This is a genomic window from Gemmatimonadaceae bacterium (assembly GCA_020851035.1).
Classification (GTDB): Bacteria; Gemmatimonadota; Gemmatimonadetes; order Gemmatimonadales; family Gemmatimonadaceae; genus JACMLX01.
Window position 1 is genome coordinate 1 of sequence record JADZDM010000011.1, and the last position, 57671, is coordinate 57671.

Sequence of the window (57671 nt, forward strand, 5' to 3'; positions counted from 1 at the left end):
ACCGAGTCGGACGATCCGCTCGTGTCCCGGCTGTCCTGCCAAGGGCACCGCCGGGTAGCGATGATCGGTGGCGATAACCGCTGAACGCATCTAAGTGGGAAACGCCCCCCAAGATGAATTGTCCCTGATGCCTTGAGCATCCTGAAGGGCCGGAGGAGACGACTCCGTCGATAGGCCGCCCGTGGACGTGGAGCAATCCATTCCGAGCGCAGCGGTCCTAATCGCCCGTGCGGCTTGACTCCCATTACTGTGACCGTGCAACGCAAAAGAACGGTCACTTACGCAACTCCGGTTGCGTCGCCAATCGCGAAATCTGCGACTGTGGTTCCATAGACCTACGATCAACTGCCTTCATCACTTGACTTTGTACGCTGGCGACTAGAGCGTCGGGGCCACACCCGTTCCCATTCCGAACACGGTCGTTAAGCCCGACAGCGCCGATGGTACTCCGGCCGCGAGGTCGCGGGAGAGTAGGCCGTCGCCGGCACCTTGTGCGAAACCCCCGGTTGCTTCACGCAACCGGGGGTTTAGTGTGTTCATTATCCTCACCATGGCCGCCCGGCACCACGCGCCGCCTGCCACCCAGCCCACACCGCCAGGCCGCGACCCATGGATGCCCTCGACCACTCCACGATCCCCCCCACACCCACCGCCACGCGCGCCGGACACGTCGCACTCGTCGGCAAACCCAACGCCGGCAAGTCCACGCTCCTCAACCGGCTGCTCGGCCTCAAGCTCGCCATCACCAGCCCGAAGCCCCAGTCCACCCGCGTCTCGGCCGTCGGCATCGTTTCCACCGACGACTGCCAGATGATCCTGCTCGACACCCCGGGACTTCTCGACCCGAGCTACACGCTCCAGCGCAGCATGCTCGCCAGCGCCATCGCCTCCCTCAGGGATGCCGATGTCGCCGTCTACGTCCACGACGCCACCAACGGCCCGCCCCCCGCGCTCGAGACGCTCCTCCCACCCGGCACCCCGCTGCCCGCACGCCGCGTCACCTTCGCCAACAAGGGAGACCTGCTCAATGACGGCAACCGCGCCACCCTCGAGGCCATCCCCGGCGTCGTGGTCGGCTCGGCGGAACACGGGGACGGCGTCGATCGCCTCCTCGCGCAGGTCGCCGACATGCTCCCCCTCTCCCCGTTCCTCTACCCCGCGGACGAACTGAGCACGCAACCCGTCCGGTTCTTCGCGGCCGAGGCCATTCGGGAGTCGGCGCTGGCCATCCTGCATGAGGAAGTGCCGTACGGCATCTTCGTGGACATCGAGGAATTCCGCGAGAACCGGAAGCCGCACTACATCCGCGCCGTCCTCTACGTCGAGCGGGACAGCCAGAAGGGGATCGTCCTCGGCGCGAAGGGACGCACGATCCGGGAGATCGGCACCGCGTCCAGGATCCTCATCGAGAAACTTGTCGAGACCGCGGTGTACCTCGACCTGTGGGTGAAGGTCATGCCGGACTGGCGCAAGGACGCCGTGGCCCTTCGGCGCTTCGGATTCACCGTACCTCACGAGGGAGGCGCATGACCCCGACACGTCCGGCAGGTCAGGGCGCCATGGCCAGCGGCGGACTTCCCGACGCCCTGCTCGCCATTCTCCGGTGCCCGAAGTGCAAGGGCCAGGTGCGGGTGGTGACGCGCGATGGGGGGGCCGCGCTGGAGTGCCCGGCGTGCCGGCTGCAGTATGCCATCCGTGACGGCATCCCGATCATGCTCGTGGACGACGCCCGCCAGGTCTGATCTTACGGTCCAGCTTGCCTCAGGGTCGCTGAATCGTCCTCACCCGATGATGCTGTCTCCGTCAGTACCCCCCGTGGCTCCAGAGCCGACCGACGTTCTCGTGACCGGGAACGTGCCGGCCGCGCTGTTGCCCGTGCTCACCGCGTGGGCCGACGCGCGGCACCTGCCGCTGACGGTGCTGCCGGGTGCCGCGGTTCGCGAGACGGCGCGGCGGGCCGATGGCGTACCCGCCATGATCATCGTCGGCGCCGAGGGCGATGACGCCGGGGCCGAGACACTCGTCGGTGAGTTGAAGCGTGACGGCCGGCTGCAGGCAGTGCCGGCCGTGATGGTGATCACTGCGGCCGGTGGCGGTCTGGCCGCCCGGTGGCTGGACGCGGGGGCTGACGAGGTGATCGCGTCGGGAGTGGACGGCAGCGAGATGCGGGCGCGGCTCGACGCGGCCCTCCGGCGCTCGCGCCGGGATGTCCAGGTGAATCCCTCCACGCGCCTGGCCGGGGCGGATGCCCTGGCCTGTGCGATCGCGGAGCGGATTGACCAGCGCGTGCTGTTTGCAGCATGTTACGCCGATCTCGACCATTTCAAGGAGTTCAATGACCGGTACGGCTATGCCATGGGGGATGACGTCATCCGCACCGTGGCGCGGCTGCTGGTCGACGTCGTCGACGAGGTGTCTGGCGCGGCGGGCTTCGTCGGGCACATTGGGGGCGATGACTTCCTGTTCCTGGTTCCCCTGGCGGATGTCGCGCCGGCCTGTGATCGGATCGTGCGGGGCGCGGACGAGATCCTCCCGCTCCGCTACTCTGCACATGACAGGCAAGCCGGCTACTTTTTCGGCAAGGATCGTCGGGGACGGCTGGACCGCGTGCCGCTGATGACCCTGTCGGTTGGTGTGGTCACGAACGAGCGTCGCCACTTTTCCTGCGCGGTGCAGGTCAGTGAGCTCGCGACGGAAATGAAGACGTATGCCAAGACATTGCCCGGTTCGGTCTGGGCAATGGACCGCCGCTCGGACAGCGAGCCGGTCACCCTACCCGAGGAGAAGCTCCCGTGAACGTGACGTGTCAGGACTGTCGGTCTGTCTTCCGCGTGGACCCGGCCAAGGTGCCACCGAACGGCGTCCGGGCGCGGTGCAGCGTCTGCGGAGCGATCATCCGGATCTCTGTCGGCGTCACGACGCCGCTGACGAATCCGTCGCTCACACCACGCGTGACGACGCCGGTGCGCTCGCAGCCGGTTGCGCCGACGCCCGCCGGCTTGCCGGGCATCGGGCGGCCGACGCCGATGGCGCAGCCTCCGGTGCCTGCGCCGGTGAGCATCCCGGTGCCACGCTTCCCGACGCCGCTCGCGACGCCTGCCCTGGTCGTCCCGCCGGCGCCGATGCCCGTGCGCGAGCCGACACCCGAGCCGCTGCCGTCGATTGCGATGGAGACGCCGGCGGGGCTGCCGTCCATCGACACCACGGTCGAGGACGTGTCGCGGGCGTTGCCGCCGCTCGACCAGACCTTCGGCGAACCCACGCCCGAGACGTCGCTGCCGGTGGTGCCGCCGGCTCCGGTGATGGAGCCCGCACCGGTCCCCGTGCGGCCGATGAATCCGACGCCGCTCACGCCGCTGCCGTCGATTCCCGCGCCGCTCGAGTCGCTGCGGCCGCTGGCGCCGGAACCGGCACCGCTGCCGATGATTGCGGCTGAGCCCGTGTACGCCGCGCCGACCCCGGTTCAGGCGCCGCGGCCGCTGGTGCCGCCGCCACCGCCGTCGCCGGGCCAGCTCATCACGTCGGCACCGGCCGCCGCGGCCGCGCCGTCGCCGATGCTCACGCCGTCGGGTGATGCCACGAAGCGCGTCATCAACCCGTTCCTGCGGAGCGACCCGCTCACGCGGGCCAAGCGCCTGGCGCGTGCACTGGTCTCGGACATGGTCGCGTACCAGCCGGCCAAGCGTGCGGATGGCCTGGCCAACGGCACGCTGAAGCAGCTCTTCCGCGACGAGATCCGGAAGAGCTACGACGAGTATGTGGAGCAGGTGGGGCGCGACGTCGCCGAGTCGACCGCGTTCTTCCAGGACGCGCTGAACGAGGTCCTGGCGGAGGGGCAGCGCGTCTTCTGACCACGCCGGGCATGGAGAACCCATGTCCGTGCGGCTAGTTTTCGGTCTCGCGCAGTCGCGCGCCGAGCCGTCCTCCCGACCTCGGGGGGACGGCTCTCGTCTTTCTTCTCGCTCCTTCGGCTTCCTATGGCAGACCTCGCACAGTTGAACACCCAACTCGCCACGGATGCCGAACGTCTCGACGAGCTCCGGAGGTATCTTTGACATCGAGAGCCAGCGGGAACGCCTGACGGCGCTCGAGGCCCAGATGTCGGAGCCGTCGTTCTGGGACAACCAGGAGAAGGCGCAGGTGGTGGTGCAGCAGGTCAAGGTGTACAAGCAGTGGGTCGAGCCCTTCGACGGACTCGTGCGCCGGATCGCCGATGCGCGCGAGATGGCCGAGCTGCTGTCGCTCGAGCCCGACGAGGCGATGGCGAACGACCTCGCGCGGGACGCGGAGGCGGCGCGTGAGCAGATCGCCGCCTATGAGCTGCGGTCGTTGCTGCGCGGCCCCGACGACCATCGCGCGGCACAGCTCGAGATCTCGGCCGGCGCCGGCGGCACCGAGGCACAGGACTGGGCGCAGATGCTCATGCGGATGTACACGCGGTGGGCGGAGCGGAAGGGGTACTCGATCGAGGTGCTCGACCTGAGCGAGGGTGAGGAGGCGGGTATCAAGGGCGCCGTGCTCGAGATCACGGGCGAGTACGCGTTCGGCTTCCTGCGCCCGGAGGCCGGGGTGCACCGGCTGGTGCGCATCTCGCCGTTCGATTCCCAGGCCCGGCGCCACACGAGCTTCGCGTCGGTGTTCGTGTACCCGGTGGTCGATGACGAGATCAACATCGAGATCCGCGAGGAGGACCTGCGCATCGATGTCTATCGCGCATCGGGCGCTGGCGGCCAGCACGTGAACAAGACCTCGTCGGCGGTGCGTATCACTCACCTTCCCAGCGGCGTCGTCACCGCGTCGCAGGCCGAGCGGTCGCAGTTCAAGAACAAGGCGACGGCCATGAAGCAGCTCAAGAACCGGCTGTACCAGATCGAGGCCGACAAGCAGGCGGCGGCGAAGGCCGCGCTGGACGCGGGCAAGATGGACGTCTCGTTCGGCAGCCAGATCCGGAGCTACGTCTTCCAGCCGTACACGATGGTGAACGACCACCGCACCGAGCTGAAGATTCCCGACGTGATGAAGGTGATGGACGGCGCGATCGACCCGTTCATCGAGGCGTACCTGAAGATCGCCGGCGAGCCGGCGAAGACGTGACCTGCGATCCCACCCGCGCCCGACGCCCGTGAACCAGCCCGCGAACAATCCCGCGCACCACGAAGAACTGAGCCAGGTGCTGCTCGACCGTCGCGCGTCGCTCGACCGCCTCGTCGCGAGCGGCGTGCCGCCATTTGCGTACGCGTACGACCGCACGCACCTCACGTCCGACGCCCGCGCGCTGCTGCCCGAGGGCGCGGAGACCGGCCCGGCGGTGCGCATCGCCGGCCGCCTCGTCTCGCTGCGCTCGAAGGGCAAGACGGCCTTCGCGCACGTGAGCGATGCCAGTGGCCGGCTGCAGGCGTACTTCCGCCGCGACGAGATGCCCGCGGCCGAGTGGGCGGTGTTCGAGGAGCTGCACCTGGGTGACATCGTCGGCGTGGCCGGCACCCTGATGCGCACGCGCACGGGCGAGGTCACCGTGCAGTGCACCGCGCTCACGCTGCTGGCGAAGACGCTGCGCCCGCTGCCGTTCGCCAAGGAGCAGGTGGTGGACGGGGAGCTGAAGCGCTACTCGGGCTTCACCGATCCCGAGCAGCGGTACCGGCAGCGCTACGACGACCTCGCGGTGCACCCGGAAGTCCGCGCGAACTTCTATGCGCGCGCCCGCATGACGTCTGCCATCCGCCGCTTCCTCGACGGCCTCGGCTACCTCGAGGTCGAGACGCCGGTGCTCCAGCCGCTCTATGGCGGCGCCGCCGCGCGGCCGTTCACCACGCACCACAACGCGCTCGACATGCCGCTGTTCCTCCGGATCGCGGATGAGCTGTACCTGAAGCGGCTGATCGTGGGCGGCTTCGACCGTGTCTACGAGATCGGGCATGACTTCCGCAACGAGGGCATCGACCGGACGCACAACCCGGAGTTCACGATGCTCGAGTTCTACGAGGCGTATGCCGACTACGGCGTGATGATGGACCGGGTCGAGCAGCTGATCGTGGCGGCGGCGGATGCCGTGCGTGCCACGCCCGGCATCGACGCGGCCACGGTGCCGGCGTTCAGCACGCCCTTCCGTCGCATCGAGTGGGTGCCGTCGCTCAGCGCAGGCCTGGGCCGCGACGTCCTCGCGATGACCGACGCCGAGCTGGTGCAGGCGGCGAAGGCGGACGGCGTCGAGGCGCCGGAGTCGCTGAGCCGCCCGAAGCTGATGGACGAGCTGTTCCAGGTGCACGTGGAGCGGACGATCACGACCCCGACGTTCGTGCTCGACTACCCCGTCGAACTCTCGCCGCTGGCGAAGCCGAAGCGCGGCAACCCGGCGCTCACCGAGCGGTTCGAGCTGTTCGCCGACGGGCGGGAGATGGCCAACGCGTTCTCGGAGCTGAACGACCCGATCGACCAGCGGCAGCGCTTCGAGGCGCAGGCACGCCTGAAGGCGGCCGGTGACGACGAGGCCACCGGCGTGGACGAGGACTACCTGCGCGCCATGGAATACGGCATGCCGCCGACGGGTGGCGTCGGGATCGGCATCGACCGGCTGCTCATGTACCTGACCGGCACGCCGCACATCCGCGACGTGATCCTGTTTCCCGCCATGCGCCCTGAATGATCCGTCTCGAGATCGGCATCGCCTGGCGGTACCTCCGCAGCCGTCGCGGATCGCAGTTGCTGAGCCTCATCAGCATCATCGCGATGGGCGGCGTGGTGGTGGGCGTCAGCGCGCTGATCCTGGTGCTGGGCGTGATGAACGGCCTGCAGAAGGACCTCCGGGAGAAGATCCTCATCGGCAGCCCGGACCTGCGGGTGCTGACGGTCGGTGACGACCTCACCATGACGGACTGGGAGCCGGTGCTGGCGAAGGTCCGGGCCCAGCCGGGGGTGGTGTCGGCGCAGCCGTTCGTGATCAAGGATGCCCTCATCACGAAGGGCAACGACTACGCGGAGCCGATCAAGGTCGTCGGCATGCCGTCGCAGCGGAACGGTGCGCCCGACGTGACGCAGATCCGGCAGTACGTGAAGAGCGGCGACTTCAGCTTCGTGGCGAAGGACGACACACTGCCCGGCATCGTGATCGGGCAGAAGCTGGCGGAGCGCCTCAACGCGTGGCCGGGCCAGGTGATGGTGCTGCTCACGATCCCGGGCCAGCTGAAGCTCTCGACCGCGATGGGTGGCTTCGTCGCGCCGATGGTGCGCAAGTACGTGATCACCGGCATTTTCGAGACCGGCATGTACGAGTACGACAGCGGCTATGCGTACATGGCGCTCGCCTCCGCCCAGGACCTCGCGGGCCTCGGCCTGCGCGTGACCGGAATCGACGTGCGCACCCCCGATCGCTGGCAGGCGCCGATCGTGGCACAGCAACTTGCCGAGACGCTGGGCTTCCCGTATCGCACCATGGACTGGCAGGAGCAGAACCGCTCGCTCTTCCAGGCCCTGCAGCTCGAGAAGCTCGCGATGGGCGTGATCCTGCTGCTGATCGTGCTGGTGGCGGCCTTCAACATCGTGAGCACGCTCACGATGGTGGTGACCGACAAGACGCGCGAGATCGGGATCCTGAAGGCGATGGGCATGCGGGCGGCCTCGATCCGGCGGATCTTCCTGTGGCAGGGCGCCGCGATCGGGCTGGTGGGCACCAGCCTCGGCGTGGCGCTCGGCCTGCTGGGTGCGTGGGCGCTGTCGCGCTTCAAGCTGATCGAACTGGATCCGTCGGTGTACTTCATCGACAAGCTGCCGATCCAGATCGAGCTCACCGACGTTGCGCTGATCACCGCGGCGAGCCTGTTGATCGCCATGCTCGCCACGCTCTGGCCGGCGCGGCAGGCGTCGCGGCTGTTCCCGGTCGAGGCGATCCGGCATGAATAGCCGTGCCGTGGACGCACCGGTGCTCGAGGCGACGAGCGTGGTGAAGGAGTACGTCGGGGGCGACGGCTCCACACTGCGCATCCTCGACGGCGCGTCGCTGACGATCCACCGCGGCGAGATGGTGGCCATCATCGGGGAGAGCGGGGCGGGGAAGAGCACGCTCCTGCACATCCTGGGTGCGCTGGACCAGCCGTCGTCGGGGAGCGTCCGCATTGCGGGCCGCGAGGTCCTCGGGCAGCCGGAGGAGGTGCTGGCGGACATCCGGAACCGGTCGGTCGGCTTCGTGTTCCAGTTCCACCACCTGTTGCGCGAGTTCAGCGCCATCGAGAACGTGATGATGCCGCTGCTGATCGCGGGGCGCCGGCCGGCGGAGGTGCGCGAGCGCGCGCTGGGCCTGCTGGACTCGGTGGGACTGCAGGCGCGGGCGCACCACCTTCCCTCGGCGCTGTCCGGCGGCGAGCAGCAACGGGTGGCGGTGGCACGCGCGCTGGCGCCCGAGCCGGCGCTGCTGCTGGCCGACGAACCCTCGGGGAACCTCGATCGCGGGAACGCCGAGCGCATGCACGCGCTTTTCTCCACACTGGCCGCAACGCATGGTGTCGGTGTGGTGGTGGTGACGCACAACCGGGCACTGGCCGCGCGCGCCAATCGCGTGCTGCGCATGGATGGCGGCCGGATCGTGGAGTCATCCGCGATGGCTGAGGAGGTGGGCTGATGGTCTGCGATGCATGTGGCGAGCGGGATGCCGTGGTGCACCTGACGCAGGTGGTGGACGAGACCATGACGCAGGTGCACCTCTGCGAGCAGTGTGCGGCCGAGAAGGGGGTGGAGACGACGGTCACGTCGGCGAAGACGCCGCTGACGGCCCTCCTGCAGAGCGTGCAGCAGCAGATGGCCGGCAACCCGTCGGACCAGGCGCGCTGCGCCTTCTGCCAGGCGACCTACAAGGATTTCCGGGCGTCGGGGCGGCTGGGCTGTGCGCGGTGCTACGGCACGTTCGAGCCGCAGCTTCGGGACCTGCTGCAGCGCGTGCATGGCGCGACGCGTCACACCGGCCTGGCCTACGGGCCGCCGGCCCCGGACCAGCTCCAGCGGGCCTCCACGGTGCTCGAGCTCCGCGAGCAGCTGCGCCGTGCGATCGAGCTCGAGCAGTTCGAGCAGGCGGCGAAGCTGCGGGACCGGCTGAAGGAGGTGGCGGAGTGATCGACTTCACGCTGCTCCCGGATGGCGGGACGCGCTGGCTGGACGGCTCCGGCGAGCATCCGGAGATCGTGTTGTCGACCCGGGTCCGGCTGGCCCGGAACGTGGAGGGATTCGCGTTCACGACCCGCGCCCGCGATGGGGAGCGGCTCCGGGTGCTCGGCCAGCTCCGCGATGCGATGCCGAAGGTGCCATCGCTCCGGGGCGGGGTGATCCTCCGGGTGGATGAGCTGGCGACCCCGGACCGTCAGCTGTTGCACGAGCGGCACCTGGTGAGCCGCGAGCTTGCCGGGCTGGACGGGACGCTCGCCGTTCGGACAGGTGCGGCGCTGCTGCTGGCCGATGACGTTTCGGTGATGGTCAACGAGGAGGATCACCTGCGGCTGCAGGCGATGCGCTCCGGGTTCGACCCCGCGGGGGCGTTCGGCGCGGCGACGGCGCTGGATGACGAGCTCGGCCGTCACGTGCCGTATGCGTGGCACGGCGAGTTCGGGTTCCTGACGGCCTGTCCCACGAACACGGGCACGGGGCTCCGGGCGTCGGTGCTGATCCACCTGCCGGGGCTGGTGCTGACCAAGGAGATCTCGAAGGTCCTGGCCGGCCTCCAGCAGATGGGCCTGACCTATCGGGGTTTGTACGGCGAGGGGTCGGAGGTGGTCGGGAACTACTTCCAGGTGAGCAACCAGACGACACTGGGGAAGAGCGAGGGGGAGTTGCTGGACCAGCTCTCGCGCGTCGTCCGCCATGTGGTGGAGCGGGAGGAGGAGGCCCGCCATGTGCTGCTCCGGGATGCCGGGTATATCATTGAGGACAAGCTCTGGCGGGCGTACGGGACGTTGCGGTATGCACGAAGCCTCACCTTCGACGAGGCGATGAACTACCTCAGTGGGGTCCGGCTCGCGCTGAGCCTGAAACTCCTGGGGTCACCGAGTGTCTATACGCTCAACAAGCTCCTGATTCATTGCCAGGCGGCGCACGTGGCGCAGTACGACGGCCGTGCCACGTTGTCGGATGGTGATGCCAGCGTGGCGCGTGCACGGTTTGTCCGGGATGCACTCGCTGCCGACGTGGGATCGCACGGATGATCGGCCACCGACTGCCGAACCAGAGGTCAGCATGAACGGGTACAACTTCACCGAGCGCGTACGGAAGGTGCTTGCCATGGCCCGCGAGGAAGCGGCGCGCCTGCACCACGAGTACGTCGGCACCGAGCACATTCTTCTCGGCTTGATCCGCGAGGGCGAGGGGGTGGCAGCCGCCGTGCTGCAGAGCCTCAACGTCGACCTCGACGAGATCCAGCAGAAGATCGAGGACACGGTGAAGAAGGGGAAGGCGGCGCAAGCCACCGGCCCGGACCTGCCGTACACCTCGCGCGCCAAGAAAGTCCTGGAGCTGGCGATGAGCGAGGCCCGCGAGCTCAATCACAGCTACGTCGGCACCGAGCACCTGCTGCTTGGCCTGCTCCGTGAGGAGAAGGGCATTGCGGCGCAGGTGCTGACGGAGAGCGGCGTGAACCTCGACGCCGCGCGCGCCGAGACGCTGCGCCTGCTGGGCACCGAGATGCCGCAGGGTGGCACCCCGACGGCGCAGGCCGGTGGCGGCACGGCGCCGGGCGGCGCCCCGAGTGGCGGGAGCGCGAAGGCCGAGAAGAAGTCGAAGACCCCGGCCCTCGACCACTTCTGCCGTGACCTGACGGCGCTGGCCGCCGAGGGGGCCCTCGACCCGACCATCGGGCGCGCGAAGGAGATCGAGCGCGTGATGGAGGTCCTGTCCCGACGCAAGAAGAACAACCCGGTCCTCATCGGCGAACCCGGCGTCGGCAAGACGGCGATCGTCGAGGGCCTCGCGCAGCTGATCTCGGGCGGGAACTGCCCGGACAACCTGCGGGACAACCGCGTCCTCTCGCTGGACATGGCGGCGGTGATCGCCGGCACCAAGTACCGCGGCCAGTTCGAGGAGCGCCTGAAGGCGGTCATGAACGAGATCGCGCAGAACAAGAACGTGATCCTGTTCATCGACGAGCTGCACACGCTCGTCGGCGCGGGCGCGGCCGAGGGGGCGATCGATGCCAGCAACATGCTCAAGCCCGCGCTGGCGCGTGGTGAGCTGCAGTGCGTCGGCGCGTCCACGCTCAACGAGTACCGGAAGTACATCGAGAAGGACGGGGCGCTCGAGCGCCGCTTCCAGACCGTGATCGTGGATCCGCCGTCGGTGGACGAGACGGTGGACATCCTGAAGGGGCTGCGCAAGAAGTACGAGGACCACCATCGGGTGACGATCCCCGACACGACGCTGCTGGCGGCGGCGAAGCTGTCCGAGCGCTACATCACCGACCGGTTCCTGCCCGACAAGGCGATCGACGTGATCGACGAGGCGGGGGCGCGGGCACGGCTGGCGGCCCAGGTGCCGCCGGCAGACGTGGCCGACCTCCGCGGGCAGCTGGACCAGGTGAACGTGGACAAGGAAGGGGCGGTGCGCGACCAGAACTTCGAGAAGGCCGCCTCGCTGCGCGACCGCGAGCGTGAGCTGCAGGCGGAGATCCGGCAGCGCCAGGAGGAGTGGGAGCAGCGCCGGCAGTCGTTCCGGCCGGTGCTCGGTGAGGAGGAGATCTCCTTCATCGTGAGCCGCTGGACGGGCATTCCCGTCACCCGCCTGCAGGAGGCCGAGACGGCCCGCCTGCTGCGGATGGAAGAGGAGATGCACGCGCAGGTGGTCGGGCAGGAGGAGGCGATCAAGTCGCTGGCCCGCTCGATCCGCCGGAGCCGCGCCGGCCTGAAGGACCCGAACCGGCCGATCGGCAGCTTCATCTTCTGCGGCCCGACCGGCGTCGGCAAGACCGAGGTGGCGCGCCAGCTGGCGAAGTTCCTGTTCGCCGACGCCTCGGCGCTGATCCGCGTGGACATGAGCGAGTACATGGAGAAGTTCTCCGTCTCGCGGCTGATCGGTGCGCCCCCGGGCTACGTCGGCTACGAGGACAGTGGCACGCTCACGAAGGCCATCCGCCGCAAGCCGTACAGCGTGATCCTGCTCGACGAGATCGAGAAGGCGCACCCGGACGTGTTCAACATCCTGCTGCAGGTGCTGGATGAAGGGCACCTGACCGACAACTACGGCCGCGTGATCGACTTCAAGAACACCGTCGTGATCATGACCAGCAACGTCGGCGCGAAGGAGATCACGAAGGGCAAGGCGCTCGGCTTCGGCACCATGGACAGCCGCGGCAGCTTCGAGCGGATCTCGGAGAAGGTGAAGGAGGAGCTGCAGCACACCTTCAACCCCGAGTTCCTGAACCGCCTCGACGACGTGATCGTGTTCCACCAGCTGAGCAAGGAGCACATCGCGAAGATCGTGGGCGTGATGCTCCGCGAGGTGCAGAAGCGGCTGTCGGACGAGGAGCTGACACTGAAGCTCACCGACGCCGGGAGCGAGTTCCTGGCGAAGCACGGCTTCGACGAGATGTACGGCGCCCGTCCGCTGAAGCGGGCGATCCAGCGCTACATCGAGGACCCGCTCTCGGAGAAGATCCTCCTGGGCGAGTTCTCGAAGGGCGACGAGATCGACGTCGACGTGGCCGAAGACGGCACCCGGCTGCAGTTCCGGGTGAGTGCCAGCGCCACGCCGGCCGCCTGAGTCCGGGGGGGGCGGGACAACTGAAATGGGCGTTTCGTGAAACAGCCGGTCGGGTCGCGGGTAGACCCGACCGGCTGACCCGTTACATTTTCCCTGCTTATGCCCGTTTTCCGTCACTCCGCGGCCGCCATCGTGGCAGCCGTCCTCTGCCTCCCCTTCTCCCGCGCCACGGCGCAGCAGGAGGCCGGCCCGGGCGCGTGCGCCCTTCCCGACTCGGTGGCGGTGGAGGGCAACCTCCGCATCACCAATGACCAGGTGCTCTCGGATGCCGAGCTGGGGTCGGGCGTCGCGCTCAACTTCAAGAGCATCCAGAAGGCGATCCGGCAGCTCTATGCGACGGGCAACTTCAGTGACGTGCGCGTCGGCTGCCGGGTGCACGACGGGCCGCCGATCCTGGCCACCATCGTCCTCGGGGTGACCGAGCGGCCGCTGCTCGGCGACGTGGACGTCACCGGCGGTGACCGGATCCCGACCCGCACGCTCAAGGACAAGGTCGACCTGCTGATCGGCCGCCCGGTGGACGCGGCGCTGGTGGCGAAGACCAAGCAGCGCCTCGACTCGATCTACGAGGCGGCGGGCTACTACCTGGCGCGCGTGACGGTCGACACCGTGATGATGGGCGACCAGCGTGCCAAGGTGACCTTCCGCGTCTCCGAGGGGCGCCGCCTCGCGGTCAGCGGCGTGCGCGTGCAGGGGTTGCGGAACCTCGCGCCGGCCGACGTCGTCGCGACGATGAAGACGAAGCCCGAGGGCTTCCTCTGGTTCCGGAAGGGCGAGTTCGACGAGGACAACTTCGCCGGCGACCTCACCGAGCGGATCCCGGAGCTGCTCGGCAAGCAGGGCTTCATCGATGGCGTGGTGGAGCGGGACACGCTGATCGTGGACCGCGAGCGAGGCAAGGGGATGATCGAGCTGCAGGTGCGCGAGGGGCCGCGCTATGCACTCGGATCGTTCGAGGCGCTCGGCAACCGGCGGTTCTCCACCGAGGAGATCCAGCGGCTCTATCCGTTCCAGGAGCAGTCGGTGTCACTGACGGAGCGGGCGAGGGCGCTGCTGCGCCGGCGCGGCCCGTCGCTGCCGCCGAACACCTTCGACCAGGGGCGCTGGGACGAGGGGACGCGCAAGGTGCAGACGGCGTACAGCAACGAGGGCTACATCTACGCCCGCGTGCGCCCGATCGTCGACCGCGATTCCACCAACGGCCGGCACGTCGCGAACCTGCGCTGGGAGATCGAGGAGGGGCAGCCGGCGATCGTGAACCGGGTGGAGATCCTTGGCAACGACCACACGGTCGAGAGCTGCATCCGGAACGCGCTGCTGATCGTGACGGGCGACGTGTTCAACCAGGATCGGCTGATCCGCTCCTACCAGAACCTCGGCAACCTCGGCTTCTTCGAGACGCCGGTGCCGAACCCGGACACGCGCCCGGACTCGACGGGGGACGTGGACATCATCTTCCGGGTGAAGGAGAAGCAGACCGGCAACGTGAACTTCGGTGCCTCGGCGGGCCAGGGGCTGGGCGTGGGTGGCTTCATCGGCCTCCAGCAGCCCAACCTCTTCGGCCGCTGCAAGTCCGGCTCGCTCAACTGGAACTTCGGCCGCTACCAGAACAACTTCCAGGCGTCGTACACGGACCCGCAGATCCGCCTGTCGCAGGTGTCGGGGACGGTGAACGCGTACCGCACGCAGAACCGCTACCAGGGCATCGGTGGCTTCTCGAACTTCAACGGCGGCTTCGGCCAGCCGATCCAGACCGGCTTCAGCCTCCAGCTCGGCTTCCCGGTGCCGCAGTCGCCCTACACGCGCCTCTTCGTCTCCTACGGCCTCGAGAGCGTGCGCTTCGGGAGCTCCGGGTTCCTCGGTGAGCAGGCGCTGCTCTACAGCGGGTCGAACGTGCGCAGCTACGTCGGGGCCACGGTGGGCTATGACACGCGGGTGGACCTGCCGTTCGCCTCGGCCGGCGCGCAGCGCACCTTCACGGCGCAGTTCAACGGGCTCGGTGGCACGTCGCGGTTCCAGCGGTACTCGATCGACCTGAAGAACTACGCCACGCTGGCGCAGTTCGGGGGCAGCAAGCCCGGTTCGCAGCCGATGAAGGTGGTGGCCGGCCTGTCGGTGCGCTCGGGCGCGGTGCTCGGCAGCGCGGGCGCATTCCGGTTCACGCAGCAGTTCAACATGGGCGGCGTGCAGTACGGCGAGCCGCTGCGCGGCTATCCCGAGTTCTCGATCACGCCCGACGGCTTCCTGCCGGATGCGACCAGCAACGCGGCCGCGTACAACAACCCGGGTGCCGCGTTCTTCTCGAGCACGGCGGAGATCGGGCTCCGGCTCAACTCGATGTTCTACGTGAACGGCTTCTTCGATGCCGGCAACGTGTACCGCCGCGTGCAGCAGTTCGATCCGACGCGCCTCTTCCGCGGCGCCGGCTTCGGCCTCTCCACCGTCACCCCGCTGGGCCCGCTTGGCCTCGACTGGGCATACGGCATGGATCGCGTGGATTCGTTCGGCCGTCCGGCACCCGCCTGGCAGCTGCATTTCCGCCTCGGCGGTCAATCGTTCTGATCATTCTTCCTGTGGAGTCAGCAATGCGTGTCGTGAGTCGGATGGTGGCTGGTGGTGTGCTGCTGGCGTCGGTGGCCGGCGTGGCGGTGGCGCAGGGTGCCGCGCCCGCCGTGACGCCCCCGGCCGCCGCGGTGAAGGTGGCATACCTGAACTCCAACCAGGTGCTCGAGGGCGCTCCCGGGCGCGCCGAGGCGCTGGCGCAGTTCGAGAAGGAGACGCTCCCGATGCGCACGCAGATGCAGCGCATGCAGGACTCGCTGCAGGGCATCATCGGCGAGTACCAGAAGGCGGCGCCGCAGCTCACGCCGGCCCAGCGGGCGCAGCGTGAGTCGGTGCTCGGCGCGAAGCAGCAGGAATTCCAGCAGCGCGCCCAGGAGATGCAGCAGGCTGCCCAGGCCCGCCAGGAGGAGCTGATGGCGCCGATCATGGAGCAGGTGAACAAGGTGATCCAGGACGTGCGCGCCGAGGACGGCTATGCCTTCATCTTCGACGCGGGTGCCCAGGTGCCGTTCATCGTGTCGGCGGACAAGAACCTCGACATCACGTCCCGCGTCATCGACCGGCTGAAGTCGCTGGGCGCGCCGAAGCTGCCGGCACCGATCACGCTCGGTGCCCCGCCGGCCACGGCCCCGACGACGGCCCGGCCCGCGGCCGGCCCGGTCGCGACGCCCGCCGGTGTGACGCGCCCGCGTCCGTAAGCCGGTGACCGTGGCGGAGGGAAGCGCGGGAAAGCCAGCTGCGCAGACCGCCGCCGCCATCGCGGCGGCCGTCGGCGGGTCGCTCGAGGGGAATGCCGGGCACGAAGTGACGCGCGTGGCAGGGCTCGACGTCGCCGACGGCGCGTCATTGTCGTTCCTCGCGGCGGCGCGCTATGCCGGTGAGGCGGCGGCCTCGCGGGCCGGTGTCGTGCTCGTGACGCCGGCGCTGGCCGGCCACGTGGCGCATGCACCGGCGCGCATCCTCGTCGCGGCCCCGCAGTTGGCGATGCTCGCCGCACTGCCGCTGCTGCACCCCGCAGCGCCGCCGGAGCCGGGCGTGCATGCCAGCGCCGTCGTCGGGGCCCGGGTGCGGCTCGGCGACGGCGTCTCGATCGGTCCGCGCGCCGTGATCGGTGACGACGCCGTGATCGGGGCGCGCTCCCGCATCGGTGCCGGCGTGGTGCTTGGCGCCGGTGTGATCCTCGGCGAGGACTGCATCCTGCATGCGAACGTGACCGCCTACACCGGCGCCGTGCTCGGTGATCGGGTGCAGGTGCAGTCGGGCGCCGTGCTGGCTGGCGACGGCTTCGGCTATGTCTTCCATGCCGGCGCGCACCAGAAGATCCCGCACGTGGGGCGGTGCGTGCTGGAGTCGGACGTGGAGATCGGGGCGAACAGCACCATCGACCGCGGGAGCGTCGGTGACACCGTGATCGGTGCGGGCACCAAGATCGACAACCTCGTGATGGTCGGCCACAACGTGCGGATGGGCCAGCGTTGCCTGGTGATGTCGCAGGCCGGCATCTCCGGCTCCACACGCATCGGGGACGGCGTGATCATCGCCGGCCAGGCCGGCCTCGCCGGGCACCTCAGCGTCGGCAGCGGTGCGCGGCTGGCGGCGCAGGCCGGCGTGATCGGCGACGTGCCGGCGGGGGAGACCTGGAGCGGCTACCCCGCGCGCCCGCACCGGGAGGCGCTGCGCGCACAGGCCGCGTTGTTCAAGCTGCCGGCCCTGCTGCGGACCCTGGCGGCCGGCCGGAAGGACGGCGAGACGTCGTGAGCGCCGTCCGCCGGCAGACCATCCGCACCCCCGTCACCGTGCACGGCGTCGGTGTGCACCTCGGCCAGCCGGTCGCGCTGCGATTCGAGCCGGCGGCGCCGCGCGCAGGCGTCTCGTTCGTGCGCGGCGACCGGCCAGGCTCGGCGCCGGTCGCCGCCCACGCCTCGGTGGCGCAGTTCGCCGACCGTCGCACGCAGCTTGGCCTGGGTGACGCCGCCTTCCACACCGTGGAGCACGTGCTGGCCGCCGTCGCCGCACTGCAGGTGGACGACCTGCGCATCGTGATGGACGCGCCGGAGCCGCCGATCGGCGACGGGAGTGCGCGGCCGTTCGTGGAGGCGCTGCTGCAGGCGGGGCTCGTGGAGCATGGCGGTGCGGCCCGCTACCTCACGGTGACCGAGCCGATCCGGGTGGTCGACGGCGAGTCCACATACGAGGCGGCGCCCGCCCCCGGCCTCGACCTCGAGGTCACGATCGCCTTTCCGCATCCGCTGATCGGCGAGCAGGCCACCCGCCTGACGGTCACGCCGGCCAGCTTCACCCGGGAGCTGGCCGGCGCCCGGACGTTCGGTTTCGTGCACGAGGTGGAAGCGTTGCGCGCCGCCGGCTTGATTCAGGGGGCGAGCACGGCGAATGCGGTGGTGCTCGATGCGAATGGCCTGGTGGAGACGACGCTCCGCTGGCCCGACGAGTTCGTGCGCCACAAGGCGCTTGATTGTGTTGGAGACCTGGCGCTGGCCGGCGCACGGGTCCGCGGCCACATCCGCGCCCATCGACCGAGCCACAAGGGCACGTTGCTGTTCGTCCGCGAGCTGCTCCGGACCGCACACGAGGAGACCACGGTGCTGAACATCGAAGAGATCATGCAGGTGCTGCCGCACCGCTACCCGTTCCTGCTCGTGGACCGGATCCTGGAGCTGGAGGAGGGCAAGCGCGTGGTCGGCATGAAGAACGTCACGATCAACGAGCCGTTCTTCCAGGGGCACTTTCCCGGGCACCCGATCATGCCCGGCGTCCTGATCGTCGAGGCGATGGCGCAGGTGGGCGGCATGCTGATGCTCGGCGGGGTGGCGGAACCGGCCTCGAAGGTCGTGTACTTCGCGAGCCTGGACAACGTGAAGTTCCGCAAGCCGGTGCGCCCGGGTGACCAGCTCCGCTTCGAGCTCGACGTGATCCAGATCCGCGGGACGCTCTGCAAGATGCACGGTGTCGCGAAGGTGGATGGCGAGGTCGTGTGCGAGGCCGACATGGCGGCCGTGGTGCGGCCCCGATGACCGGGACGCAGGCGGTCGGCACCATCCATCCCACGGCCATCATCGCGCCGTCGGCGGTGCTCGGTGAACGGGTGGAGATCGGCCCCTATGCCTACGTCGGCGACGAGTGCGTGGTCGGCGACGGGTGCGTGATCGCGATGCGCGCGACGCTCGAGCGCAACGTGCACCTCGCCGCCGGCGTGAAGGTCGGCATCGGCTCGGTGCTCGGCGGCGACCCGCAGGACCTGAAGTACAAGGGCGAGCACACGACGGTGGAGATCGGCGAGAACACCGTGATCCGCGAGTACTCCACGATCAACCGCGGCACCAGCCATTCGCAGAAGACGTCGGTGGGCAGCGGCACCTTCCTCATGTCGTACGTCCACCTCGCGCACGACTGCCAGATCGGCAACGGGGTGATCATCGGCAACGGCACGCAGCTCGCCGGCCACGTGAACATCGACGACCGCGCGATCGTGTCGGGGCTGGTCGCGGTGCACCAGTTCGCGCGCATCGGCCGCCACTCGTTCGTGGGCGGCTGCTCGCGGGTGGCGAAGGACGTGCCGCCCTACCTGAAGGCGGTCGGCAACCCGGTGAAGCTCTACGGCCTGAACTCGGTCGGCCTCCAGCGGAGCGGCTTCGACGACGCGATCGTGCGCGAGCTCAAGCGCGCCTACCGCCTGGTCTTCCGCTCGGAGCTCAACGTCTCGCAGGCCATCGGCCGCGCGCGCGCCGAGCTGCAGGGCTTCCCGGAGGTGCTCGCGTTCCTCACGTTCATCGAGGAGAGTGAGCGGGGGATCGGCTTCTGACGCTCCGCATCGGGGTCGCCGGCGCCGGGGGACTCGGCCAGCACCATGTGCGGATCCTGCGCGACCTGCCGGGCATCACGTTCGCGGGGTTCCATGACGCCGACCCGGCTCGCGCGGTGACGATCGCCGGTGAGCTGGGCGTGCCGTCGCACCCGTCGTTGGCATCGCTGATCGAGGCGAGTGATGCGGTGAGCTGCGTGGTGCCCACCAGGGCACACCACGCGGTCGGGATGGCGATCCTCGCGGCCGGCAGGCACCTGTTCGTGGAGAAGCCGATCGCCGCCACCCTCGACGAGGCGGATGCGCTGGTGGCTGCCGCCGCCCAGGCCGGCGTGCTGGTGCAGGTGGGCCACGTGGAGCGATTCAACCGCGCGGTGCGCGCCGCGTGGCCGTACCTCGCCGACCCGCTCTTCGTGCAGAGTGACCGGCTCGCACCGTACACCCCGCGCGGCGCGGACGTGGCGGTGGTGCTGGACCTGATGATCCACGACATCGACCTCGTGACGACGATCGTCGGGAGCCCGGTGGTGGACGTGAGTGCGGTGGGCGTGCCGGTGCTGACCGACACGCTCGACATCGCCAACGCCCGCCTGGAGTTCGCGAGCGGCGCGGTGGCGACGATCACCGCCAGCCGCGTCTCGCGCGACCGGACGCGCAAGCTGCGCATCTTTCAGCGCAGCGGCTACGTGTCGCTGGACCTGGGCACCGGCGCCGGGATGTTCTTCCGCATGCGCGCGGACATCGACCCGCGCGACCTGGCGGCGCAGGCCACGTCGCTCGAGCAGTTCGTGGAGCCGGTGCCGCTGCTGGCGCCCGAGGGTGAGCCGCTGAAGCTGGAGCTCGAGAGCTTCGTGGCGGCGATCCGCGGTGAGCAGGCCGTGGTGGTGAGCGGCGCAGCCGGGCGCGAGGCGCTGTCGACGGCACTCCGCATCGTGACCGACATCGATCGACATGCGACGCGGCTCCGCGGTGGTGCGTTGAGGCCGGCGTGACCCCGCCGGAGGTCATGATCGTCGCCGGCGAGCCCTCGGGCGACATGCATGCGGCGGCGATGGTGCAGGCGCTGCGGGTCCGGCGGCCCGACCTGCACCTGGTGGGCGTGGGGGGTGGCCGCCTCGATGCCGAGGGCGTCGAGCTGCTGGAGCGGGCGGAGAAGATCGCAGTCGTCGGCTTCGTCGAGGTGCTCCGGCACCTGCCGATCCTCCGGCGCCTGATGGCCGCCCTCACGGCCCGCCTCGACACGGGACGCGTGAAGCTGGTGGTGCTCATCGACTACCCGGGTTTCAACATGCGCGTGGCCCGTGAGGCGCGGCGGCGCGGGATCCCGGTGTTGTACTACATCACGCCGCAGGTGTGGGCGTGGCACAAGAGCCGGGTGAAGGACCTGCGCCAGACGGTGACGAAGGCGGCGGTCATCCTGCCCTTCGAGGAAGCGCTGCTCCGCGACGCGGGGATCGACGCGACGTTCGTCGGCTCGCCACTGATCGATGCCACGCAGCAGCTGCCGACGCGTGCCGCGGCATGCGCGAGCCTCGGCCTCGACGCGGCGCGACCGGTGCTGGCGCTCTTCCCGGGCAGTCGCGCCGGCGAGATCGGGCGACACCTCGCGGATTTCGTGGCGACCGCGCAGGCGATCGTGGCGCAGCGTCCCGGGGTGCAGGTGATCGTGAGCGCGCCACCGAGCATCACACTCGACCCCGCGGCGTGCCCGTTCCCGGTGGTGCGCGACCAGTCGCACACCGTCTTCCGCGCCGCGACGGCGGCGATGTGCAAGAGCGGCACGACGACGCTCGAGGCCGCGCTCTGCGGCTGCCCGCTGGTGGTGGCCTATCGCACCAGCCCGGTCACGTACGCGATCGCGAAGCGGCTGGTGACGCTGCCGGACATCGCGCTCGTGAACATCGTCGCCGGGCGGCGCGTGGCTCCGGAGTTCATCCAGGGTGAGCTGACTGCCACCCGGGTCGCGCCGGCGCTGCTGCCGCTGCTGGATGACGCCGCACCGGAGCGGGCCGCGATGCTCGCGAGTCTTGCCGAGGTGCGCACCCGCATGGGCGCGCCCGGGGCGGCTGTGCGGGTGGCGGCGATGGTCGACGAGCTGGTCGCGTGACGGCGCCGGTGCCGGTGCCGGTGGAGCAGGGCGACGCCCGGTCGCTCGCCGATGCGCGGCGCGCACGCTGGCTCTCGCTCGTCGGCACGTGGGTGATCCGGCTGCTGGGCGTGACGTGGCGCGTGCGCATGATCGACGCCGGCCCGGTGGATCGCCTGCGGCATGACGGGCAGCCGGTCGCACTGCTGCTCTGGCACGGCCAGCTGCTGCCGCTGCTGTACGTGATGCGATTCCAGTCGATCGCCTGCCTGATCAGCACGCACAGGGATGGGGAGCTGATCGCGCAGGTGGCGAAGCGCCTCGGGTGCAAGCTGGTGCGCGGAAGTTCCTCGCGCGGTGCCGACCGTGCGCTGCTGGGCCTCGTGCGCGCGATGAAGGACGGGTTCACGGTGGCCGTGACGCCGGACGGTCCGCGCGGCCCGTACCGCACGTTCGCTGCGGGCTCGCTGGTGGCGGCGCACCGCGCCGGCGCGCCGGTGGTGGCGTTCGGCGTGCACGCCTCGCGTGCCTGGCACCTCAGGAGCTGGGACCGGTTCATGATCCCGAAGCCGTTCGCGCGGCTCACGATCGTGTTCGATGCGCCGGTGCGCGTGCCGGGCGAGTCGGCACGTGATGCGGCCGACGCGGTGCCGATGTTCATCGACCGCATGGCGGCGGTGGCTGCACGTGCCGCTGACTGATCTCGCCGAGCGCCTCTGGTATGGCGACGGCGTCGGCGCGCGCGTCGTGCGCGGCCTGCTCGCGCCGCTGGGTGCGATGTACGGTGGCGTGGTCGCCGCGCGCAACACCCGCTTCGATGATGCACCGGCCGCCCTTGGGCCGATTCCCGCCGTCTCGATCGGCAACCTCACGGTCGGTGGCACCGGCAAGACGCCGGTGAGCGCGTACTTCGCGCGCCGACTGCGCGAGGCAGGTGCGACACCGGCGATCGTGATGCGTGGCTACGGCACCGACGAGGTGCTGGTGCACGGTGCGCTGAACCCCGGCATCCGGGTGGTGGCGAATCCCGACCGCGTGCGTGGCGTCGAGGATGCCGCGGCCTCGGGCGCCGACGTCGCGATCCTGGATGATGCGTTCCAGCACCGGCGGGCGGCGCGCGTGGCCGACGTGGTGTTGTTGAGCGCCGATCGCTGGACGGGGGAGGTCCGCCTGCTGCCGGCGGGGCCATTCCGGGAGCCGCTCGCGTCACTGGGGCGGGCGAGGCTGGTGCTGGTGACCGTGAAGGCTGCCAGCCCCGACCGCATCGCGGCTGCGGTCGCTGCGGCGAGCCGGGTGACGAACTGGACCGTAGTGACAGTCGATCTGGCCCCGGCGTCCTTTGTGCACGCGATCAGCGGGCAGCCTGCAGAGTCCGGAGCGTTCCGGGGCCGGCGGGTGCTCGCGGTGAGCGGCATCGGGGATCCGGGCGCGTTCCACGCGCAGCTGGGCCGGATGGGGGTCGTGGTCGAGCCGCTGGTGTATGCGGATCACCACGAGTTCACGGACACCGACGTCAACCACATCGCGGAGCGTTCGGCGGGTGTCGATGCGGTGGTGTGCACGTTGAAGGATGCGGTGAAGCTCGGCCGTCACTGGCCGGACTCGGCAGTGCCCCTGTGGTATCTTTCACAATTGGTCATTCCGCGCGACGGTGCCGGAGAGCTGGATGCCATCATCCAGACGGTGCTCGCAGCGCGGCGGAACTGGCCACCCTGACCTGACCTTCTCACGCTGGCGAGCTACTCCATGGCGACCGACCTCCGGCTGCCGACGACGAATATCGTCCTTCCCGACAAGGACCGCTTCCTCGACGAGAGCAATCCGTTCGAGGCCATGATGTCGCGCTTCGACCGCGCGGCCGAGCTCCTCGACCTCGACCCCGGGATCTACAAGATCCTGCGCAACCCGGAAAAGCAGCTGATCGTCTCGATCCCCGTGCACATGGACAACGGGGACGTCGAGGTGTTCACCGGCTACCGCGTGCTCTACAACACGTCACGCGGGCCGGCCAAGGGCGGCATCCGCTTCGACATGCAGGTGAACCTCGAGGAAGTGAAGGCGCTGGCTGCGTGGATGACGTGGAAGTGCGCGGTGGTGAACCTGCCGTTCGGCGGCGCGAAGGGCGGCGTGATCTGCGACCCGTCGAACCTGAGCGTGGGTGAGCTCGAGCGCCTGACGCGCCGGTACACCTCGAACATCATCTCGCTGCTCGGCCCCGATTCCGACGTGCCGGCGCCGGACGTGAACACCAACGAGCGGGTGATGGCGTGGGTGATGGACACCTACTCCATGCACATGCGTCACACCGCGTCGGCCGTCGTCACCGGCAAGCCGCTCGAGCTGGGCGGGTCGGCCGGTCGCAAGGAGGCGACGGGGCGCGGATGCATGCTCGTCACGCGCGAGGCGCTGAAGGAGCTGGGGATGCCCGTGCGTGGCACCACGGTGGCGGTGCAGGGCTTCGGCAACGTCGGCTCGACCGCGGCCATGCTGCTCGAGCGCGAAGGGTGCCGCGTGACGGCGATCAGTGACCGCACCGGCGGCTTCCACAACCCGCAGGGCATCGACGTGATGGCCGCGATCGAGTACGTGCGCCGCAATCGCGACCTCGAGGGCTTCATGGGCGGTGACCCGATCAGCAACGAGGAGCTGCTCACGCTGGACGTGGACGTGCTGGTGCCGGCCGCGATGGAGAACGTGATCACGTCGAAGAACGCCGCGAAGCTGCAGGCGAGGATCATCTGCGAGGGCGCCAACGGCCCGACCACTGCGGGGGCCGATGCGATCCTGGAGGAGAAGGGGATCTTCGTGATTCCCGACATCCTCGCCAATGCCGGCGGCGTGACGGTGTCGTACTTCGAGTGGGTGCAGAACCGCGGCGGCTACTACTGGACCGAGGAGACCGTGAACTCCCGGCTGGAGGAGATCATGACCCGCAGCTTCACCGACGTGCGCGCGCTGGCGCGGCAGCACAAGGTGAACATGCGGACGGCAGCGTACATGCTGTCGATCACGCGCGTGAGCACGGTGCACAAGCTGCGCGGCATCTACGCCTGAGGCATGGAGCTCGTCCTGGCGGTGGTCGGTCGCGCGCACGATGCGACGCTCGGGGCCGCCATCGCGGAGTACGAGAAGCGGGCGGCGCGGTACTGGCCGCTCGTGGTGCGCGAGGTGAAGGAGGCGGCGGGGCGGAGTGGCGCCCCCGCCGTCACGCGCCGCCAGGAAGGGGAGCGCCTGCTGGCGGCCTGTGCCCCACGGGGTGAGGTCGTGGCCTGCGACGAGCACGGCGCCGTGATGACCAGCACCGACTTCGCCGCCTGGCTGGGCAAGCTCAGGGACACCGCCACCAGCGTCACCTTCGTGGTCGGCGGCGCGTACGGGCTGGATGACGCCGTGCGCCGCCGCGCGACCCGGCAGCTGGCGGTCGCCCCGTGGACCCTGCCGCACGAGATGGCGCGCCTCGTCCTCACCGAGCAGCTCTACCGGGCCGGCACCATCCTCCGCGGCGAACCGTACCACAAGTGACGCGCCGTGCGCTCGCGCCCGCCGGCGCTATCTTCGCAGGGCAGCGGTGGCGGCGCGAGGGCGCGCGACACCGGATCCCGGTCGTTGCACGGAGGTTCGACGTGGTGTTGCTCGGCGGCGCGGTGCGCCACAACTGTCCGGTGCCAGCCGGTGGAACGCCGGTGGCGGAGATCGCCCGATGTCGATGACCCCGGTGGTGGAGCGGGTGCCGCTCGGCCTCGGGCCCCTGGCCGCCGCCGTGCGCGCCGGCACGCTCCCGGCGGGCAACCTCGAGCTGATCCCGCGCGACCTGCGCTCGTGGCAGGAACAGATCGAGCTGGCACGCGAGCCGATGATGGGGCTCCGCTGGGCCGACACCCTGCGCGAGGCGCTCCGCCCCGCCGGCGCCGCTGCCGCCCGCCTCGCACGCGTGAGTGGCGGGCAGGGCGTGGTGGTCACCACCGGCCAGCAGCCGGGGCTCTTCGGCGGCCCGATGTACACGATCATCAAGGCGCTGAGCGCGCTGGCGCTCGCGGACCGCATCGAGGCCGTGACCGGCGTGCCCACGGCGCCGATCTTCTGGGCGGCCACCGACGATGCGGACTTTGCTGAGGGCGCGCGCACCTGGCTGCCGGTGGGCGGTGCGTTGCAGGACGCCGTGATCGAGGGCGCGCCGCGCGAGGGCACCATGATGTCGCATGCCTTCCTCGGCGACATGGCCGTGCCCGCCGCGCTGTTGCGCCGGGCGGCTGCGGGGGCCGCCTGGCCGGAGTACATCCGCGCGGCCTGTGCGGCCTACCAGGAAGGCACCACGGTCGGCAACGCCTTCGTGGAACTCATGCGCGAGATCCTGATGCCGCTCGGCATCACGGTGCTGAATGCCGCGCACCCCAGCGTGCGACACCAATCGGCGCCATTGCTCCGTCGCGCCCTGGCCGAGGCGTCCGTGATCGATGCCGCGCTGCGCGAGCGCACGGCGGTGCTCCGTGGCGCGGGGTTCACGCCGCAGGTGGAACTGCTGCCGGACCGCTCGCTCGTGTTCGTGGTGCGCAACGGCGTGAAGGAACGCGCCTCGGTGTCGGGGGCGGCGGCGGTGCTCCCGCGGGTGTCGGATGACCTGCTGTCACCCAACGTGCTGCTGCGCCCCATCGTCGAGCGGGCGCTCCTGCCGACGGTGGCGTACATGGCAGGGCCGGGGGAGATGGCGTACTTCGCGCAGGTGAGCGCGGTGGCCGAGGCGTTGCGCGTGGCGTCCCCGCTCGCCCTGCCGCGCACCAGCCTGCGCGTGGTGACGCCCGAGGTGCAGGCCACGCTGGTGGCACACGGCCAGTCGCCGGAGGCGATGCGCGACACCCGCGCCCTCGTCCACACCCTCGCGGCCGATGCCACGCCGGATGCGGCGATGGACGCGCTCACTTCACTGCGCGCACAGATCCACCGCACCATCTCGGCACTGCGGACGGCAGGAACGACGCTGCCGCCGGCCGCGCTCGACGGTGCGGTGGCGCAGTTCACGCACCGTGCCGACCGGCTCGAACGGCGCGTGCTGGCCGCGACCAAGCGATCGATCGGCGAGCGGCTGCGACGCGTGGCGCAGGCACAGGCGTTCCTCTGGCCGCAGCAGGCCCCGCAGGAGCGCGTCGTGAACCCGCTGCCGTGGCTGGCGCGGCATGGCACGCCACTGCTGGATGCGATGCAGCAGGCCTGCGCGGAGGACGCGGCGACGCTGGTGCATGGCGGCGACTGACGCTGCGCCGTCGACACCGCCGCCGGCGCCGCCGCGTCCGGGGCTGCGGGACTCCGGCGCCGTGCTGGTCGCTGCCGGCACGCTGGTCAGCCGGATCCTCGGGTTCACGCGTGACGCGGTGATCGCGCACGTGCTCGGGACCTCCACCGCCGCCGACGCACTCCGCGCCGCGCTGCGGATCCCGAACCTGATGCAGAACCTGTTCGGCGAAGGGGCACTCTCGGCGTCGTTCATCCCGGTGTACGCCAGGCTGCGCACCGGGCAGCAGGACGAGGAGGCGGTGCGGGTGGCGGGCGCGGTGTTCACCCTCCTGGCACTCCTGTCGTCGGTGCTGGTGCTGGTCGGGGTGACCTGGTCGGCCGAGCTGGTGGCGCTGCTCACCCCCGGCTTCGCGGCGGGCACGCGCGCGATCACCACGGCGCTGGTGCGGCTCATGTTCCCGGGCGTGGGCCTGCTGGTGCTGTCGGCCTGGTGCCTCGGGGTCCTCAACAGCCACCGCCGCTTCTTCCTGTCGTACGTCTCGCCGGCGGTGTGGAACCTGGCGATCATCGCGGCGGTGCTGACCGGCCCGCGCACCTCGCTCGAGGACGCGGCGCGGCTGGTGGCCTGGGGGGCGCTGGTGGGCAGCGCGCTGCAGTTCCTCGTGCAGCTGCCGGCGGTGCTGACGCTGGTGCGCGGCATGCGGCTGGACCCGGCGACGGACGATCCGCACGTGCGCACGGTGGCACGCAACTTCGGGCCGGCCCTGATGAGCCGCGGCGTGCTGCAGGTGAGCAGCTTCGTGGACCTGCAGTTCGCCACGATGCTCACGGCGGGCTCGGTGGCGGCGCTGGGCCTGGCCCAGTCGATCACGCTGCTGCCCGTGACGCTCTTCGGGTCGGCGATCACGGCGGCGGCACTGCCCGGCATGTCGTCGGTGCGGGGCGATGGTGACGTGCGCAACGCGGCCTTGCGGGAGCGGCTGGCGGCCAACCAGCGTCGCATCGCGTTCTTCATCGTGCCGTCGGCGGCGGCGTTCCTCGCGGTGGGCGACGCCATCGCGGCCGCACTCTATCGCTCGGGACGCTTCACGGCGGCGGACACGACCTGGCTCTGGGCGATCCTGGCCGGCGCATCGCTCGGCCTCCTCGCCTCGACGCTCGCGCGACTCTACAGCTCGGCCTTCTTCGCACTGCAGGACACGACGACGCCGTTTCGCTTCGCGCTGGTGCGCGTCGGCATCGGCATCGCGCTCGCGTACCTCCTGGGCGTGCGGCTGCCCGGCTGGATCGGGATCGATCCCCGGTGGGGCACCGCCGGACTCACGCTCGCGTCGGGGATCGCCGGGTGGAGCGAGTTCACGCTGCTGCGTCGCGGCCTGCGCGACCGGATCGGTGCGCTGCCGGCGGTGCTGCCGCTCCTGCTCCGGCTGTGGGGCTGCGCGCTGCTCGCTGCCGGCGTGACGTGGGCCGTGCGCGTGCCCTGGCTCGGGCGCAGCGGCGTGCCGCATCGACTGGAATCCGTGGCGCTGCTGGGCGTATTCGCCGTCACCTACGGCGTCGTGACACTCGCCACCGGCATTCCGGAGGCCACCGCGCTCGTCGAGCGGATCCGTCGCCGGCGCGGCGGCGCTGCCACGCGGTAGCTGCCGTAGATTCCGGGATGCCTGGAATGCCCGACATCGTGGCCGGCAAGCTCGCGCACCTGCCCGACTCGCCCGGGGTCTACCTCTGGAAGGACCGGGCGGGGCAGGTGCTGTACGTCGGCAAGGCGAAGAGCCTCCGCTCGCGCGTGCGCAGCTACTTCGCCAGCGACCACGAGGCCAGCGTCAAGACGCGGCACCTCGTGAACCAGGTTGCGGATGTCGAGACGATCGTGGTGCCCTCCGAGGCGCACGCGCTGATCCTCGAGAACAACCTGATCAAGGAGTACCGCCCGCGGTTCAACATCGCGCTCCGCGACGACAAGTCGTATCCGTACATCAAGGTCACCGTGCAGGAGCCGTACCCGCGCGTGTTCGTCACGCGGCGCTTCCTCTCCGACGGCGCGCGGTATTTCGGTCCCTACACCGACGTCGGCGCCATGCGCCGCGCCCTGAACGTGGTGAAGCGGATCTTCACCGTGCGGTCGTGCCGGTACGACATGCCGGCCGAGATGCCGGAGCGTGCCTGCCTCGACTGGCACATCGGCCGCTGCAAGGCGCCGTGCATCGGGCTGCAGGCGCTGGACGACTATCGCGCGATGATCGGCGACGTGCTCCAGTTCCTCGACGGCCGCCCGCAGGACGTCACCCGGCGCGTGCGCGAGATGATGGAGCGCGCGGCAGCGAACCTCGAGTTCGAGCGGGCCGCCGAGCTGCGGGATGCCCTGCTCAAGCTGGAGACCATCGAGGAGCCGACCGCGGTCATGCAGGTGGAGGGCGGTGACCGTGACGTCGTCGGCTTCGCGCGCGACGGGGATGATGCCTGCGTCTCGATCCTCCGGATCCGTGACGGCAAGCTGCTGGCGCGCGACCACCGCTACCTCGCGAACGTGGAAGGGGAGCCGGATGATGCGATCCTGGTGGCCTACCTGCTGCAGCACTACCAGCACCAGTCGGAGCGCGCGCGCGAGCTGCTGCTGCCGTTCGAGCTGGCCGAGCTGGCGCTGGTCGAGGCGTCGCTGGACAGCTCGCGCCTGCGGGTGCCGCAGCGCGGCGCCAAGCGCGAGCTGCTGGACCTCGCGATGCAGAACGCGCGGCACCTGCTGGAGGAGATGAAGCTCACCACCGACGACAGCGACGAGCGCGCCATCGATCCGGTCTACGACCTGCAGCGGGAGCTGGGCCTGTCGGTGGTGCCGCGCAGCTTCGTCTGCTTCGACATCTCGCATGCCCAGGGGCGCGACACCGTCGCGAGCATGGTCTGGTTCGAGAACGGGCGTCCGAAGCGCGCCGAGTACCGCAAGTTCAAGGTCGAGGGGGCCTGGGGCAACGACGACTTCGCGTCGATGAACGAGGTCGTCACGCGGTACTTCTCGCGGCGCGCGTCCGAGGGCCATTCGCTGCCGGACCTCTGCGTGATCGATGGCGGGAAGGGCCAGCTGCATGCCGCGCAGGATGCGCTGGCCGCCATCGGTCTGGGGACCGTGCCGCTCGCCAGCCTCGCGAAGAAGGACGAGGAGGTGTTCCTGCCTGGCCGGAGTGAGTCGCTGCGGCTGTCGCGGCGGTCGCCCGGCCTGCGCCTGCTCCAGATGGCCCGCGACGAGGCACACCGGTTCGCGGTGACGTTCCAGCGCGCGCGGCGCACGAAGCGCACCGTCACCTCGCAGCTGCTCGAGATCCCCGGCGTCGGCCCCACGCGGCGCCGCGCGCTGCTGCACGCGTTCGGCAGCGTGCAGGGCGTGCGGGACGCGGGACTCGACGCCATCGCCGCGGTGCCGGGATTCTCGGCTGCCATGGCGCGGAAGGTCCTTGGCGGGCTTGGCGTGGAGTTGCCAGAGCTCCCTGCGCCGGTGGCGCCAGCACCTGGTGCTGACGCGCCCGGGCTGCCGTCTGCCGCCGTACCGCTCCCCGAGGTGACGTCGCCAGGCGAGCAGTCCGACGACCTGCCTCCCGATGCCGGACACACCCTCACCCGTGCACCCGAATGACGCCCGACTCCGCCGTACCCTGGAGCCTGTACTGCAGTGCCTGCGATGCCACCGCCTCCGGCGGGACGCTCGCTTCGCTCTGCCCGGCGTGCGGCCAGCCCTGGCTCACCGCCGTCACCCTGCCGCGTGACCGGCAGGCGGCGATCGACGGCGCCGCGCGCGGGCTCTGGCGCTACCGCAGCGTGCTGCCGGTCCTGCCCGGTGAACCAGTCGTGGCGCTCGGTGAGGGGTGGACACCGATGCTGGAGGCCCCCGCACTGGCCGAGACCATCGGTGTCGGACGGCTCTGGATCAAGGATGAGGGACAGAACCCCACCGCCTCGTTCAAGGCGCGCGGGATGGCGCTGGCCATCACGCGCGCGCGCGCCCTGGGCGTGGCGGGTGTGACCGTGCCCACCGCGGGCAATGCCGGTGCCGCGCTCGCGGCGTACGCGGCTGCCGCCGGCGTGCCGGTTCGCGTCTACGCGCCGCGCACCACGCCGCCGCCGATCCTCGACACCGTGCTGGCATTCGGCGCGACACTGATCCTGGTGGATGGCCACATCGGCGATGCGGGGCGCCTCGCGCGCGAGTATGCCGAGTCGAACGGCTGGTTCAACGTCGCCACGCTGCGGGAGCCGTACCGCGTTGAGGGGATGAAGACGATGGGCTATGAGATGGCGGAGCAACTCGGCTGGCGGCTGCCGGACGCCTTCATCTACCCGACGGGCGGCGGCGAGGGGACCATCGGCATCTGGAAGGCCATCGCGGAGATGCAGGGTGCGGGCTGGCTCGACCCGATGGAACGGCGGCCGAAGGTGGTGGTGGCGCAGTCGGCGGGGTGCGCCCCGATCGTGCGGGCGTTCGGGGCCGGTGAGGTGGCGGCGACGCCGTGGGTGGACCCGGTGACCTATGCGAGCGGATTGCGGGTACCATCGCCGCTGGGGGACCGGTTGCTGCTCCAGGCCCTGCGCGAGAGCGACGGCGCGGCGATTGCGATTCCCGATGACCGCACGCGGATCGAGACCGCCCGCCTGTCGGCAGCCACCGGCATCGACGCCGCACCGGAGGGTGGCTGTGCGCTGGCCACGCTGGTGGACCTCGTCGGGCGCGGCACGCTCGGGCGGGAGAGTGAAGTGGTGCTGTTCAACACCGGGAGCGGCGCCAGCTACCGGTGGCGCGACTGACGGAGCCGTCGTGGCGACGGCCCGCTATGTTTGATGGTTCTCAGGACGGACTTTCTGCGATGACGCATGGCAACGGTGAGCGCGGCGTGCCGAGCTCTACAATACGAACTCTGGAGAAATTTCGCATGGCTTTCTGGACCACACGGAGTGGCGCTCGGATCCTCGTCGCGCTGGCGATGGCCGGTGGCTCGCTTGGTGCGCAGGCCGCAGCCAAGTGTGACCTGAACCTCCAGTCGCACCCGAAGCTGCTCACGGCCGGGCTGGTGTTCAACGGGATCTTCAAGGCCACCGCCACGCCGGCGGACAAGGCCAAGGGCCTCGCCTCGACCGTGAAGGCCCTCACGGACGACGTGACCGGCTTTCCGGCCAACGTGCAGCCCAGTCGCAACTTCCTGCTCGGCCAGACCTTCCTCGTCTGGCTCGACCAGCCGGGCATCGGCCTCTCCGAGAACCGCGCGAAGATCGGCTACACCGCCGATCCCACCGGCACCATCGACCTCGCCGCGGCGCTCGACTCCGCGTTCGACGCCATCCGCGCCGTGAAGCCGGAGTGCTCCGACTCGCTCAAGCTCTACACGAACGGGCTCTGGGGGCAGCTGATCAACAAGGCCGTGAACTTCACGAACTCGCAGCAGCTCGACTCGGCGGCGCTCTACGCGCAGCGCTCGCTCCTGTTCGACGATCGCCAGTACTACGCATACAACATCATGTCGAACATCGCCATCGTGAAGGACGACACGGCGGGGATGATCGAGTGGTTCAACAAGACGATCGACGTCACGAGTGCCTCGAAGGACACGGCCGTGCTGAAGGTGCGCGACAACATCCTCCAGAACCTCGGGGCCCTGTACACGAATGCGGCGTCGACCGCGACCGGGGCGCAGAAGGACTCGATGACGAAGGCCGCGGTCGCGACGTACCAGCGGTACCTGGCGCTGTACCCGAACGATCTGTCCACCAAGCTGCGCATCATGCGCATGTCGGGCACCACGCTCGACAGCGCCGGTGCGACGCGCTTCGTGGACGAGGTGCTGTCGAACGTCGCTGCCGTGAACGACGCCCAGCTCACCGACGCTGGCGCCGAGCTGACGAAGAACAAGCTGTACGTGCCGGGGCTCCGCCTGTTCGAGGCGGCCCTGAAGAAGAACCCGTACAGCCGCGATGGCCTGTACAACTCGGCCGTGGCGCTGAACAACCTCGAGCGCTTCGACGAGATCCGCCCGTTCTTCGCCCGGCTGAAGGAGATCGACCCGAACAACACCGGCATCTACCAGCTTGCGCGGAACGTGCAGCAGTCGAAGAAGCTGGCCGTGCAGACCCGTGCCAACCGCGGCGTGCGCCCGCGCCCGGGCCAGACGATCATGCTGAACCCGGCACAGCAGGCGCAGATCAAGGTCATCAACGACTCGCTGGTGTACTTCACGTCGGTCGCACAGGCGATGTCCCCCACCGTGGACGTCCGCAGCTTCTCGGTGACCGGTGACGGTGCGAGCTTTGGCGCGGTGGTGCAGGTGCCGCCGGACAAGCCGGCCGCTGCGTTCAGCATCGTGGTGGAGTTCATCGACGCCGCCGGCGCGGTGGTGGCCACCCAGACCGTGCAGACGAAGCAGATCGACGCCGGCGGGTTCGACCAGGTGTCGGCGGCGGGGAAGGGGGCGAGCATCGTGGCCTTCCGGTACCGCGTCGCGAAGTAGCGAAAGCGGGGGCGGTGAAGTGCCGGAAGTCCATGCGATTGCTTGACTTCCGGCCCCTCATCTCCTAGCTTCCATGAGCCGCGCCCCCGGTCTCCGCGGGGCGCGGCTTCGTGTTGCAGGGTGGGTCCGGCAGGGGTCGACGGAGGAGTGCATGGTGCGTGTGGCGGCCGTCGAGGACGGGCAGCTCGGGGCGTCTCTGGGAATCGTGCGCGGCACCGAGCTGCGCGCGGTCAACGGGCGCCCGATCGAGGATTTCCTCGACTGGGAGTTCCTGACCGCCGACGAGGAGTTCACGGTGGACGTGCGCCAGCCTGACGGCAGCGAGCACTCGTGGCGCGTCGTGCGGCCGGAAGGGGCGTCGCTCGGGCTCGAGCTCGAGCCGCCGACGGTGCGCCGCTGCGCCAACCGCTGCGAGTTCTGCTTCATCGAGGGGCTGCCCAAGGGACTGCGCAAGCCGCTCTACATCCGCGACGACGACTACCGCCTCTCGTTCGCGTACGGGAACTTCGCGACGCTGTCGAACGTGAAGGAGCGCGACATCGCCCGCATCATCGAGTACCGGCTCTCGCCGCTGTACGTCTCGGTGCATGCGACGCCATGGGAGGCGCGGAAGGTGCTGCTCAACAACCCGCGGGTCCCCGACATCCTCGGTCAGCTGACCGCCCTGGCGGCCGGCGGCATCCAGTTCCACGGGCAGATGGTGATCGTGCCCGGGCTGACCGACGGCGCGGTGCTGGAGCAGTCCCTCACCGACCTCTGGGACATGCACGAGGCGGTGATCTCGGTGGCGCTGGTGCCGGTGGGGCTGACGCAGTTCTCGCACCTCTACACCGGACGCAGCATGGACCAGGACGCGGCGCGCGCGCTGCTCGACATCGTCGAGCGCTGGGCGGCCCGCGGCCTCCGCGAACGTGGTGATCGCTGGGTCTACGGCTCAGACGAGCTCTACCTGCTGTCCGGGGCGCCGCTGCCCGACGCGGAGCACTACGGCGACTTTCCGCAGATCGAGAACGGGGTCGGTGCGGTCGCCTCGCTGCGCGAGCGCGTGGCCGCCGGGCTCTCGCGCCTGCCGCGCCTGGAGGGCCGGCGCATCGCGGTCGTGACCGGCACCAGCATGGCGCCGCTCCTGCCACCGCTGCTCGAGCGCCTGGCCGCCGCCACCGGCGCCAGCTTCGAGCTGCTGCCCATCGACAACGCCCTGTTCGGCCCGACGACCACCACCGCCGGGCTGCTCACCAGCGACGATTTCCGTCGCGCGCTGGCCGGTCGCACCGGCTTCGATCTCGCGCTGATCCCGGCCGAGAGCATCAACGAGAACGGCGTCTTCCTCGATGACACGAGCTTCGTGTCGCTGCGCGAGGAGTTCCCGTTCCCGGTGTATCCATCGTACGATTTCATCGACGTGCTGGAGGCGGAACCAGCCGTCGGTTCGTCATTCAGGAGTGCTGCGTGAGTATCCCAATCGTTGCCCTGGTCGGCCGTCCGAACGTGGGCAAGTCGGCGTTGTACAATCGCATCATCGGTGACCGGAATGCGGCCATCGTGAGCGAGGTGGCCGGCACCACCCGTGACCGCCACTTCGGGCGTGCCACCTGGAACGGCCGCGACTTCTGGCTGGTCGACACCGGCGGCCTGCCCGAGGACACCCTCGACCCGATGGACGTCGAGATCAAGCGCCAGGTGAAGGAGGCCATCGCCGAGGCCGACCTGCTGCTCTTCGTCACCGACGCGAAGCTCGGCCTGGTGCCGAGCGACGTGAAGGTGGCGGACCTGATGCGCGAGAGCGGCAAGCCGTGGCTGCTGGTCGCGAACAAGTGCGACGAGTTCGGCACCATCGCACACTACGAGTTCTACTCGCTCGGCGCGGGTGATCCGTTCCCCGTCTCGGCGCAGAACAGCGCGGGGATCGGTGACTTGCTGGACGCCGTCACGGAGCAGCTCCCGGAGGGCCTCGAGGAGGAGCCGGACGCGCTGCGGGTCGCGGTCATCGGGCGGCCGAACGTGGGCAAGTCGTCGATCGTGAACCGGCTGCTCGGGGAGGACCGCCTCGTCGTCACCGACGTGGCCGGCACCACGCGCGACGCCATCGACAGCCCCATGCTGTACCACGGGCGGCGGCTGATCTTCGTGGACACGGCGGGACTCCGGCGCCCGACGCGAGTGGATGACGGCATCGAGTTCTACTCGACACTGCGCACCCGGCGCGCGATCGAGCGCGCCGAGATCTGCGTGCTGGTGCTGGACGCCACGCTCGGCCTCGAGAACCAGGACCTGAAGATCGCCTCGCTGGCCTTCGAGGAGGCGGGCCGCGGCCTGATCGTCGTGGTGAACAAGTGGGACGCGAAGGAGGAGAAGGGCGACAAGTCCGCCGCCCACTTCCAGCGCGATGCCGGTGAGAAGGTGCCGTACCTGAAGTTCGTGCCGTTCGTGTTCACGTCGGCCCTCACCGGCCAGCGCGTGACGAAGATCCTCGACCTCATCCTGCAGGTCGAGGCGGAACGGGAGAAGCGGATCTCGACGTCCGAAGTGAACCAGACCCTCGAGGAGCTGGTGGCGCGCCGCCAGCCGCCCCAGGCGGCCGGCCGCGAGATCAAGCTGAAGTACGCCACCCAGGTCGAGGTGTCCCCGCCGGCCATCGGCGTCTGGGGCAACCACCCCGAGCTCGTGCAGGAGCACTACGTGCGCTACCTGCACAACGGGTTCCGCGCGGCCTACGGCTTCACCGGCAACCCGCTGCGCATCCTCATGAAGCGGAAGGGCGACTGATGCATCCCGTGGCCGGCCTCGTGGTGGCGTACCTCGTCGGCTCGATCCCGTCGGCGTTCCTCGCCGGGAAGGCGAAGGGCGTGGACCTGCGGACGGTGGGCAGCGGCAACCTCGGCGCCACCAACGTCTTCCGCACCCTCGGCTGGAAGATCGGGCTCACGGTTTACATCGCCGACTGCCTGAAGGGCTTCCTGCCGGTGGCGCTGCTGCCGGGGGCAACCGGGACGTCCGAGATCGGCTGGCGGATCGGCTACGGCATCGCCGCCATCATGGGCCACGTGAAGCCCGTCTTCCTGCTGGGCAAGGGCGGGGGCAAGGGCGTGGCGACGGCCTCCGGCGTGTTCCTGGCGCTGGCGCCGATGGCGATGGCCTTCGCGATGGTCAGCTTCGCGGCCGTCGTTGCCGCGTCGGGCTACGTGTCACTCGGCTCGCTGGTCTCGGCCGTGGTCCTGGTGGCCGCCGTGGCCCTGCGTGGCACCGGTGGCGCGCCGCTCCTGGTGACCGTGTCGCTGGTGGCCGCGTTCGTGTTCTGGACGCATCGCGCGAACATCGGCCGGCTGCGCGACGGCACCGAGCACCGCTTCGGCAAGCGCGGGAAGAAGGCCGTCGGCGGTGCCGGCCAGGAGTCGGCGTCGTGACGCGCGCGGCCGTGGTGGGCGCGGGCGCCTGGGGCACGGCGCTGGCCGACCTCGTTGCGCGCAACGGCAAGCGCACCGTCCTCTGGGCGCGAGAGGCCGATGTCGTGGCCGACGTGAACACGAACCACCGCAACACGCGGTTCCTGGCCGGCGCGGAGCTGGCCCCGCTGCTCACGGCCTCCGACGACCTGGCGGCGGCGGTGGCCGACGCCTCCACCGTCACCTTCGTCGCGCCGTCACATGTGCTGCGCGGCGTGATCCGGAGCGCGGCGCACGCCGTGCGAAAGGACGCATTCCTGATCGTGGCCACCAAGGGCATCGAGCGTGACACCTTCGCGCTGATGACCGACATCGTCGCCGAGGAGCTGCCCGGCCGGCCGGTGGTGGCACTGTCGGGCCCCAGCTTCGCGGCCGAGGTGGCCCAGCGGCAGCCGACGGCCGTGGTGGCCGCCAGCCGCGACGAGGCGGCCGCGTTACACGCGCAGCGGCTCTTCGCGTCGCCGGAGTTCCGCGTCTACACGCAGCGCGACGTGGTGGGTGTGGAGCTCGGCGGCGCCCTCAAGAACGTGATGGCGGTCGCGACCGGCGTGCTCGACGGGCTCGGGCTCGGCTTCAACCCGCGGGCGGCCCTCATCACCCGCGGCCTGGCCGAGATGACCCGCCTGGGCGTGGCGCTGGGGGCGGAACCGCTCACCTTCGCCGGCCTTGCCGGGATGGGTGACCTGGTGCTCACGTGCACCGGCTCGCTCAGCCGCAACCGCACGGTGGGGGTGGAGATCGGGCAGGGTCGCCCCGTGGACGAGGTGCTGCATGCCCGCGAGACCATTGCCGAAGGCGTGGTCACGACGCAGAGTGCACATGCGCTGGCGCTGGCGCGTGGGGTGGACATGCCGATCGTGCGTTCGATGCACCGCATCCTCTTCGAGGCGATGCCGCCGCGAGATGCGATCACCGACCTGATGGCACGCGCGCTGCGTGCAGAGAGCGACTGATGGCTGTGGCATCGCGCGAGCCCGTCCAGGAGTTCTTCTCGATCGGCGAGGTGTGCTCGCTGACCGAGCTGAAGCCGCACGTGCTGCGCTACTGGGAAGGGCAGTTCCGCTTCCTGAATCCGGCCAAGAACCGGTCCGGCAACCGCGTGTACCAGCGGCGCGAGGTCGAGCTGATCCAGCTCGTCAAGCACCTGCTCTACACCGAGAAGTACACGATCGAGGGGGCCAAGCGGCGCGTGGATGAGCTCCGCAAGTCCAGCGACCTGCGGCCGAGCGCGCGCCAGGCACTGGAAGTCGCGACATGGACGAGCATCGAGACGGAACTGCGTGAGATCCTGCGTGACCTCACGGCACCGGTCACGCGCGCCGGCGGATGATGGTGCGCGCGGCGTGCGTGATCCCCGCCTACGACGCGGCGGCCAGCATCGCCGACGTGGTGCGCGGGGTGCGCGCGAGTGCGCCGTCGCTGCTGGTCATCGTCGTGGACGACGGCTCGCAGGACGGCACGCAGGCCGCGGCGCTGGCGGCCGGCGCCGATGCCGTGCTCCGTCACGACCGGAACCGGGGCAAGGGACGCGCCCTGCTCACCGGCTTTGCGCATGCGTTCGCGCTGTCGCCGCGCATCGATGCCGTCGTGACGATGGATGCCGATGGCCAGCATGATCCCGCCGCGCTGCCGGCGCTGCTGATGGCACTCGAGACGGCCGACCTCGTGCTTGGCGCGCGCCGCCGCCGCGGCACCTCGATGCCGCTGCACCGACGCCTCGCCAACGGCCTCTCCACCCGGGCCATCGCCTGGTGCGCCGGCCAGCCGGTGCGCGACGCCCAGTGCGGCTTCCGCGGCATCCGTCGCGCCCTCCTCGAACGGGTGCCGCACGTCGGGGAGCGCTACGAGGCCGAAACGGCGTTCGTCATTCGCGCCGCCCGCGCAGGCGCTATCATCGCAGAGACCGAAATCCCCACGCGCTACGGCCCGCCGAGCCACTTCCGCCCGCTGCGGGATGCGGCACGGGTCGTGGCCACCATCTGGTCCCACCGCCCATCCCGCTCGATCGCATGCGACTCCTCCTCACCAACGACGACGGCATCCTCGCCCATGGTCTCGACTGCCTGGTCCGCGCCGCCGAACCGCTGGGGGAGGTGACGGTTGTCGCCCCCGATCGCGAACAGAGCGCGACCAGCCACTCGCTGACGCTGCACCACCCGCTGCGCCCCGTGCGACGCGGGGAGCGTCGCTGGCAGGTGGATGGCACGCCCACCGACTGTGCGATGCTCGCCATCGAGGCCCTGATGCCCGAGCGCCCGGACTTCGTGCTCAGCGGCATCAACCACGGCCACAACATGGGCGAGGACGTGCTGTATTCGGGAACCGTGGCGGCGGCCATGGAAGGGCTCTCGCTCGGTGTGCCGGCGATCGCCCTCAGCTTCGCCGGCGGCGACCTGCGCGCCGACATGACCAAGCTCGACGAGCTGGTGGCGCCGCTCACGGACCTGCTCGGTCACCTGATGTCGCTGGACATGCCGCGGGGGACGCTGCTGAACATCAACCTGCCGCCGCGGCGTGGCGAGGAGGTCGCGGGGGTCCGGCTGACACGGCTCGGGCGCCGCGCCTACTCGAATGCGCTGGCGAAGATGCAGGACCCGTGGGGCCGTCCGATCTACTGGATCGGCGGCGGCTCCATTTCGTGGGAGGGCGACGCGGATTCGGACTTCCGTGCCGTACAGGACGGTTACATTAGCGTCACTCCCCTCCACCTCGACCTGACACACCACGCCATGCTCGACGCGTCGCACACCTGGTGGCGAGCGCCCTCGTGACCGTGCACGAAATGCGCGGCCCGCGGCGTCGCCTGATCGAGACGCTGCAGGCGAACGGGATTCGGGACCTGGCCGTGCTGCGCGCCTTCGACGAGGTGCCGCGGCATCTTTTCGTGCCGACGGGCGTGAGTCACCGGGCGTATGAGGACAGCGCGCTGCCGATCGGCTCCGGCCAGACGATCTCGCAGCCGAGCATCCATGCGCTGTACCTGGATGTCCTCGGGCTGACGGGCCGGGAGCGCGTGCTCGAGGTGGGCACGGGATCGGGATTCCAGACTGCGCTGCTGGCGCGACTGGCAGCGCAGGTGTTCACGATCGAGCGCGTGAACGCCCTGATGGATCGCGCGAAGGAGGTGCTGCGCAGCCTCGGCGTGAACAACGTCTCGTTCCTCGTCGGTGACGGGACGATCGGGTGGCGCGAATACGGGCCCTACGACGCGATCCTCGTCGGTGCCGGCTCTCCGACGGTGCCGCAGCCACTCATCGACCAGCTGGCGGTGGGCGGTCGGCTGTTGTGCCCGGTGGGCGACCGGGCGAAGCAGGAGGTGGTGCTCGTCCGGCGCGACCTGAGTGGCATCCGGACCACGACGATCACGGACGCGCGCTTCGTGCCGCTGGTCGGCACACACGGGTGGGTCGAGGGCGCGCCGACGTGACCGACGGGCTCGGCCGCATCACTCCGACCGGCACCATCCTGCACATCATCGTGCACGGGAAGGTGCAGGGGGTCGGCTTCCGCTGGTTCGTGCGCACCGAGGCGCGCCGGCTTGGCCTGGCGGGGTGGGTGCGCAACCTGCCTGATGGCACGGTGGAGCTTCGCGCGTCGGGCATCGCACAGTTCCTCGCGGCGCTCGAGCAGGCCGTGCAGCGTGGACCGGATGGCGCTGCCGTGACCCAGATCTCCCCGGTCGCGCAACCCACCCCGGATTCCCGCACCGACACGCCCTATCCCTTCATCATCCTGCGCTGATGCCCGCGTCCCACGAAGCGCAGGAACGCCTGCGCCCGCTGATCCGCGAAGTCCGGAACTATCCGATCCCGGGGATCAACTTCCGCGACATCACCCCGCTGCTTGGCGACGCCTCGGGCTTCGCGATGGCGGTGGTCGGGATGATCACGCCCTGGCGCGACGCGGGCATCACCCACGTGGTGGGCATGGAGAGTCGCGGGTTCATGTTCGCCGCGCCGGTGGCGCTTGGCCTCAATGCGGGCTTTGTGCCGGTGCGGAAGCCGGGGAAGCTGCCGCGGACCGTCCTGCGCGAGGCGTACGCCCTGGAATACGGCACCGATGCCCTGGAGATGCACGCGGATGCGCTCCCGGAGGGGTCGCGGGTGCTGATCGTGGATGACGTGCTGGCGACGGGAGGCACCGCGCGGGCCGCTGCGCGCCTCGTGGAGAACGCCGGGGCGCTCCTGGTGGGATTCGGCTTCTGCATCAGCGTCGAGGCCCTGAACGGCCGTGCGGTGCTCGGCGCGGCGCGGGTCGAGACGCTGCTGGAGTACTGAGCGGCGCGCCGCTGGCTGACGCCTCGGCGGGGGCACGTTAATTTGCGGTTCGGCCCCCGTAGCTCAGGTGGATAGAGCAGCAGTTTCCTAAACTGTTGGCCGGGCGTTCGAGTCGCCCCGGGGGCACTGCAGTCGGGAAGTCACGGCCGGCCGTGGGCACGGGAGCGGTCCGCTCGCGTGCCCCGGCGGCGTCAGGGCTGCGGCAGCCGCTGCCGGTCGATCTCTCCCTTCGGCGTGCGCACCCAGCGGTCCGCCGGTACGAGGCGAACCGCCTGCACCCACGACTGCAGCGTGCCGAGCCGCGCACGCACCGCCGCCTCCGCGCTCACGCCGTCAGCCGTGGAATGGAGCACGTCGATCGACCTGCCATCGCCGCTGGTGAGCACCACCTCCGACACCTGCGGCAGCGCCTCGCGGATCGTGTGCTCGAGCGTCGCCACGTCGACCTGCGTGCCGTTCGCGAGCTTGAACGACAGCGACGCCCGTCCGCGGTGCACGTACACGCCACCCTCGATCGTCACGCGGTCGTCGGTGCGGTGCCAACGGTCCGGATCGAGCGCGTGAAAGGAGCCGTGCTCCCACGTGCCGGCGCAGGCGTTCGGCCCCCGGAACGACAACACGCCGTCAGCCTCGATCCGTACCTCGCAGCCCACCGGACGCCCGAGGATGAACGGCCTGAACTCCCCGGGATCTCCGAGCATGATTCCCGGGCTCGCCTCGGTCTGCCCGTAGCCGACGCGCAGGCGCGTGCCCGCGAGGATGGGGACCAGGGCGGTGTCGATCGCCGCCCCGCCTACGATGCCGCCGTGCACGCGCCGCAGCAGCGCGAGCCCGTCGTCCTGGGCCGCGAGTCGCATGACCGTCAGCGGCACCATGCTCAGGTGCGTGACGTCCTGTGCCCGCGCGACGCCGACGATCGCGTCGGCCGTCCTGGCGGGCGCCGCCGTCACCACGATCCGCCGCGCACGCAGCAGTGCGGGCAGGAGCCCGAGCACCAGGCCGAACGCATGATGCCACGGCAGGATGCCGTGCACGCATTCTCCCTCGACCGCCAGGTGCGGCAAGTGGCTCGAGAGCACGGCGAGCACTCCGGTGTCGGAGAGGCCGATCCACCGCGCGCTGCCCATGGTGCCGGAACTGCGGAGCAGGAACGCGAGCGTGTCGGTGCGCTGCAGCGCACGCTGGGGCTGCAGCGGACTGCCGGGTGGCCCGCCCGTGCGCGCGGGAACGGCGACGTTCGGGTGCGACGAGTGCAGCGCCACCGCGAGCCGCGCATCGAGCTGGCCAAGCAATGGCACGACATCCTCACGCTCGGGCACGGGCGCGAGCGTGATGCCGTCGGCGAGCGTCGCCGCGAGCAGCTGCACGAATGCCGCGCCGTTCGGCAGCGCGCAGACCACGCGGTCACCGCGCGCGATGCCGGCACGGCGCAGGGCGCGCGCCCAGTCGTTCGCGCCGTGGTGCAGCGCGGTGGCGGACAGGCGCACACCGTCCGCCACCAGGTCGGCGGCGCCCGGAGCCTCGAACATGTCCTGCAGTGCCGAGTTGCCTGACATCGTCACGTCGTCGCTGGATGCATGGGCGGAACGTACACCGGCACCGTGGCACCACGTGGCCCGCGTATCAGCGCCAGCCGTCCCACAGCGACGCGAGGTCGCGGGCGCCGAGCGGCGACGGCGTCGCCTGCAGCCCACCGAGGAAGGCCGCATGACCCAGCGCCCGCTCGGCGCTCCACCCGGCGGCGCGGAGTTCACACAGTGCGGTGTCACCTGTCGACTTGCTGAGCTTGGCGCCATCAGGGCGGGTCACGAGCGGATGGTGCAGCACGAGCGGCGCCACCGTCCGCCCGAGCATCCCGCCGAGTAGAAGCTGTCGCCCAGTGGAGTCGAGGAGGTCGTCGCCGCGGATGATGAGCCGGACGTCCTGCCGGATGTCGTCCACGACCACGGCGAACTGGTACGTCCAATGCCCGTTGCGGTCGCGCACGAGCAGGTCGCCGCACTGCGCCGCCGGCACTTGGTGCAGCGTGCCGTGTCGGAGGTCGTCGAACAAGACCACGCCGTCATCGATGCGGACCCGCCGGGCCGGCGTCTCGTCGGCGGGCACCCGGGCCAGGCGGCAGGTGCCGGGATACCGGCGTTCCAGCGCGTCAGGACCGGTGCCATCGACGGCGATCTGCCGGCGCGAGCAGCGGCAGGGATAGATCCTGCCATCGCGGTCGAGTGCATCGAGCGCGGCGTGGAATGGCGCGGGATCCGCGTGCTGCCGAAGGGGTGCAGGGAATCCCGCAGCGAGGTTGTCGCCATGCAGCCCCAGCCACTCCAGGTCCTCGAGGATGCCGCGGTCGAACTCGTCCCGCGCACGCAGGCGGTCGTGGTCCTCGATCCGAACCAGCACCAGGCCGCCGAAGGCGCGCGCGATACTCCAGACGAACACCGCGTTCACCGCATGTCCGAGGTGGAGCCGGCCGGTCGGCGCCGGGGCGAACCGCGTCCGCCAGCCTGGCTGGAGCGCCGCCCGCAGTCGCGCGCGCAGCGCCACGTGCGCAGCTTGGGGCAGGGCGGGGTTCACGCCGCGCGAATCTGCGTGGCGCAGGACCACATCACAATGGCCAACCTCTCCAGCACATGGCGTACGACCAGGCGTACTTCGACAAGTGGTATCGCAGCCGCACCCATCGGGTCCGAACGCCGGCCCAGATCCGCCGCATCGTCGCGTTCACGGTGGCGGCGGCGGAGTACGTGCTCGACCGGCCGATCCGGACCGTGCTGGACGTGGGCGCCGGCGAGGGGCACTGGCAGCCGATCCTGCGGGCGCTCCGGCCGCGGCTCACCTACATCGGCGTCGAGCCGAGCCAGTATGCGGTCAGCCGGTACGGGCGCCGCCGCAACCTGCGACTCGGCTCGGTGGAGCGGCTGACCGAGCTGTCGCTGCACGAGGAGCATCCCGAGGGGTTCGACCTGGTCATCTGCTGCGGTGTGCTCAACTACGTGCCGGCGAAGCACATCGGTGCCGCGCTCGAGCAACTCCAGCTGCACACCGGGGGCCTGGCGTGGCTGGAACTGTTCACGCGGGACGACGAGATCGAGGGCGACGTGGCCGAGCTGACGCCGCGCGCGCCGGCGTGGTACCGGGACCGGTTCTCGGACGCGGGCTACGTCCCCTGCGGCCTGCACCTGTACGCGCCGCTGGACCTGGCCGCCGGCCTGACGGCGTTCGAGACCGCGGCTCCGAGGTGACCGGCCTTGACCGTCTCCAAAGGCGAGCGAACGCTCGATTTTGGTGTCCCGCCGCGACCCGGGTAAGCTGTCCGATCGCCAACTTCGCGGCATATTGGAACCAGCCGGCCTCAGCACTTCCCACGATTAGAGCAAACTTATATAGTTTGGTTGTTGTGTCGTCCTCCACCCAGAACGATCACACTCACGCGTATCCTGCCGACGCTGGCACTTGCGCACCCCACTTTCCGCAGTAAGGACGCGCTCGCTCGTCACGTGAGCGCATGGGTGGAATCGTCTGTATGGCAGCGCGATCGGACTACGGTACGCAATCGGGATTCGTGGGATCATCACGACTGGCCTGGCGCTCCTCGCATGCCTGGCACCAGGGTGAACGCGTCTGGAGCACCACCAACGCGCACGTCGACGTGTGGATCGAGTTGCTGCACGCGCTCGACCTGGAGCCGGCTCCGGTGCTCTTTCCGGCCCTCTGCGCCGACTTCGAGGGCGACCAGTGGACGATGCCCGGTGTCGCTGCCACCGACCTGTGGGCGACCTACGGCATCGCGGTCGAGGAACTCCGCGTCTGGCGCCCGCTGCTGGCGCACTTCGTGGAGCAGTTCGACCGCGGCAATGCGGTGCTGGTGGAGGTCGACGAGTTCCACCTGCCGGACATGATCGGCAGCACCTACCAGCGTGCGCACGAGAAGTCGGTCATCGCCGTCACCGGCTACGACCGGCACGCACACACGCTGCGCTACATCCACGGCGCATTCGGCGGTTCGGTCGGCGGTGAGGATCTCGACGCGCTGCTGGAAGCCGGCATCGGGAGTGCCCAGCTGCCGCCGACCGCCCGCGTGGTCAAGCTCGACCGCCTCACCCCGCGCTCCGCTTCCGAGCGGGCACAGGTCGGCATCGCACTCGCGCGCTTCCACGCCACTCGGCTGCCGGCCAGGAATCCGGTGCGAGGCTTTGCCGATGCCCTGCGGCCGCACAGCGGCTGGCTCTCCGGCGGTGATGCGGAGCACTACCAGCGCTGGGCCTTCGCCACGCTCCACCAGTGCGGGGCGAGCTTCGAGATCGGCGCCGATGTGTGCGCCTGGCTCGCGCAGCATGGCGAGCCGGTGATGGGTGCGGTGCCGCACCTGCGCATGGTGTCACAGGCGGCGCGCGCCCTGCACCAGCGCCTCGTGCGGGTGCCGCAGTCGGGACGGATGCCCGACGTGTCGCAGACGGTGGACGACATGGCGCGCTCGTGGGACGATGCGATGGCGATCCTCCGTCCGCACTTCGCGAAGTAGGCAGCGCGCCGGCGGGCTGGTCGTGGCTGGCGCTGGTCCGGCGACGTGAGCGGGGCCTGCGCACCGTGCAGGCCCCGCGTCACATGCGCCGTGTCGTCGACGGTGTCAGCGGCCGAGCTGCCGCGTGATCACGTCGCGCACCACGCCAAGCACGCGCGTCACGCCCTCGGGCGTGTGATCCCCCATGTGGCCGATGCGGATCGTCCGGTCCCTGAGCGCACCATAGCCTGACCCGATCATGTATCCCGCCGCGGCGACGCCCGCGGCCACTCCCGGTCCCGTGAGGGTCGCCGGCAGCGTCACGCAGGTCACGGTCGGCGAGCGCCCGTCCGCCACCGCCAGCACACCAAGCGCGGGATCGAGCTCGCGCGACAGCTGCTCGGCCCACGCGATCGTGATCGCCTGCATCTCGCGGTGACGCGCCGCGCGCTGCGCGATTCCCTCGTCGCTGATCGCGGCCACCTGCGCGGCGAGGGCGTAGAAGAGCGAGATCGCCGGGGTCTGCGGCGTCTGGTGCTTCGCCGCGTAGTTGTCGATCTCGACGAGGTCGAAGTAGGTGCCGCGGTCCGCGTTCGCCGCCGCCGACTCGATGAACGCCTGGCTGGCCACGCCGAGCGCCAGGCCGGGCGGGAGCGCGAGCGCCTTCTGCGAGCCGGTGAAGACGAAGTCGAGCTGCCATGCATCGGTCTCGAGCGGCGCACCACCGCAGCCGGTGACGCTGTCGACGAGGATCACGGCACCATGCGCATGGGCCGCGCGGGCAATGCCCTCGATGTCGTTGAAGGCGCCGGTCGATGTCTCCGACTGCGCGACTGTCACGACCTTGGCCCCGCTCGCCTGCAGCAGCGCGTACACCCGTTCGGCGGTGTGGTGCATGCCGGGCGGGACGTCGTCGCGCACCACGGTGCGACCGCAGCTGCCGGCCACCTGCGCGAAGCGCTCCGAGAAGGCACCCATCACCAGTGACAGGACGGTGCCCGGCGGGGCGCTGCGGATCGCCGCTTCCATCAGCCCCGTGGCCGACGACGTCGACATGTACACCGGCCGCGTGGTGCGGAAGATCGGCCGCATGCCATTGTCACACCGGGCGTAGATCTGCTCGAACCCGGCACTGCGGTGCGGCATCATCGGCCGCGCCATCTCCTGCAGGATCTCCGGGCGCACCTCGGTGGGGCCGGGAAGGAAGAACGTGCCGTTGGTGAGCATCAGTGGGCGTGGACGATGGTGGAGAGTGCCGTGAACGAGTCCGCCTCGCCCGCGGCCAGTGCGACGACGTTGGCGCGGCGGGCCACACCGGTGAAGGCGATGAAGTGATCGACGATGCCGGCCAGCTCGGCATCGGTGGCGCCGTCGCCCGCAGCGAGAACGGGACGGGGCAGTCGGAGCGACTGGACGACCAGTGGCTTGCCGCCGGCCCGCGCCAGCACCGCCGGCTCCCGCACGTGCGCCGCGACGCCGTCGTCGTCGTAGGTGACGTCGACGGCATGTACCCGGTCGCGCGGGACGCCGAGCCAGTCCGCGAGCGGCAGCAGCGCATCGCGAAGCCCGCCGCTGACGAGGTCCACCCGCACGCCCTCGGCCTGCCAGGCCGCGATCGCCTCGCGCGCGCCGGGCAGCACGGTCGCGATGTACTCGCGCCCGAGTGCTGCCAGCTCGTCCCGTGTCGGCCGGATGATGGCGAGCCGGCGCCCATAGACCTCGCCGAGCGTGATCCGGCCATCCATCGCGTCCGAGGTCAGCGCCACGATCAGGCGGCTCACGCTCGCGTCGCGCAGCCCGGCCAGCCAGTCGATGCCCTCGATCGCCGAGACGGTCGAGTCGACGTCGAGCACGACCGACTGGAACGCGGTCACAGGATGTTGCCCGGTGCGAGCAGGCCGTGCGGGTCCAGCTCGTGCTTCACGGCGCGCATGAGGGCACGCTGCGTGGGTGACACCTGCAGCGGAAGCCAGCGCGCCTTGACCTTGCCGATGCCATGTTCCGCCGCCACCGTGCCGCCGAGTCTGATCACCTCGCGCAGTGTCTCGCCGACGGCATCGGTGATCCGCTCGAGTTCCGCGGCATCGCGGGCGATGAAGTTCTGGTGCGGATGCCCGTTGCCGGCGTGTCCGAACGTCACCGGCTGTTCCAGTCCGCGTGACTCGACGGCCGCCTGTGACGCTGCCAGCGCCCGGCCCAGCAGCCGGTACGGCACCGCCCAGTCGGTGGACACGCGGCGCCCGCCCGAGGCCCGGTGCGGGGCCGCGCGTTCGTGCATCGTGGCCGGCACGGCATGCCGCAGGCGCCGCGCGTCACGGAGTGCCGCCTCACCATCGTAGACGCGGATGTCGTCCTCCGCGGCGTGATGGGCATGCGCCAGCGCGAGCCAGTCGTCGAGCGGCGGTTCATCGCCGTCGCGGCCGGAGAGTTCCGTGTAGATGAGCGCGGACGCCCCGGCAGCCCAGCCCGGATCCTGCGCCGCCGCGCGCGCGATGGCGAATGCACCGGCATCGAGGAACTCGAGGCATCGTGGCGCGAGTGCCGCCGACTCACGCGCCGCGACCACGAACGCCAGCGCGTCGCCGATGGTGGGGAAGGGGATCGCGAGCCCGATCACCCACGCGGGCAGGTCGAGCAGCGCCAGCTCGGCCTCGAGGATCACGCCAAGCGTGCCCTCGCTGCCCACGAACCAGTCGACCAGGTCGTGCACCGGCGCGTAACCCACGGTGTTCTTCTCGAGCGCCGTGCGCCGGAGTTCCAGCACCTCGCCGGTCACGAGGGCGACGGTCAGGCCACGCACGTGCGGCCGGATGGCGCCGTAGCGCAACGACCGTGCGCCGGAGGCATTGCACGCGATGGCGCCACCGACGGTGCAGTCCTCCTCACTCGTGGGGTCAGGCGCCAGCAGCCATCCCTCCGACGCCAGGCGGCGCTTGAGCGGGCCAAGCAGCTCGCCGGGAGCCACGCGCACCGTGCGTGTGCTGGCATCGACGTCGTGCACACCGGTGAGGCCGCGCAGCGAGAGCAGCATGCCGCGATCGGTGAGGGAGGCGGCCGTGGTGCTCGTCTGGCCGCCGGCCGCGGTCACCGGGACGCGGTCCCGCTGCGCCTCGGCGAGCAGCGCCACGACCTCGTCACGCGTGCCCGGGCGGGCGACGGACTCGGGAACGAGCTCGAGCCCCGAGGCATCGCGACTGACGCTCTCGCGCACACCGGCGTCGGTCGTCACGCACGGGAGCGTCATCCGCAGGTCACGCCGCGGGGGTGCTGTCGCCACCACCAAAGCGCACGATCGTGGCCGTGCGGACATCGGGCAGCGCCAAGAGCGTCGCGCGCAGCGCCGGCGCCACCACGCCATCCACCGAGATCGCGGCCAGCGCCTCACCACCCTGCGCCAGTCGCGCCTGGTGGTACTCGGCGATGTTCACGTGTGCGTCGCCAAGCACGGTGCCGACGCGCCCGATCACGCCGGGCACGTCGTTGTTGGTGAGCACGATCATCGTCTGCCGTGGCGTGACGTCGACATGGAACGCGCCGATGCGCATCACGCGCGCCGTGCCGCCCTTCGGGGCCATCGCCGCCACGCCGATCTCACGCACGCCGCCACCGAGCGACAGGTCGATCGTGGCCGCCTGGTCGGCGCCGGTGAGCTCGCCGATCGACAGCTCGATGCCACGGGCCTCCGCCATCGCGCGGGCATTGATCAGGTTCAGGCGGCCGTCGTCGATCACGCCCTCGAGGATCCCGGCGCAGGCGGCGGACAGCAGTGCCGCACCGGCGCCGACGAGGTCGGGACTCACGCGCAGGCGCACGCGCTGGATGATGCTGATCCCCTGGTCCAGCAGCAGGGCGCGCGCGATCGCCGCGGCGCGCTGGGACATCAGCAACGCCGGCTGCAGCTCCTTCCATTCGGTGCCGGAGACCGTCGCCACGTTGAGCGAGCGCGTGAGTTCTCCATGGAGCAGCGCATCGCGCACGGCCTCGCAGACATCGACCGCCACGTTGCGCTGTGCCTCGGCCGTCGACGCCCCGAGGTGCGGCGTGAGCAGCACGTTCGGCAGCGTGCGCAGCAGGTGCTCGGCCGGCAACGGCTCCTGCGCGAAGGCGTCGATGCATGCACCGCGCAGCAGCCCCGATTGCAGCGCCTGCGCCAGTGCCGTGTCATCCACGATCCCGCCGCGCGCCAGGTTGCAGAGCACTGCGCCGCCCGGCAGGCGCGCGAGTTCGCGGCGGCCGAACATCCCCGTGGTCTCGGCGGTCAGCGGCGTGTGGATCGTGAGGATGTCCGCCTCAGCCAGCAGCACCTCGAGTGACGGTGCCCGCTGGATGCGCAGCGCGCGGAACCGCTCGTCACCGACGTACGGATCGTACCCGATGACGTCCATGCCGAAGGCCAGCGCCCGGGTGGCAACCTCGGAGCCGATGCGTCCGACGCCGACGATGCCCAGCGTGCGACCCTTCAGCTCACTGCCCAGCAGCGCCGATCGATCCCAGCGTCCGGCGTGCATGGACGTGTCGGCGCGCACGATGTGCCGGAACAGCGCGAGCAGGGAACCGAAGAGCAACTCCGCGACCGCGACGGTGTTGCCGGCCGGCGCATTGATGACCGCGATGCCGAGCTCGGTCGCAGTGGCCATGTCGACGTTGTCCACGCCGACCCCCGCACGACCCACCACGCGGAGGCGGGCGCCGGCGCGGAGGAGGTCGCGGCTGATGCGCGTCGCGCTGCGGCCGACGATCGCGTCGTAGTCAGGGATCCGCGTCAGCAGGTCGGCCGCGGGAAGGGTCGGGACTTCGTCCACCTGCAGTCGCGGTTCTGCGAGCAGCAGCGCAAGTCCATCGGGGTCGACTTCATCCGTCACAAGCACGCGATAGCGCATGCGGCTCCAGGGCAGAGTGGGGAATCGCGCGCCTCGCGCGCAACAGGAGGAAATCTATCAAGCCCGGCAATGGTCGCGGTGCACAAACAAAGAGCCCCCGGCGGATGGCCGGGGGCGGGTGGTTGCGGTGGCGCGCGGTGTCAGGGAATCGGCGCGGACTTGTCCGTGGTCGTGTCGGCATCGGCCACGAGGCGGACGGCGCCACGGAAACGGCGCGCACGCGGGTCGAGCAGGCTCTCCACCACACCGACGCCGGGGCGGCTGGCGTGCACGTAGCGTCCGTTCCCGGAATAGATCGCGATGTGCGTGATCCGGCGGCCGGTGCCGAACGTGAGCAGGTCGCCCGGCTTCATGCGATCGAGATCGCGGCCGACGCTGATCCCGGTGTACGCCTGCTCGTTGGCGGTACGGGGCAGGCTGACGTTCAGCCACGACATCACGTACTTCACCAGGCCGCTGCAGTCGAAGGCGCGACCGGGGATCTCGGCGCCCCAGACGTACGGAGTCCCGATCTGCTGGCGCGCGACGGAGACGATGGAATCGCGCAGCTGGTCGGCCGATTCCGAGACGAACGACGCCTGCGCCACCACCGGGACGACCGGGCCGAGGTTGCGGACGACGGCCCGGCGGCCGCGACGGCTGGTGACCCGCCGCCGGCCGGACGACGCCCGGCTCGCCTTGCCGCGACGGGATGCTGCCTTCGCCCGGGAGGGACGTGCCTGACGGGCGGTGCGGCTGGCGCGCGCCCTGACGCGCGGCTTCGGCTTCGGCTTGGCCATGCTGACGCTCGCGGCGACCGATCCGGCGCTCGCGCGTTCGGCCTCGAGCATGGTCGGCGCCGAGAGCGTGGCCGCGACCATCGCGATCAGCGGCAACAGGCGGCGCACGGCGCGGGCGAGGGAGATCGGCATTGGCATGGAGGTAAGGGTACCTGAACGCATCACCGAGCACAGCGGACTCTCGACGACTCCTTTTGCAGCGACCTGACCAGACACTCAGGTCCGGACATGACGCGTCCGGTCGCCCGGAAAGGGACGCGTCGCCGTCGCCTGGGGTCACGTGCGGGCGGGTCGCTCCCGCGCAGGCGAGTCACGGCACAGCCCTTCGGGGCAGAAAGCCGGCGCTGCCGCTTGTCGTGGCCGTCTGGACCTGCGAACTTATCCGGCTGTAGCTGGACCGCCCCCGTTCGGCGGTCGTACTGCCTCGGGGCCCGGCTGGCGCCCCTCGTCTCCAGACCTGTCACGATGTCGGATTTCGAAGAAAGCGGGCTCGACTCGGCTGCCACCTGGTTCAAGGCGAACCAGAAGCCCGTGTCCCTGGCCCTCGGTGGCCTGGTGGTCGCGGTCGCGGCGATCTTCATCTGGCAGAAGTCGGCCGAGACGAAGATCCAGAATGCCGAGCGCGCGTTTTTCCAGGCGCAGACGGCGACTGCGCAAAACCCGGCCAACGCCGTGACCGAGTTGGAGAAGGTGGCGACGCGCTATGCGGGTACCTCGGCTGGCGACCGGGCGGCGCTGCTGGCCGCGCAGTCGCTGCTCTCGCAGGGGAAGACGCCGGAGGCCATGAAGCGTCTGGATGCGCTGGTGGCCGGTGGCGGGGCATCACGGCTGGGCTCGACACTGCAGACGCTGCTCGCCGCGGCGTACGAGAACCAGAACAAGCCGGCCGAGGCCGCCAAGGCGTATCTCGCGGCGGCCGCAGTGAGCCAGGGCGATGCGAAGATCCAGCGCCAGGCTGACGCGGCGCGCGCCTTCATGGCGGCTGGCAACACGGTCGAGGCGATGAAGCTCTGGACCGAGCTGGCGAAGGACGAGAGCGGCCCATTGGCTGCGGAAGCGCACGTCCGGCTCGGCGAGCTGGCCGTCAAGCAGTAACCGAGGCCGCACACGGCCGTTCAGCGCGATGCTGCGCATCACGTAGACGGGGCGGCTGTGAGGTCAGGGCACGGAAATCGAAGAGCCACCGGCTGCGCGCACCGCAGTCCGGTGGCTACTGTTTTTCCGTCATGCCGAGCTTCACCGGCTGCTCCAGGAATGCGCGTGCGCCAGCCACCTCGAACCGGGTGGACGGAATGGCGGTGCCGTCGGCGATGAGCAGCAGCTTCTGGACGCTCGCCTCCGCAGCACCAAGCGTCGCCGGAAGCCAGTTGCCGGCCAGCGCCCGGTTTCCTGATCGGGTCTCGAGCACCACGATGTGCTGTCCCCGGCCAGCGGGGACGGCCGGCTGCCGGGCATAGAGGCAGAGGTCAAGGGCGTCCGGATCAGCCGGGACCGAAAGGCCGGCGCCGGCAAGGCTCCGGGCCATGAAGGCAGACATCCAGATGCACGGCGTGCCCGAGGCGTCGTCGCGCGGAAGGCCGGTCGGATCATACGGACGGCGGGGCCGGCTGCATTGGGTTGAGCGGACCGCCTCCGTCCGGAGCGTGATGTCAGGCGGCTCGGGGTTGGTGAGGTCGACCAGGTTGCCGATCAGCGTCGTGCCGCCATAGATCCGGGACGTGCAGCCGAGCTCGATCGCCACGCTGTAGCGCCGGATCTGGCGCGGGGTGCAGCCGGCGGTCGGGTCTGGCCAGATGGTGGCGGTGGTGGTGTAGATGGCGTAGTTCGGGCCGTCGAAGAGCTCCTCGATGCGGATGATGTCGACCGCGCCGAGCTCGGCGTCGCTCGGCAGTGGTGGGGCGACCTCAGGCAGGTGCTTGACGACCTGGCACGCCGAGACCGCCATGAGGATGTTCTCGCGGAAGGCCGGCGCATGGGCGTGGCCGGCGCGGACGGTGCGGATGCGGGCTGGCGGCTGTGCCTGGGTCTGGGCCTGAGCCTGCACGGTGAGGGTGCCGGCGGTGGCCGTCAGGGCGATGGCGAGGCGGGACAGGTGGATACGAAAGGCGGCGGTGGTCACGTCGTTCCGGTGCGGCAAAGGCTGCGTCGTGACATGTCGGTCGTGCGACGGTCGAGGCGTCACGGGCGCGGGTGTTGGGCTCCTGCGACGGACGCGTCGAGTGTCGGGATGTTAAGCGCATCGCGGTCATGGATTTGTGGCGAGCTCTTCGGACATTCTGACCGGCCTTCTTCTGTCGCTTGGGGGCCGCGCGGCGATTCGTTTTACTTCTTATAAGAAGTATTATGTAAACTACACAGCGTGGAAAAGTGTGGAGAACTGCCTGTTTCGGGCTCCCGCTGTGGAAAGCCGGCAAGGTTGCTCACAAAATCGCCACCACACCGCCAGACAGTTCCGCCGTCTACCCCTGCCACTCTGGCGTCGCACTCGCGCCACTCCCGGCACAGTTTTCCGCCAAGCGGATCCCTCGGAATTGACGCGCCAGGCCGTGACGCCGGAGTGCCAGAATCGGCCCGCACGACCGCGCGAAACGTGGTCAGTTCCCGGGCCGGAAATCGCTGCTCAGCGGTGCGCGCGCAGCACGCCCTCGAACACCAGCCGACCCTCGCCGGCGAGCTCGCTCCACGCCCACTCCGGCGCCTCCGGAAACCGCACCGACAGCGTGCGGCCGCTGGCCGTTTCCAGCCGCACCGGACCGCCGGAATCCGCCTCGCCCCATGCCACGAGACACGCCGCCGTCGCGACGGATCCGGTCCCACAGGCCAGCGTCTCAGCCTCGACGCCGCGCTCGTAGGTCCGGATGGCCCACGCCGCCCCTGCGCCGGCGTCTGCGCCCTGCCCGGCACGGCGGCTCACGAAGTTCACGTTCGCGCCGGCCGGCTGGCGTGACGGCACCTGCCGCAACGCTCGTCCGCGCCCGAACACGTCGACCGCCGCCACGTCGTGCACCCGCACCACCAGGTGCGGCACACCCACGACGGCGTAGCCCAGCCGCAACTCACCGGTCTCGAGCGCCTCGGCGGCATCGGTCTCGAGCGCCTGGACGGCGGCCAGCCGCACGGCCGCACCGCCTGCGGCGTCGATCGAGGCGTCGATGAGTCCGGCGTCTGACCTGAACCGGAATCGCTCCTCCCGACCCGCAAGGCCAAGCAGGACGGCACTTTGCGCCGCGCAGAGTGAGGCGTTTCCGCAGAGCGATGCCCGGGAGCCGTCAGCGTTGTAGTACCGGATCGAGAACCGGGCATCGGGATCGTCGCCGATGAAGACGACGCCATCGGCACCCACACCAAGGTGAGGCGCGCACAGCGCTGCGATCTCAGCCGTTGATTCGAGGGCGTCCTGCCCCGGCGCCGTGCCACGGGAGTCCAGGAACACGAAGTCGTTCCCCGACCCGGACATCTTCCAGAACCGACGCCCGGCACCCGTCATCAGACCCGCCCGGTGATCGACCACCACCGCAGCCGCCAGACCATCCAGATCGCCTCCCGCACGATCCGCTTCGACATCTTGCTCTCCCCCTCGGTCCGGTCGGTGAAGACGATCGGGATCTCCTCGATCCGGAAGCCCTTCTTCCACGCCCGGAAGCTCACCTCGATCTGGAAGGCGTAGCCGTTCGAGCGCACGTCGTCGAGGTCGATCGCCTCGAGCACCTCGCGCCGGAAGCACTTGAAGCCGCCGGTGGCGTCGAAGAGCTGCAGGCCGGTGACCATGCGGGCGTAGATGTTGGCCGAGTAGCTCAGGATCAGGCGCGCCATCGGCCAGTTGACGACCGTCACCTTGCCGTTGCGGTAGCGCGAGCCGAGCACGAGGTCGGCATCCTGGATCGCCGTCAGGAACTGCGGCAGGTGCGCCGGGTCGTGGGAGAAATCGGCGTCCATCTCGAAGACGTACGCGAAATCCCGCGCCAGCGCCCACTTGAAGCCGGCCAGGTACGCGGTGCCCAGCCCCATCTTCTTCGGCCGGTGCAGCGCGTGCACGCGGTCATTGACCGCCGCGATCGCATCGACGATCGCCCCGGTGCCGTCGGGCGAGCCGTCGTCCACGATCAGCACCGAGATCCGCGGGTCCTGGGCCAGGGCCGACTCGATGATCTTCGCGACGTTCTCACGCTCGTTGTACGTCGGGACGATGACGAGGGCGCGCTGCCCTGCTCCGCCGCCGGTGGCGTGCGGCGCGGTCACGCGGTCGTCGTCCGGCGCCCGGTGGCGATGCCGCCGGCGAGGAGCACCAGCGCCACGCCGAGCGCGATGAGGGTGACGAGCTTGCCGCGTTCGTAGCTGGCCGACGCGAACCGGAGCTCGACCGTCCTGGCGCCGGCGGGCAGCGGCACGCCGATCAGCGAGTACATCGCGCGCGAGGCGGTGGCGGGCTTGCCATCCACGGTTGCCGTCCAGCCGGGATAGAAGTTCTCCGACACGACGAGCGCCGAGCCGGCCGGTGCGGGCTGGCCGAGCGTGATGGAGATCGCACCGGGATCGTAGCGGGTGACCGTGACCGGCAGGTCGAGCGGGGCGGGTGGCGCCTTCAGCTCCACGGCGGGGACGTCGGCGCTGTCGTTGAAGATCGCGACCGAGTGCACCGGGAAGCGCGGGTCGAGCACGGTGGTCAGCGTCACGCTGTCGGCGGCCTTGATCATGGCCGGTGCCACCCAGGCGGCGCGATTGTCGCCGGGCAGTTCGTAGAGGTAGACCATCGAGCCGTGCGCATTGCGCGCCGGACCGGCCACCAGCTTCGACTCGGGGACCGGGAACTTGTCCGGCGTGGCGTCGGTGAGGAAGAAGCGCACGTTCGCGAGCGCCCAGAAATTCGGGTTGCCGAGTTGCGGGCGACCCTCCATCTCGCTGCCGGTGAGGTCGTCGTAGCGACGCAGCTCGTTGCCGTGGTAGCCGACGGCCTGCCGGATGCCGTGCGCCATCAGGCCGCTGTAGCGCAGCCCCGGATCGCGCGGGAGGCTGGTGCCGGTGATCGGCATGTCGAGCACGCGACCGGGATTGTTGACGGTCGCCTTCTTCATATAGTCGATCGTCGCGTCGCTGGCGAAGCTGACCTTCGCCGGCGGGACGAACTTCCAGTAGTCGCGCAGCAGCGACACCTGGTCGAGCGTGACAACGGCGATGAAGGCCCAGCCCGCGACCCTCGCCGTCAGCGCGGCACGCGCCGAGAGCAGGGCGATGCCGAGTGCGAGCGCTGCGAACACCATCGCGCGGATGGTGCCGGTGAGCAGGTCGCTGGCATTCGCATCGACCAGCTGCGCCACCTCCGGTGCCGCCAGCGCGCCGGCGATGCTGTTCAGGATGCCCGTGACGCCAAGGACGAGCAGCACGCCGATCGCACTCCCGACGCCGATCAGGAAGCGACGCGAGGCCGCGTGCGCGATGAGCCCCTGTGCGCCGAGGCCTGCCAGCACTGCGAGGGCGAAGGTCGCCATGAAGAAGACGGTGCTGGGCGCGCGGAAGAACTTGCTCCCCGGGACCACCGCGTAGATGAGCTGGTAGAACGGCGTCTCGCCGCCGAGGGCCCAGAGCGTGAAGAAGATCGCAATGCCGCCGAAGAACAGGGTGTTCCGGTCGCGCACCTTGGTGCGCAATGCGGCCAGCACCAGCACCCAGACCGCAGCGCCGACGTACTCGCTGTGGTCATGGATGCGGTTCGGGCCCCAGTACTTTCCCACGAACTTCCCCGTGAACTCGGGGATGATGGTGTTCATCAGCTCGACGATCGGGAACGAGAACGACGTGGCGAAGTCGTAGCCGCGGCCGCCGGCGCGCGGCGAGAACGGCGTGTACTCCATCACCGGGAGGTACTGGATGGCGCTGATCGCGAGGCCGAGCACCACCGCGCCGAGTGCGAACGCAAGGCGGCGCATCGCGACCGGCTTCTCCGGACTCGCGTCGCCCAGGCCGTAGGCAACGAACAGCCCGAACAGGCCGGCACCGACCAGCATGTAGCTCATGAGCTGCGGGTGTGGGCTGAGCATGCCCAGGCCGACGACGAGTGCCAGTCCGCCCCACGCCCAGCGCCGCCCGTCACGCACGCCACGCAGCACGCAGAGCAGTGCCAGCGGCAGCATCGCGCCGACGAAGATCTTGCCGTCATGGCCGGGGTGCACGTACGAACCGTTCCAGCCGCTCAGCATGTAGGCGATGCCACCGACCAGCGCGCCGGCGAAGGTCAGGCCGAGTGCGCGCAGGAACACGTATGTGGCATAGCCGCCGAGGATGTAGTGCAGGATCATGCCCCACGTCATCGCGACGTCGGTCGGCATGGCCAGCCGCATGAAGGCGGTGGGATAGAAGATGTCGCCGTGCATCCCGCCCACGTACGGCATGCCGCCGAAGAGGTACGGGTTCCAGAGCGCGAAGCCGCCGGTGGCGCGCAGCACCTGGGCGCCGAATTCGCGGAAGGAGTAGCCGGCGATGTACTGGTCGCTGCGCGCGTTGACGAGGAACTGTCCGCTCAGCGCCGGATAGGCCAGCAGCATCGTGCCGACGATGCAGACCGCGAGCGCGAGCAGCCAGGCGTTGCGGGGCGCGAGCGCGTCGGGCAGGGTCGAGTCAGGCTGTCGGGCCATCGGGTGTCGAAATGGTGGGACTGCGGCGCAACGAGGACCCGGGGAGGAAGACGAGCCCCGGGAGAATTTCCAGCACGGTCAGCCAGATGCGGGACGCGGCGGCCAGCACGGCGGCGTCAGCGGGCGTCGCCAGCCGGAGCGAGATGAGCAGCCCGGTGAGGGCCGTCTCCCGGACACCGATGCCGCCGGGCACGAACAACGCCAGGAATCCGAGCAGGTACGACGCCGTGTAAACTGCCAGCACCGCCATCGAG

52 protein-coding genes, 1 tRNA gene and 2 rRNA genes (1 of these 55 running past the window's edge) are annotated in these 57671 nt (G+C 70.2%); 43 read left to right on the top strand and 12 right to left on the bottom strand.

Annotated features, from left to right (window positions below):
- The 40 genes from IT355_08710 to IT355_08905 all read left to right on the top strand — a co-directional run.
- A 23S ribosomal RNA gene (locus IT355_08710) occupies positions 1–242 on the top strand; the annotation flags it as partial.
- A 128-nt stretch (positions 243–370) separates the two neighbouring features.
- Positions 371–487: ribosomal RNA gene (gene rrf / locus IT355_08715) — 5S ribosomal RNA — on the top strand.
- A gap of 122 nt (positions 488–609) precedes the next feature.
- Positions 610–1530 (top strand): GTPase Era, encoded by a 921-nt coding sequence (era, locus tag IT355_08720; protein ID MCC7053338.1) that lies wholly within the window; start codon positions 610–612, stop codon positions 1528–1530.
- Positions 1527–1742: a Trm112 family protein gene (locus tag IT355_08725; GenBank protein ID MCC7053339.1), complete on the top strand. Its 216-nt coding sequence runs from the start codon at positions 1527–1529 to the stop codon at positions 1740–1742. The genes era and IT355_08725 overlap by 4 nt, the downstream gene beginning before the upstream one ends.
- A gap of 100 nt (positions 1743–1842) precedes the next feature.
- Positions 1843–2796 (top strand): diguanylate cyclase, encoded by a 954-nt coding sequence (locus IT355_08730; protein ID MCC7053340.1) that lies wholly within the window; start codon positions 1843–1845, stop codon positions 2794–2796.
- A 35-nt stretch (positions 2797–2831) separates the two neighbouring features.
- A complete protein-coding gene (locus IT355_08735) occupies positions 2832–3851 on the top strand; it encodes a hypothetical protein (protein ID MCC7053341.1) in 1020 nt (339 codons plus the stop codon).
- A gap of 166 nt (positions 3852–4017) precedes the next feature.
- Positions 4018–5094, top strand: a complete 1077-nt coding sequence (prfB, locus tag IT355_08740) for a peptide chain release factor 2 (protein ID MCC7053342.1) — start codon at positions 4018–4020, stop codon at positions 5092–5094.
- Between the two features lies 1 nt (position 5095).
- Positions 5096–6643, top strand: a complete 1548-nt coding sequence (gene lysS, locus IT355_08745) for a lysine--tRNA ligase (GenBank protein ID MCC7053343.1) — start codon at positions 5096–5098, stop codon at positions 6641–6643.
- Positions 6640–7896, top strand: a complete 1257-nt coding sequence (locus IT355_08750; GenBank protein MCC7053344.1) for an ABC transporter permease — start codon at positions 6640–6642, stop codon at positions 7894–7896. Before lysS ends, IT355_08750 begins: the two co-directional genes overlap by 4 nt.
- On the top strand, positions 7889–8611 hold the full coding sequence (locus IT355_08755; protein MCC7053345.1) for an ABC transporter ATP-binding protein: 723 nt from the start codon (positions 7889–7891) through the stop codon (positions 8609–8611). Before IT355_08750 ends, IT355_08755 begins: the two co-directional genes overlap by 8 nt.
- Entirely contained in the window at positions 8611–9099 is a 489-nt protein-coding gene (locus IT355_08760) for a UvrB/UvrC motif-containing protein (protein MCC7053346.1), read from the top strand. The genes IT355_08755 and IT355_08760 overlap by 1 nt, the downstream gene beginning before the upstream one ends.
- Positions 9096–10181 (top strand): protein arginine kinase, encoded by a 1086-nt coding sequence (locus tag IT355_08765; GenBank protein MCC7053347.1) that lies wholly within the window; start codon positions 9096–9098, stop codon positions 10179–10181. Before IT355_08760 ends, IT355_08765 begins: the two co-directional genes overlap by 4 nt.
- A 31-nt stretch (positions 10182–10212) precedes the next feature.
- Positions 10213–12726 carry an ATP-dependent Clp protease ATP-binding subunit gene (locus tag IT355_08770; protein ID MCC7053348.1) on the top strand — a complete coding sequence of 838 codons (2514 nt, stop codon included), beginning with the start codon at positions 10213–10215 and terminating at the stop codon, positions 12724–12726.
- Between the two features lie 99 nt (positions 12727–12825).
- Complete coding sequence (bamA, locus tag IT355_08775; GenBank protein ID MCC7053349.1) at positions 12826–15288, top strand: outer membrane protein assembly factor BamA; 2463 nt, start codon at positions 12826–12828, stop codon at positions 15286–15288.
- A gap of 23 nt (positions 15289–15311) precedes the next feature.
- On the top strand, positions 15312–15986 hold the full coding sequence (locus IT355_08780; protein ID MCC7053350.1) for an OmpH family outer membrane protein: 675 nt from the start codon (positions 15312–15314) through the stop codon (positions 15984–15986).
- A gap of 10 nt (positions 15987–15996) precedes the next feature.
- Entirely contained in the window at positions 15997–17046 is a 1050-nt protein-coding gene (lpxD, locus tag IT355_08785; protein ID MCC7053351.1) for a UDP-3-O-(3-hydroxymyristoyl)glucosamine N-acyltransferase, read from the top strand.
- Positions 17043–18320, top strand: a complete 1278-nt coding sequence (gene lpxC, locus IT355_08790; protein ID MCC7053352.1) for a UDP-3-O-[3-hydroxymyristoyl] N-acetylglucosamine deacetylase — start codon at positions 17043–17045, stop codon at positions 18318–18320. The genes lpxD and lpxC overlap by 4 nt, the downstream gene beginning before the upstream one ends.
- On the top strand, positions 18317–19108 hold the full coding sequence (lpxA, locus tag IT355_08795) for an acyl-ACP--UDP-N-acetylglucosamine O-acyltransferase (protein ID MCC7053353.1): 792 nt from the start codon (positions 18317–18319) through the stop codon (positions 19106–19108). The genes lpxC and lpxA overlap by 4 nt, the downstream gene beginning before the upstream one ends.
- Positions 19105–20100, top strand: coding sequence for a Gfo/Idh/MocA family oxidoreductase (locus IT355_08800; protein MCC7053354.1), 996 nt, complete (start codon positions 19105–19107; stop codon positions 20098–20100). Before lpxA ends, IT355_08800 begins: the two co-directional genes overlap by 4 nt.
- Complete coding sequence (gene lpxB / locus IT355_08805; protein MCC7053355.1) at positions 20097–21215, top strand: lipid-A-disaccharide synthase; 1119 nt, start codon at positions 20097–20099, stop codon at positions 21213–21215. The genes IT355_08800 and lpxB overlap by 4 nt, the downstream gene beginning before the upstream one ends.
- Positions 21212–21895, top strand: coding sequence for a lysophospholipid acyltransferase family protein (locus IT355_08810; protein MCC7053356.1), 684 nt, complete (start codon positions 21212–21214; stop codon positions 21893–21895). Before lpxB ends, IT355_08810 begins: the two co-directional genes overlap by 4 nt.
- Positions 21882–22910 carry a tetraacyldisaccharide 4'-kinase gene (gene lpxK, locus IT355_08815; protein MCC7053357.1) on the top strand — a complete coding sequence of 343 codons (1029 nt, stop codon included), beginning with the start codon at positions 21882–21884 and terminating at the stop codon, positions 22908–22910. Before IT355_08810 ends, lpxK begins: the two co-directional genes overlap by 14 nt.
- Positions 22911–23225: 315 nt before the next feature.
- Entirely contained in the window at positions 23226–24248 is a 1023-nt protein-coding gene (locus tag IT355_08820) for a Glu/Leu/Phe/Val dehydrogenase (GenBank protein MCC7053358.1), read from the top strand.
- Between the two features lie 3 nt (positions 24249–24251).
- The gene (locus tag IT355_08825; GenBank protein ID MCC7053359.1) at positions 24252–24716 is read left to right on the top strand and encodes a 23S rRNA (pseudouridine(1915)-N(3))-methyltransferase RlmH; all 465 of its coding nucleotides are present in this window, start codon (positions 24252–24254) and stop codon (positions 24714–24716) included.
- Between the two features lie 178 nt (positions 24717–24894).
- On the top strand, positions 24895–26442 hold the full coding sequence (gene bshC / locus IT355_08830; protein ID MCC7053360.1) for a bacillithiol biosynthesis BshC: 1548 nt from the start codon (positions 24895–24897) through the stop codon (positions 26440–26442).
- Complete coding sequence (gene murJ / locus IT355_08835; protein MCC7053361.1) at positions 26429–28066, top strand: murein biosynthesis integral membrane protein MurJ; 1638 nt, start codon at positions 26429–26431, stop codon at positions 28064–28066. Before bshC ends, murJ begins: the two co-directional genes overlap by 14 nt.
- 26 nt (positions 28067–28092) lie before the next feature.
- Positions 28093–30051, top strand: a complete 1959-nt coding sequence (gene uvrC / locus IT355_08840) for an excinuclease ABC subunit UvrC (protein ID MCC7053362.1) — start codon at positions 28093–28095, stop codon at positions 30049–30051.
- Positions 30048–31217, top strand: a complete 1170-nt coding sequence (locus IT355_08845; GenBank protein ID MCC7053363.1) for a threonine synthase — start codon at positions 30048–30050, stop codon at positions 31215–31217. Before uvrC ends, IT355_08845 begins: the two co-directional genes overlap by 4 nt.
- Positions 31218–31342: 125 nt before the next feature.
- The gene (locus IT355_08850; GenBank protein MCC7053364.1) at positions 31343–32911 is read left to right on the top strand and encodes a hypothetical protein; all 1569 of its coding nucleotides are present in this window, start codon (positions 31343–31345) and stop codon (positions 32909–32911) included.
- Positions 32912–33062: 151 nt separating this feature from the next.
- Positions 33063–34364, top strand: a complete 1302-nt coding sequence (locus IT355_08855; protein ID MCC7053365.1) for a DUF512 domain-containing protein — start codon at positions 33063–33065, stop codon at positions 34362–34364.
- Positions 34361–35677 (top strand): ribosome biogenesis GTPase Der, encoded by a 1317-nt coding sequence (der, locus tag IT355_08860; GenBank protein ID MCC7053366.1) that lies wholly within the window; start codon positions 34361–34363, stop codon positions 35675–35677. Before IT355_08855 ends, der begins: the two co-directional genes overlap by 4 nt.
- Entirely contained in the window at positions 35677–36315 is a 639-nt protein-coding gene (gene plsY, locus IT355_08865) for a glycerol-3-phosphate 1-O-acyltransferase PlsY (GenBank protein MCC7053367.1), read from the top strand. The genes der and plsY overlap by 1 nt, the downstream gene beginning before the upstream one ends.
- Entirely contained in the window at positions 36312–37307 is a 996-nt protein-coding gene (locus IT355_08870) for an NAD(P)-dependent glycerol-3-phosphate dehydrogenase (protein MCC7053368.1), read from the top strand. Before plsY ends, IT355_08870 begins: the two co-directional genes overlap by 4 nt.
- Positions 37307–37684, top strand: a complete 378-nt coding sequence (locus IT355_08875) for a MerR family transcriptional regulator (protein MCC7053369.1) — start codon at positions 37307–37309, stop codon at positions 37682–37684. Before IT355_08870 ends, IT355_08875 begins: the two co-directional genes overlap by 1 nt.
- Positions 37685–37701: 17 nt before the next feature.
- Positions 37702–38451: a glycosyltransferase family 2 protein gene (locus IT355_08880; GenBank protein ID MCC7053370.1), complete on the top strand. Its 750-nt coding sequence runs from the start codon at positions 37702–37704 to the stop codon at positions 38449–38451.
- On the top strand, positions 38364–39125 hold the full coding sequence (gene surE / locus IT355_08885) for a 5'/3'-nucleotidase SurE (protein ID MCC7053371.1): 762 nt from the start codon (positions 38364–38366) through the stop codon (positions 39123–39125). The genes IT355_08880 and surE overlap by 88 nt, the downstream gene beginning before the upstream one ends.
- The gene (locus IT355_08890; protein ID MCC7053372.1) at positions 39104–39781 is read left to right on the top strand and encodes a protein-L-isoaspartate(D-aspartate) O-methyltransferase; all 678 of its coding nucleotides are present in this window, start codon (positions 39104–39106) and stop codon (positions 39779–39781) included. The genes surE and IT355_08890 overlap by 22 nt, the downstream gene beginning before the upstream one ends.
- Positions 39778–40095: an acylphosphatase gene (locus tag IT355_08895; GenBank protein ID MCC7053373.1), complete on the top strand. Its 318-nt coding sequence runs from the start codon at positions 39778–39780 to the stop codon at positions 40093–40095. Before IT355_08890 ends, IT355_08895 begins: the two co-directional genes overlap by 4 nt.
- Positions 40095–40631 (top strand): adenine phosphoribosyltransferase, encoded by a 537-nt coding sequence (locus tag IT355_08900; GenBank protein ID MCC7053374.1) that lies wholly within the window; start codon positions 40095–40097, stop codon positions 40629–40631. The genes IT355_08895 and IT355_08900 overlap by 1 nt, the downstream gene beginning before the upstream one ends.
- A gap of 52 nt (positions 40632–40683) precedes the next feature.
- Positions 40684–40757 (top strand) — tRNA-Arg (locus IT355_08905).
- Between the two features lie 65 nt (positions 40758–40822).
- Here IT355_08905 and IT355_08910 read toward each other — a convergent pair.
- Positions 40823–42193 carry an acyl--CoA ligase gene (locus IT355_08910; protein MCC7053375.1) on the bottom strand — a complete coding sequence of 457 codons (1371 nt, stop codon included), beginning with the start codon at positions 42191–42193 and terminating at the stop codon, positions 40823–40825.
- A 61-nt stretch (positions 42194–42254) separates the two neighbouring features.
- Positions 42255–43202: a hypothetical protein gene (locus IT355_08915; GenBank protein ID MCC7053376.1), complete on the bottom strand. Its 948-nt coding sequence runs from the start codon at positions 43200–43202 to the stop codon at positions 42255–42257.
- Positions 43203–43258: 56 nt separating this feature from the next.
- Between IT355_08915 and IT355_08920 the strand changes: the two genes are divergently transcribed.
- Both IT355_08920 and IT355_08925 read left to right on the top strand, forming a co-directional pair.
- The gene (locus tag IT355_08920; protein MCC7053377.1) at positions 43259–43870 is read left to right on the top strand and encodes a class I SAM-dependent methyltransferase; all 612 of its coding nucleotides are present in this window, start codon (positions 43259–43261) and stop codon (positions 43868–43870) included.
- Positions 43871–44151: 281 nt separating this feature from the next.
- On the top strand, positions 44152–45150 hold the full coding sequence (locus tag IT355_08925) for a DUF1839 family protein (GenBank protein MCC7053378.1): 999 nt from the start codon (positions 44152–44154) through the stop codon (positions 45148–45150).
- A gap of 105 nt (positions 45151–45255) precedes the next feature.
- On the opposite strand, the gene IT355_08930 is transcribed toward IT355_08925, so the two are convergent.
- The 5 genes from IT355_08930 to IT355_08950 all read right to left on the bottom strand — a co-directional run bounded on the left by IT355_08930 (position 45256) and on the right by IT355_08950 (position 50920).
- Positions 45256–46356 carry an alanine--glyoxylate aminotransferase family protein gene (locus IT355_08930; GenBank protein ID MCC7053379.1) on the bottom strand — a complete coding sequence of 367 codons (1101 nt, stop codon included), beginning with the start codon at positions 46354–46356 and terminating at the stop codon, positions 45256–45258.
- Positions 46356–47003: a haloacid dehalogenase-like hydrolase gene (locus IT355_08935; GenBank protein MCC7053380.1), complete on the bottom strand. Its 648-nt coding sequence runs from the start codon at positions 47001–47003 to the stop codon at positions 46356–46358. Before IT355_08935 ends, IT355_08930 begins: the two co-directional genes overlap by 1 nt.
- Positions 47000–48373, bottom strand: a complete 1374-nt coding sequence (locus IT355_08940; protein ID MCC7053381.1) for an FAD-binding oxidoreductase — start codon at positions 48371–48373, stop codon at positions 47000–47002. Before IT355_08940 ends, IT355_08935 begins: the two co-directional genes overlap by 4 nt.
- 7 nt (positions 48374–48380) lie before the next feature.
- Positions 48381–50009: a phosphoglycerate dehydrogenase gene (locus IT355_08945; protein ID MCC7053382.1), complete on the bottom strand. Its 1629-nt coding sequence runs from the start codon at positions 50007–50009 to the stop codon at positions 48381–48383.
- A 140-nt stretch (positions 50010–50149) separates the two neighbouring features.
- Positions 50150–50920, bottom strand: coding sequence for a C40 family peptidase (locus IT355_08950; GenBank protein ID MCC7053383.1), 771 nt, complete (start codon positions 50918–50920; stop codon positions 50150–50152).
- A gap of 333 nt (positions 50921–51253) precedes the next feature.
- Here IT355_08950 and IT355_08955 point away from each other — a divergent pair, with 333 nt between their 5' ends.
- Positions 51254–51883: a tetratricopeptide repeat protein gene (locus tag IT355_08955; protein MCC7053384.1), complete on the top strand. Its 630-nt coding sequence runs from the start codon at positions 51254–51256 to the stop codon at positions 51881–51883.
- A 115-nt stretch (positions 51884–51998) separates the two neighbouring features.
- On the opposite strand, the gene IT355_08960 is transcribed toward IT355_08955, so the two are convergent.
- The 5 genes from IT355_08960 to IT355_08980 all read right to left on the bottom strand — a co-directional run.
- Positions 51999–52907, bottom strand: a complete 909-nt coding sequence (locus tag IT355_08960) for a hypothetical protein (protein ID MCC7053385.1) — start codon at positions 52905–52907, stop codon at positions 51999–52001.
- A gap of 501 nt (positions 52908–53408) precedes the next feature.
- The gene (dapF, locus tag IT355_08965) at positions 53409–54245 is read right to left on the bottom strand and encodes a diaminopimelate epimerase (protein ID MCC7053386.1); all 837 of its coding nucleotides are present in this window, start codon (positions 54243–54245) and stop codon (positions 53409–53411) included.
- A gap of 29 nt (positions 54246–54274) precedes the next feature.
- Entirely contained in the window at positions 54275–55027 is a 753-nt protein-coding gene (locus IT355_08970; GenBank protein MCC7053387.1) for a polyprenol monophosphomannose synthase, read from the bottom strand.
- A complete protein-coding gene (locus IT355_08975) occupies positions 55024–57417 on the bottom strand; it encodes a YfhO family protein (protein MCC7053388.1) in 2394 nt (797 codons plus the stop codon). The genes IT355_08970 and IT355_08975 overlap by 4 nt, the downstream gene beginning before the upstream one ends.
- Positions 57401–57671 carry the 3' end of a flippase-like domain-containing protein gene (locus tag IT355_08980; protein MCC7053389.1) on the bottom strand. The gene runs 692 nt beyond the window's last position, so only the last 271 of its 963 coding nucleotides appear in the window; its start codon lies beyond the right edge, outside the window; its stop codon occupies positions 57401–57403. Before IT355_08980 ends, IT355_08975 begins: the two co-directional genes overlap by 17 nt.

Excerpts from the sequence above, each read along its gene's own strand:
- era (MCC7053338.1), top strand. The coding sequence starts at position 610 with ATGGATGCCCTCGACCACTCCACGATCCCCCCCACACCCACCGCCACG.
- IT355_08725 (MCC7053339.1), top strand. The coding sequence starts at position 1,527 with ATGACCCCGACACGTCCGGCAGGTCAGGGCGCCATGGCCAGCGGCGGA.
- prfB (MCC7053342.1), top strand. The coding sequence starts at position 4,018 with ATGCCGAACGTCTCGACGAGCTCCGGAGGTATCTTTGACATCGAGAGC.
- IT355_08750 (MCC7053344.1), top strand. The coding sequence starts at position 6,640 with ATGATCCGTCTCGAGATCGGCATCGCCTGGCGGTACCTCCGCAGCCGT.
- IT355_08755 (MCC7053345.1), top strand. The coding sequence starts at position 7,889 with ATGAATAGCCGTGCCGTGGACGCACCGGTGCTCGAGGCGACGAGCGTG.
- IT355_08760 (MCC7053346.1), top strand. The coding sequence starts at position 8,611 with ATGGTCTGCGATGCATGTGGCGAGCGGGATGCCGTGGTGCACCTGACG.
- IT355_08770 (MCC7053348.1), top strand. The coding sequence starts at position 10,213 with ATGAACGGGTACAACTTCACCGAGCGCGTACGGAAGGTGCTTGCCATG.
- bamA (MCC7053349.1), top strand. The coding sequence starts at position 12,826 with ATGCCCGTTTTCCGTCACTCCGCGGCCGCCATCGTGGCAGCCGTCCTC.
- IT355_08780 (MCC7053350.1), top strand. The coding sequence starts at position 15,312 with ATGCGTGTCGTGAGTCGGATGGTGGCTGGTGGTGTGCTGCTGGCGTCG.
- lpxA (MCC7053353.1), top strand. The coding sequence starts at position 18,317 with ATGACCGGGACGCAGGCGGTCGGCACCATCCATCCCACGGCCATCATC.
- IT355_08820 (MCC7053358.1), top strand. The coding sequence starts at position 23,226 with ATGCAGGTGAACCTCGAGGAAGTGAAGGCGCTGGCTGCGTGGATGACG.
- IT355_08825 (MCC7053359.1), top strand. The coding sequence starts at position 24,252 with ATGGAGCTCGTCCTGGCGGTGGTCGGTCGCGCGCACGATGCGACGCTC.
- bshC (MCC7053360.1), top strand. The coding sequence starts at position 24,895 with ATGTCGATGACCCCGGTGGTGGAGCGGGTGCCGCTCGGCCTCGGGCCC.
- murJ (MCC7053361.1), top strand. The coding sequence starts at position 26,429 with ATGGCGGCGACTGACGCTGCGCCGTCGACACCGCCGCCGGCGCCGCCG.
- uvrC (MCC7053362.1), top strand. The coding sequence starts at position 28,093 with ATGCCCGACATCGTGGCCGGCAAGCTCGCGCACCTGCCCGACTCGCCC.
- IT355_08845 (MCC7053363.1), top strand. The coding sequence starts at position 30,048 with ATGACGCCCGACTCCGCCGTACCCTGGAGCCTGTACTGCAGTGCCTGC.
- IT355_08850 (MCC7053364.1), top strand. The coding sequence starts at position 31,343 with ATGGCTTTCTGGACCACACGGAGTGGCGCTCGGATCCTCGTCGCGCTG.
- IT355_08855 (MCC7053365.1), top strand. The coding sequence starts at position 33,063 with ATGGTGCGTGTGGCGGCCGTCGAGGACGGGCAGCTCGGGGCGTCTCTG.
- plsY (MCC7053367.1), top strand. The coding sequence starts at position 35,677 with ATGCATCCCGTGGCCGGCCTCGTGGTGGCGTACCTCGTCGGCTCGATC.
- IT355_08875 (MCC7053369.1), top strand. The coding sequence starts at position 37,307 with ATGGCTGTGGCATCGCGCGAGCCCGTCCAGGAGTTCTTCTCGATCGGC.
- surE (MCC7053371.1), top strand. The coding sequence starts at position 38,364 with ATGCGACTCCTCCTCACCAACGACGACGGCATCCTCGCCCATGGTCTC.
- IT355_08900 (MCC7053374.1), top strand. The coding sequence starts at position 40,095 with ATGCCCGCGTCCCACGAAGCGCAGGAACGCCTGCGCCCGCTGATCCGC.
- IT355_08920 (MCC7053377.1), top strand. The coding sequence starts at position 43,259 with ATGGCGTACGACCAGGCGTACTTCGACAAGTGGTATCGCAGCCGCACC.
- IT355_08925 (MCC7053378.1), top strand. The coding sequence starts at position 44,152 with ATGGCAGCGCGATCGGACTACGGTACGCAATCGGGATTCGTGGGATCA.
- IT355_08930 (MCC7053379.1), bottom strand. The coding sequence starts at position 46,356 with ATGCTCACCAACGGCACGTTCTTCCTTCCCGGCCCCACCGAGGTGCGC.
- IT355_08940 (MCC7053381.1), bottom strand. The coding sequence starts at position 48,373 with ATGACGCTCCCGTGCGTGACGACCGACGCCGGTGTGCGCGAGAGCGTC.
- IT355_08945 (MCC7053382.1), bottom strand. The coding sequence starts at position 50,009 with ATGCGCTATCGCGTGCTTGTGACGGATGAAGTCGACCCCGATGGACTT.
- IT355_08950 (MCC7053383.1), bottom strand. The coding sequence starts at position 50,920 with ATGCCGATCTCCCTCGCCCGCGCCGTGCGCCGCCTGTTGCCGCTGATC.
- IT355_08955 (MCC7053384.1), top strand. The coding sequence starts at position 51,254 with ATGTCGGATTTCGAAGAAAGCGGGCTCGACTCGGCTGCCACCTGGTTC.
- dapF (MCC7053386.1), bottom strand. The coding sequence starts at position 54,245 with ATGTCCGGGTCGGGGAACGACTTCGTGTTCCTGGACTCCCGTGGCACG.
- IT355_08975 (MCC7053388.1), bottom strand. The coding sequence starts at position 57,417 with ATGGCCCGACAGCCTGACTCGACCCTGCCCGACGCGCTCGCGCCCCGC.